49 protein-coding genes (2 of these 49 only partly in view) are annotated in these 57,671 nt (G+C 62.7%); 14 read left to right on the top strand and 35 right to left on the bottom strand.

Features of this window, described 5'->3' with window-relative positions:
• Positions 1–2,467: the 3' portion of an adenylate/guanylate cyclase domain-containing protein gene (locus tag F758_RS44090; RefSeq protein WP_084305456.1), read on the top strand. It extends 863 nt beyond the left edge of the window; 2,467 of the gene's 3,330 nt are visible here — the last part of the coding sequence; its start codon lies beyond the left edge, outside the window; its stop codon occupies positions 2,465–2,467.
• Between the two features lie 162 nt (positions 2,468–2,629).
• On the opposite strand, the gene F758_RS0116765 is transcribed toward F758_RS44090, so the two are convergent.
• The gene (locus tag F758_RS0116765) at positions 2,630–4,183 is read right to left on the bottom strand and encodes an FAD-dependent monooxygenase (protein WP_024508946.1); all 1,554 of its coding nucleotides are present in this window, start codon (positions 4,181–4,183) and stop codon (positions 2,630–2,632) included.
• Positions 4,184–4,372: 189 nt separating this feature from the next.
• Between F758_RS0116765 and F758_RS0116760 the strand changes: the two genes are divergently transcribed.
• Positions 4,373–4,969: a TetR/AcrR family transcriptional regulator gene (locus F758_RS0116760; protein WP_024508945.1), complete on the top strand. Its 597-nt coding sequence runs from the start codon at positions 4,373–4,375 to the stop codon at positions 4,967–4,969.
• Between the two features lie 223 nt (positions 4,970–5,192).
• Here F758_RS0116760 and F758_RS0116755 read toward each other — a convergent pair whose 3' ends face one another.
• The 5 genes from F758_RS0116755 to F758_RS0116730 form a co-directional block, all read right to left on the bottom strand.
• Positions 5,193–5,870 (bottom strand): cupin domain-containing protein, encoded by a 678-nt coding sequence (locus F758_RS0116755; protein WP_024508944.1) that lies wholly within the window; start codon positions 5,868–5,870, stop codon positions 5,193–5,195.
• Positions 5,871–6,086: 216 nt separating this feature from the next.
• On the bottom strand, positions 6,087–6,830 hold the full coding sequence (locus F758_RS0116745) for a CoA-transferase (RefSeq protein WP_024508942.1): 744 nt from the start codon (positions 6,828–6,830) through the stop codon (positions 6,087–6,089).
• A complete protein-coding gene (locus F758_RS0116740) occupies positions 6,830–7,636 on the bottom strand; it encodes a CoA transferase subunit A (protein ID WP_024508941.1) in 807 nt (268 codons plus the stop codon). Before F758_RS0116740 ends, F758_RS0116745 begins: the two co-directional genes overlap by 1 nt.
• Before the next feature lie 120 nt (positions 7,637–7,756).
• On the bottom strand, positions 7,757–8,983 hold the full coding sequence (locus F758_RS0116735) for an MFS transporter (RefSeq protein ID WP_024508940.1): 1,227 nt from the start codon (positions 8,981–8,983) through the stop codon (positions 7,757–7,759).
• A complete protein-coding gene (locus F758_RS0116730; RefSeq protein WP_024508939.1) occupies positions 8,984–10,303 on the bottom strand; it encodes a tetratricopeptide repeat protein in 1,320 nt (439 codons plus the stop codon).
• 156 nt (positions 10,304–10,459) lie between these two features.
• Between F758_RS0116730 and F758_RS0116725 the strand changes: the two genes are divergently transcribed.
• Complete coding sequence (locus tag F758_RS0116725) at positions 10,460–11,275, top strand: AraC family transcriptional regulator (RefSeq protein ID WP_024508938.1); 816 nt, start codon at positions 10,460–10,462, stop codon at positions 11,273–11,275.
• Between the two features lie 359 nt (positions 11,276–11,634).
• Here the strand turns inward: F758_RS0116725 and F758_RS0116715 are convergent, their stop codons facing one another.
• The 4 genes from F758_RS0116715 to F758_RS0116700 form a co-directional block, all read right to left on the bottom strand.
• The gene (locus F758_RS0116715; protein WP_024508936.1) at positions 11,635–12,987 is read right to left on the bottom strand and encodes a carbohydrate porin; all 1,353 of its coding nucleotides are present in this window, start codon (positions 12,985–12,987) and stop codon (positions 11,635–11,637) included.
• Between the two features lie 151 nt (positions 12,988–13,138).
• Positions 13,139–14,200: an ABC transporter permease gene (locus F758_RS0116710; protein WP_024508935.1), complete on the bottom strand. Its 1,062-nt coding sequence runs from the start codon at positions 14,198–14,200 to the stop codon at positions 13,139–13,141.
• The gene (locus F758_RS0116705; RefSeq protein WP_024508934.1) at positions 14,197–15,723 is read right to left on the bottom strand and encodes a sugar ABC transporter ATP-binding protein; all 1,527 of its coding nucleotides are present in this window, start codon (positions 15,721–15,723) and stop codon (positions 14,197–14,199) included. The genes F758_RS0116710 and F758_RS0116705 overlap by 4 nt, the downstream gene beginning before the upstream one ends.
• Positions 15,724–15,788: 65 nt before the next feature.
• Positions 15,789–16,754, bottom strand: a complete 966-nt coding sequence (locus tag F758_RS0116700; protein WP_084305454.1) for a sugar-binding protein — start codon at positions 16,752–16,754, stop codon at positions 15,789–15,791.
• 266 nt (positions 16,755–17,020) lie between these two features.
• Between F758_RS0116700 and F758_RS0116695 the strand changes: the two genes are divergently transcribed.
• Positions 17,021–18,292: an ROK family protein gene (locus F758_RS0116695; protein ID WP_024508932.1), complete on the top strand. Its 1,272-nt coding sequence runs from the start codon at positions 17,021–17,023 to the stop codon at positions 18,290–18,292.
• 78 nt (positions 18,293–18,370) lie between these two features.
• Positions 18,371–19,129 carry an SDR family NAD(P)-dependent oxidoreductase gene (locus F758_RS0116690; RefSeq protein WP_024508931.1) on the top strand — a complete coding sequence of 253 codons (759 nt, stop codon included), beginning with the start codon at positions 18,371–18,373 and terminating at the stop codon, positions 19,127–19,129.
• Positions 19,130–19,241: 112 nt separating this feature from the next.
• Here the strand turns inward: F758_RS0116690 and F758_RS0116685 are convergent, their stop codons facing one another.
• From F758_RS0116685 to F758_RS0116670, 4 genes are all read right to left on the bottom strand, one after another.
• Complete coding sequence (locus F758_RS0116685; RefSeq protein WP_024508930.1) at positions 19,242–20,756, bottom strand: tripartite tricarboxylate transporter permease; 1,515 nt, start codon at positions 20,754–20,756, stop codon at positions 19,242–19,244.
• A gap of 28 nt (positions 20,757–20,784) precedes the next feature.
• A complete protein-coding gene (locus tag F758_RS0116680) occupies positions 20,785–21,201 on the bottom strand; it encodes a tripartite tricarboxylate transporter TctB family protein (protein WP_063614930.1) in 417 nt (138 codons plus the stop codon).
• Positions 21,202–21,289: 88 nt separating this feature from the next.
• Complete coding sequence (locus tag F758_RS0116675) at positions 21,290–23,056, bottom strand: thiamine pyrophosphate-binding protein (RefSeq protein WP_035722284.1); 1,767 nt, start codon at positions 23,054–23,056, stop codon at positions 21,290–21,292.
• A 49-nt stretch (positions 23,057–23,105) separates the two neighbouring features.
• Complete coding sequence (locus F758_RS0116670; protein WP_157450040.1) at positions 23,106–24,080, bottom strand: tripartite tricarboxylate transporter substrate binding protein; 975 nt, start codon at positions 24,078–24,080, stop codon at positions 23,106–23,108.
• Positions 24,081–24,148: 68 nt separating this feature from the next.
• Here F758_RS0116670 and F758_RS0116665 point away from each other — a divergent pair, with 68 nt between their 5' ends.
• Together F758_RS0116665 and F758_RS0116660 are read left to right on the top strand one after the other, a co-directional pair.
• A complete protein-coding gene (locus F758_RS0116665; RefSeq protein WP_084305452.1) occupies positions 24,149–25,018 on the top strand; it encodes an IclR family transcriptional regulator in 870 nt (289 codons plus the stop codon).
• Between the two features lie 309 nt (positions 25,019–25,327).
• A complete protein-coding gene (locus F758_RS0116660; protein WP_024508925.1) occupies positions 25,328–25,702 on the top strand; it encodes a winged helix-turn-helix domain-containing protein in 375 nt (124 codons plus the stop codon).
• Between the two features lie 113 nt (positions 25,703–25,815).
• Here the strand turns inward: F758_RS0116660 and F758_RS0116655 are convergent, their stop codons facing one another.
• The 13 genes from F758_RS0116655 to F758_RS0116595 form a co-directional block, all read right to left on the bottom strand.
• A complete protein-coding gene (locus tag F758_RS0116655) occupies positions 25,816–27,147 on the bottom strand; it encodes an MFS transporter (protein WP_024508924.1) in 1,332 nt (443 codons plus the stop codon).
• A gap of 70 nt (positions 27,148–27,217) precedes the next feature.
• The gene (locus F758_RS0116650) at positions 27,218–28,024 is read right to left on the bottom strand and encodes an enoyl-CoA hydratase/isomerase family protein (RefSeq protein WP_024508923.1); all 807 of its coding nucleotides are present in this window, start codon (positions 28,022–28,024) and stop codon (positions 27,218–27,220) included.
• A 32-nt stretch (positions 28,025–28,056) separates the two neighbouring features.
• Positions 28,057–29,601, bottom strand: a complete 1,545-nt coding sequence (locus F758_RS0116645) for an AMP-binding protein (protein WP_024508922.1) — start codon at positions 29,599–29,601, stop codon at positions 28,057–28,059.
• Positions 29,594–30,112, bottom strand: a complete 519-nt coding sequence (locus tag F758_RS0116640) for a (2Fe-2S)-binding protein (RefSeq protein WP_024508921.1) — start codon at positions 30,110–30,112, stop codon at positions 29,594–29,596. The genes F758_RS0116645 and F758_RS0116640 overlap by 8 nt, the downstream gene beginning before the upstream one ends.
• Positions 30,109–30,924, bottom strand: coding sequence for an FAD binding domain-containing protein (locus tag F758_RS0116635; protein WP_024508920.1), 816 nt, complete (start codon positions 30,922–30,924; stop codon positions 30,109–30,111). Before F758_RS0116635 ends, F758_RS0116640 begins: the two co-directional genes overlap by 4 nt.
• The gene (locus tag F758_RS0116630; protein ID WP_024508919.1) at positions 30,921–33,935 is read right to left on the bottom strand and encodes a xanthine dehydrogenase family protein molybdopterin-binding subunit; all 3,015 of its coding nucleotides are present in this window, start codon (positions 33,933–33,935) and stop codon (positions 30,921–30,923) included. The genes F758_RS0116635 and F758_RS0116630 overlap by 4 nt, the downstream gene beginning before the upstream one ends.
• 129 nt (positions 33,936–34,064) lie before the next feature.
• Positions 34,065–34,907, bottom strand: coding sequence for an AraC family transcriptional regulator (locus F758_RS0116625; RefSeq protein WP_024508918.1), 843 nt, complete (start codon positions 34,905–34,907; stop codon positions 34,065–34,067).
• A 94-nt stretch (positions 34,908–35,001) separates the two neighbouring features.
• A complete protein-coding gene (locus tag F758_RS0116620) occupies positions 35,002–36,786 on the bottom strand; it encodes a thiamine pyrophosphate-binding protein (RefSeq protein WP_084305450.1) in 1,785 nt (594 codons plus the stop codon).
• Complete coding sequence (locus F758_RS0116615; protein ID WP_024508916.1) at positions 36,783–37,550, bottom strand: ABC transporter permease; 768 nt, start codon at positions 37,548–37,550, stop codon at positions 36,783–36,785. The genes F758_RS0116620 and F758_RS0116615 overlap by 4 nt, the downstream gene beginning before the upstream one ends.
• Positions 37,547–38,386, bottom strand: coding sequence for an ABC transporter ATP-binding protein (locus F758_RS0116610; protein WP_024508915.1), 840 nt, complete (start codon positions 38,384–38,386; stop codon positions 37,547–37,549). The genes F758_RS0116615 and F758_RS0116610 overlap by 4 nt, the downstream gene beginning before the upstream one ends.
• Before the next feature lie 23 nt (positions 38,387–38,409).
• Positions 38,410–39,453: an ABC transporter substrate-binding protein gene (locus tag F758_RS0116605; RefSeq protein WP_024508914.1), complete on the bottom strand. Its 1,044-nt coding sequence runs from the start codon at positions 39,451–39,453 to the stop codon at positions 38,410–38,412.
• Positions 39,454–39,535: 82 nt separating this feature from the next.
• Entirely contained in the window at positions 39,536–40,957 is a 1,422-nt protein-coding gene (locus F758_RS0116600) for a UbiD family decarboxylase (RefSeq protein ID WP_024508913.1), read from the bottom strand.
• A 32-nt stretch (positions 40,958–40,989) separates the two neighbouring features.
• Positions 40,990–41,604 (bottom strand): UbiX family flavin prenyltransferase, encoded by a 615-nt coding sequence (locus F758_RS0116595; protein ID WP_024508912.1) that lies wholly within the window; start codon positions 41,602–41,604, stop codon positions 40,990–40,992.
• Between the two features lie 249 nt (positions 41,605–41,853).
• Here F758_RS0116595 and F758_RS0116590 point away from each other — a divergent pair, with 249 nt between their 5' ends.
• The 7 genes from F758_RS0116590 to F758_RS0116555 all read left to right on the top strand — a co-directional run bounded on the left by F758_RS0116590 (position 41,854) and on the right by F758_RS0116555 (position 49,535).
• A complete protein-coding gene (locus F758_RS0116590) occupies positions 41,854–42,825 on the top strand; it encodes a LysR family transcriptional regulator (RefSeq protein ID WP_024508911.1) in 972 nt (323 codons plus the stop codon).
• A gap of 113 nt (positions 42,826–42,938) precedes the next feature.
• Positions 42,939–44,183, top strand: coding sequence for an alpha-hydroxy acid oxidase (locus F758_RS0116585; protein ID WP_051386925.1), 1,245 nt, complete (start codon positions 42,939–42,941; stop codon positions 44,181–44,183).
• Positions 44,184–44,339: 156 nt separating this feature from the next.
• Positions 44,340–44,588: an FAD-linked oxidase C-terminal domain-containing protein gene (locus F758_RS0116580; RefSeq protein ID WP_024508909.1), complete on the top strand. Its 249-nt coding sequence runs from the start codon at positions 44,340–44,342 to the stop codon at positions 44,586–44,588.
• A 293-nt stretch (positions 44,589–44,881) separates the two neighbouring features.
• Positions 44,882–45,337 (top strand): RbsD/FucU family protein, encoded by a 456-nt coding sequence (locus F758_RS0116575; protein WP_024508908.1) that lies wholly within the window; start codon positions 44,882–44,884, stop codon positions 45,335–45,337.
• A 401-nt stretch (positions 45,338–45,738) separates the two neighbouring features.
• Complete coding sequence (locus F758_RS0116565) at positions 45,739–47,364, top strand: type 2 periplasmic-binding domain-containing protein (protein WP_035722244.1); 1,626 nt, start codon at positions 45,739–45,741, stop codon at positions 47,362–47,364.
• Positions 47,365–47,476: 112 nt separating this feature from the next.
• On the top strand, positions 47,477–48,595 hold the full coding sequence (locus tag F758_RS0116560; RefSeq protein WP_024508906.1) for a carbohydrate ABC transporter permease: 1,119 nt from the start codon (positions 47,477–47,479) through the stop codon (positions 48,593–48,595).
• 70 nt (positions 48,596–48,665) lie between these two features.
• Positions 48,666–49,535: a carbohydrate ABC transporter permease gene (locus F758_RS0116555; protein ID WP_024508905.1), complete on the top strand. Its 870-nt coding sequence runs from the start codon at positions 48,666–48,668 to the stop codon at positions 49,533–49,535.
• A gap of 5 nt (positions 49,536–49,540) precedes the next feature.
• On the opposite strand, the gene F758_RS0116550 is transcribed toward F758_RS0116555, so the two are convergent.
• The 8 genes from F758_RS0116550 to F758_RS0116515 all read right to left on the bottom strand — a co-directional run.
• Positions 49,541–50,386, bottom strand: coding sequence for an amidohydrolase family protein (locus tag F758_RS0116550; protein ID WP_245286512.1), 846 nt, complete (start codon positions 50,384–50,386; stop codon positions 49,541–49,543).
• On the bottom strand, positions 50,386–51,423 hold the full coding sequence (locus F758_RS0116545; RefSeq protein ID WP_024508903.1) for an aldo/keto reductase: 1,038 nt from the start codon (positions 51,421–51,423) through the stop codon (positions 50,386–50,388). Before F758_RS0116545 ends, F758_RS0116550 begins: the two co-directional genes overlap by 1 nt.
• Before the next feature lie 113 nt (positions 51,424–51,536).
• The gene (locus tag F758_RS0116540; RefSeq protein WP_024508902.1) at positions 51,537–52,469 is read right to left on the bottom strand and encodes a carbohydrate kinase family protein; all 933 of its coding nucleotides are present in this window, start codon (positions 52,467–52,469) and stop codon (positions 51,537–51,539) included.
• 20 nt (positions 52,470–52,489) lie between these two features.
• The gene (locus F758_RS0116535; protein ID WP_024508901.1) at positions 52,490–54,139 is read right to left on the bottom strand and encodes an FGGY-family carbohydrate kinase; all 1,650 of its coding nucleotides are present in this window, start codon (positions 54,137–54,139) and stop codon (positions 52,490–52,492) included.
• Between the two features lie 28 nt (positions 54,140–54,167).
• Positions 54,168–54,941 carry an SDR family NAD(P)-dependent oxidoreductase gene (locus F758_RS0116530; RefSeq protein ID WP_024508900.1) on the bottom strand — a complete coding sequence of 258 codons (774 nt, stop codon included), beginning with the start codon at positions 54,939–54,941 and terminating at the stop codon, positions 54,168–54,170.
• Between the two features lie 14 nt (positions 54,942–54,955).
• Positions 54,956–55,960 carry an ABC transporter ATP-binding protein gene (locus tag F758_RS0116525; protein ID WP_024508899.1) on the bottom strand — a complete coding sequence of 335 codons (1,005 nt, stop codon included), beginning with the start codon at positions 55,958–55,960 and terminating at the stop codon, positions 54,956–54,958.
• 18 nt (positions 55,961–55,978) lie between these two features.
• Positions 55,979–56,809 (bottom strand): carbohydrate ABC transporter permease, encoded by an 831-nt coding sequence (locus F758_RS0116520; RefSeq protein ID WP_024508898.1) that lies wholly within the window; start codon positions 56,807–56,809, stop codon positions 55,979–55,981.
• Between the two features lie 3 nt (positions 56,810–56,812).
• Positions 56,813–57,671, bottom strand: the 3' portion of a protein-coding gene (locus F758_RS0116515; protein WP_024508897.1) for a carbohydrate ABC transporter permease. It continues 14 nt past the right edge of the window; the window shows 859 of its 873 coding nt (coding positions 15–873); the start codon falls outside the window, past its right edge; it ends in the stop codon at positions 56,813–56,815.

Here is a 57,671-nt window from a genome sequence, read left to right as displayed (position 1 = left end):
GCGTGTCATCCTGTTCTCCGGCGAACCCGGCATCGGCAAATCGCGCCTGACGGTGGCGCTCCGGGATTTGCTTGATACGGAGCAGTACACCGAATTGCACTACTTCTGCTCGCCTCATCACCAGGCCAGCGCACTCTTCCCGGTCATCAATCTGCTCGAGCGTGCCGCCGGATTCGGGCGGGAGGACACGCCCGCGGCTAAGTTGGATAAGCTGGAAGCGTTGATGGCCGAAACCTCCGCGGCCGAGCGAGACGTGGCGCTGTTGGCTGACCTCTTGCTGTTGCCCACTGGACGCTATGGCAGCGTTGAGCACAACCCGCGACGCAGGAGGGAGGAGACTTTCGAGGCATTGCAGCACCAGCTCACCGCGTTGGCGCGGAGGAAGCCGGTGTTGATGATCTTTGAAGACCTGCACTGGATTGATCCGACCACGCAAGAGCTGCTCGACCTCTTCATTCGTCGGATCGGCCGCATGCCCGTCATGCTGATTGCAACGTTTCGCCCGGACTTTGTCGCGCCGTGGGCAGACCAGCCGCACGTGACCATGCTGACGCTCAACCGTCTGAACCGGTTCGATAGCGAGGCCTTGGTCCGGCAGCTCGCGGCGAAAGCGAAATCATTGCCGAGTGAACTGATCGGAGAAATCGTCGAGCGCGGGGATGGCGTTCCGCTGTTCCTGGAAGAGGTGACCAAAACCGTCGTTGATGCCAGGCCGGCCCGGCGGGCCGAATCCTCAACGTCGCGCCCGTCGCTCTCGGTGCCGCCGACACTGCATGCCTCCTTGATGGCAAGGCTTGACCGCATCGGCCCCGCGGCCAAGGAGATTGCGCAGATCGGCGCGACAATTGGCCGGGAGTTTTCCTACGAGCTCGCGGCCAAGGTTGCCGAGCGGCCCGAGGGGGAGATCAAGGAGACGCTCGATCGGCTGGTCGAGGCCGGCCTGATCTTCCAGCGCGGCGAGCCGCCGCGATCGAACTTTCTGTTCAAGCATGGCTTGCTGCAGGATGCCGCCTACAGCACCCTGCTGCGGGACCGGCGCCGAAGCCTGCACGCGCGCATTGCGCAGGCAATCGAGGAGATGTTTCCCGAGATCGTCGAGAGCCAGCCCGAAGTGGTGGCGCGCCACCGGACCGAAGCGGGTCTGAGGAAGCAGGCTGCAGTCTATTGGCAGCGCGCCGGTGAGCTGGCCTTGCGCCGCTCGGCCGGAAGCGAGGCGCTGAAGCATTTTTCCAGCGCGCTGCAACTTCTGGATGAGATGCCTGATTCGGCGGAGCGCTGGCAGCAGGAGCTCGACATCCGGCTTGGACTGGGCACCGCCCTGGTCAGCGCGCGCGGTTTTCGTTCGGCAGGGCACGAAATCGTCGATCACTACGCCCGAGCCGTCACGCTCGGACGTGGACTTGGCGATGACAAGAAGCTCTTCAGGGCGATGTGGGGGAACTGGTACACGAACCTGATTACGGGGCGCACCGAGCAGGCGCTTGGAATGGCCAACGAGCTCGTTGAGGTGGCCGAACGGCTTTCTGATCCCGATCTGATGCTTGAGGCCTATCATTCGCGCTGGGCGAACTCCCATGTGCTTGGCCTCAATTCGATCACCCTTGCCGACACCGAACGCGGTATCGCGCTGTACAATCCCGAGCGCCATCACGCGCATGCTTACGATTATGGTGGTCACGATACGGGCGTGTGCGCCTATGCGCACAGTGCCATCACTCTCTGGGTCACGGGCTTTGCGGACAAAGCGACGCAAATGTCGGTTGCCGCGCTCGAACTGGGCAGTCGGCTCGGCCATCCTCCGAGCCTGGCCCATGCGGCATGGTGGTCGGCAGCGCTTCGGCAAATGCTCCGTGCCCCCGAGCCGTGCCGTGAATATGCCGAGCTGACGATACGCATCGGGCGCGAGCAAGGGAGCAACATCTTCGTGGTGTGCCCGCTTCTCCTGGGCTGGACCGCGTTTCAATGCGGGCAGGTGTCGGAGGGCCTCGAGCGCATGGAGGATGCCGTCGAGGCCACGCGGCAGTCGGTACGACGCTTCTATTACGAGTACGAGCTTCTGGTGTTCGCTGAGGCCCTGCTGAAGGCCGGCGAGCTCGACCGCGCACAGCAAGTCGTCCAGGAAGCGGTCGAGGTCATCGCGACCAGCCGCAACCGCCTATTCGAGGCGGAAGCGCATCGGCTGGCGGGAGCATGCCTCGCGGCTCGCGGCGGCGAAGCGATCGCGGAGGCCGCGCGGCGGCTGTTGCAGGCGATCGAGACCGCGAACCGGCAAGGGGCGCTTGCGTTCAAGCTTCGTGCCGCCACCAACCTCGCCCGTCTGTGGCAGGACCAAGACCGGAGCGGCGAAGCGCGCGACCTTCTCCAGCAGGTCTACAGTCAGTTCACGGAAGGATTCGATACCCCCGACCTCAAGGAGGCCAAGGCTCTTTTGGACGAGCTGGACGTCAACGGCGCTTCGCGCCGATAAGAGCGATTCAGGACATTATGGCCAAGCCTCTGTTTGGGAATTTCCAGGCCCCCGACAGCCGACGTTCCGGCGGCAGACGCGTTATTCGGCTCGGGGTCGGAAGCCGACATCACCCTGCGGAAGCATATCCCTGACCAGCGATATCGAGCCGGTCCAGGAGCATTATTGCGAGGTGGGTTCACGCACCTCCTCGGGTTCGCCGAACCATCTCGATGCGGCTTGAGCGGCCTGCTCTGGGTCAGGGGTGACCTCAGCGGCCCAGGCAACAACGCCATCAGGGCGCACAAGCACAGCGCTCAGACCCAGCCGATCCTTGACCTCGCTTGCGACATACGCGATCCGACCGCTCCAGCGACCTGCAACCGCTCGAAGCTGTGACCGAGCGTCAAAGTCCAGGAAGAGTCCTTTCCCCTTGCCGAGGAGCTCGGCGAGGTTTGTTCCGTCGGCCAATTCGAAGTCGGGAGCGCTGAGGCCAACCAGCGGATGGCCGCCGCCAAGATCGTAGCGGAGAGAAACACCCCATACGCGCTCAGCAAAATATGTCGCGCCGTCGCGCGTATCCATGAGATCACGGATGATAGCTTCGAGCGCGCGCGTACTGGGGGTCGGCCGCATGAGCGCGACCTGGGCACGCGACCAATCGAGTATCTGCACTCCTATCGGATGCCGCTCGCTGAAATAACTATCGAGCAGGCCGACCGGGGCGCTGCCGCGGATCGTGGAAGCCAGCTTCCAGCCAAGGTTCATCGCGTCACCAAGCCCGAGGTTGAGGCCTTGGCCGCCCAAGGGGGAATGGATGTGCGCGGCGTCGCCGGCGAGCAGCACCCGCCCTTTGCGGTATGCGGTCGCCTGATAGGCGCGATCCGTCCAGGTCGTGGCAAGCTTGAGGGCCGTCAAGGTGACATCGGCCCCAGAGATACGGCGCAATACGGCCTGCACATGCTCAAGCGCAATTGGCTGGATTCGGTGGAAAGCGCCCCCGTCGAAATCGACCATCGCGATCGTCCCCGGCCGCGAATAAGTATACATGCCCGTCGGCGTGTAGTGGCGGCCCGGGCGGAGCTTGTCCGGATCGGCCATATCGACTTCAACGGAATAGCCGGTGAACTCCGGGTCGGTGCCGACGAAGTCGAAGCCGCCGGCCTTGCGAACTGTACTGCGGCCGCCGTCACAACCGACAAGCCAGCGCCCGCGAAAAGTCTGACCACCAGCGCGAATAGTCACTGCTTCGCCCGATTGGCTGAGATCCTCGACGCCGATACCGCGCCTGATCTCGACCCCCATTGCGCGTGCGCGAGCAGCCAACACGGATTCGAGGTGCTCCATCTCGACAGCCACGCTGGTGCTGGCTGGACTTGGCAGGCGATACTGCCACTTCGAGGTATCGATGTTGTCGTGGTAGAACTGGATGCCGGCGAAATGGCCGCCGGGACGGCGCGGCAACTGCATCCAATGCGGGATGGTCGACGCGCTGCTGCCGCCTGCCTCATCTTTCGCGCGTTGTGCCGCTACGATGTCGTTCAGTAGCCCGCGACGATAGAAGGCTTCGATGGTGGGCAGCGAAAGGCCGCGCAAGCCGAATGGAAGCCGCTTCAGAGGGGACTTCTGTTCCTCGTTTTGCTCCAGCACCAGCACGGACAGCTCGGCGAGGCGCAGTTCACACGCCAGAAACAGGCCGACAGGGCCGCCGCCGGCAATCACGACATCATACAGCAAAGTGTAAATCCCCCATCGCTGTCGTCAGCGCCACCATCGGCGGCATATTCGCCCCGCCGAAAGGCTCCGTCACTGGCCACGTCCCGGCTTGAGTCATGTCGCGGATCCTTCCTAAAAACTTGCACCGAGTGCGATCTTTTATTACACTCGGTGTAATTTCGCAAGTGCCATCGGCCAGAGTCGGTTTATATGAAAAGCACGTCAGAAAGGCCGCAGGGCCTTAGGGAACGCAAGCGGCGCGAGACGTCCGAACGGATAATCGAAAAGGGTTTGAAACTGTTCGTGAGGAACGGCTACGAAGGCACCACGCTCGACGCGATCGCGGAGGCAGCCGGCATCTCGCGCCGGACCTTTTTCTATTATTTCAAATCCAAAGAGGACGTTCTGCTGGCCGCGCATGATAGCGGCTTCCGCGAAGCGTTGAGGCCCGCGATGCTCGACGAGTCTCCCGATCAGACTCCTCTCGAAGCCGTCCAAAAGTGCCTGATCAAGCTCGCTTCACGCTACGAGACGAAGGAGTCCATTGTCTTCGACCGCCTGATGCAATCGACCGAGGCACTCCGCGCGCGGAAGGAAGCCGTTTTCGTCGAGACGGAGCAGATCCTGCTGGAAGCGATGTGCGAGCTTTGGCCGTTGCCGGGACGGCGGGACGGGCTTCGGCTGGTCGCGATGGTGGCGATGGGTACGTTGCGTCTAGCCCTGGACAAGTGGAAACAGCACAACGCGGCGCGCCCGTTGGCTTATTACCTCCGTCAGAGTTTCACACTTCTGGCAAAACAGTTCTAAACATCTCCGCTACGAGTCGATGACGTCACGGTAGGCGATCCTGGGGATGGCGACCTCCCGGCCGAGGAGCTCGTCAGCGAGACGTTACTCGCGCCCCTCGCGCAACTAACGAAAACCGGCCGTTGCCGGCGCCGATAGCCTTGTGCTTCACAGAGACTCGTCGAGAGGTCAAACGGTCGCGACCGTCTTCGTATCACGCGGAGGGTCCGATTACGGCTCGAGTTTATGGCAGTTGGCAGACGTCTGGGTGAAGCAGAGGGGCGTCCTTCAACCAGACTTTCGCGCCTTCCGGACCGGAGATAGCGCGCAGCACTTGTCCGGCCGGCAAGCGGACCCAGCTCTGTGACGTTAGCGTCTGATCGCCAATCGACAAGCTCCCCGCGAGAACAAGCGCTTCAAGCCCGCGTGCGTTCTCGACTATGATCGTTTTGCCCGGCATCCAACTCTCGAAACGAACATTTTCGACTCCGTCGTCGAACAATTCGGTGGCACTCGCCGCGCCCGATCTCGGCTCCAGCGAACGACCTTCCGCGGGCCGTCGCACCATCTGGTCGCGATCGCCATTCCGGAATTGCCAAAGGCGCACGAAGATCGTGCAACCATCCTTCGATGCGGGGACATGCGAGGTCCCGGGAGGGTTGCGGAAGTAGCTGCCCGCCGGGTAATCGCCGTGTTCGTCCTGAAAGACTCCGTCGAGAACGACGATCTCCTCGCCACCGCCGTGCGTATGGCGCGGGAACGCGCTATGCGGGGCGTATCGCACGATCGACGTGGCGCGCGCCACCTCGTCGCCGATGCGGAACAGCATGCGCCGGTCGACGCCGGCCGCCGGGCTCGATGTCCATGGGAGCTGCGCGGCGTGAACGATCACCGGAACAGTCAGGTCGTCATTGATGCGCATCGCGCTCCTCCCTCATGGTCAACACCATTCTGAACTTGGCCTGGCCGGACTTCATCCGTGCGATCGCCTCCGCAGCTCTCTGCAAGGCATGGTCTCGATGCGCGGACGTACGCCCGCGAGCAGGCTGAAATCCAGTGTCCCTTCGTTTTCGAAGGGCGTTCCGGTTATCGATCCCGACCTGCGCGACGCAATAGGATCGCTTCATGTCGTCACTCATCAAGCCGCCTCCGGGAGAGATGCTGCGAATTGCGGGTACGTCTCCGCGAGTTCGGTCCTGATCTGGTTTCGCATGAGCGCGAGCGTCGCGGCGTCGGGTCCCGGGGTCTGAACCTCGCAACCATCGTTGTCGAAGGAAAACCCGGTCATCTCGCGGATCTCGTGCGCGCTGCGACCCGGATGCACGCTCTCCAGTCGAAACCGACCGACGTCGCGCTGGAAGGAAAATAGCGCGGCGCTGGTCAGCAGCGCATGGGGCCCGCCTCGTCTGTAAACTCCTTTCTCGCTGACGCCTGGAGCCGAGATGAAGTCGACTTGGTCGACCAATACGCGGGGACTGTGCTCTTCGCGGAACAGGATGACCCGCGGCACCAGGAAGTAGAGATAGGCCGATCCGTACGAGCCCGGCCATCGCACCTCTGAGTTCGGATAACCTCCTGCTCCCACGAGATTGACGTTGCCCTTCCCGTCGATCTGCCCGCCGCCCAGGAAGAAGGCATCGATCCGGCCCTGCGCCGCGCACTCGAACAACTCCTCAGAACCGCCAGTGAAGGAGTTGTGCCTGATGGATCCCAGGATCGAGACTTGCACGTCTTCCCGACCCTGCTTCTTATTCAGAGCTCGCCGAAGCATCGCACCCGCTGCCGGCATCGGCGACGACATACCGACAGCGACATGACGCGCCCCGGCCAGCAGGCGCGAGATCGTGTAGATGAGCAGCTCGCGGTTGGTGCATTCGAGCATCATGCCGCGCTCCTGGTGCCAGTCATGTAGGCCCGGAAGCCTTCTGGCGAACGCGCGGCACGGGCATAGTTCTCGACCTCGCGCGCATCCAGATCGTATTCGGTGTAGAGGCCGGTCGGCCAGGCCGCGTTCCTATATTCCGCCACCGCGGAGACGTACATCGCCGGAAGCACGCCGGCGGCCAGCTTCTCGTCGTCGAGCAGCGAGGTCTCCGAGATCCGCTCGACGGTGACGAAGGTCTTTTTCGACGCGTGCGCCAGCAGCATGATTTCGCGGCGTCGGCCGAGACGGACGTTGCCGAAGCGATCAGCTTCAGGCGCATGGATCAGCGAGATGTCGGGCTGGATGGCCGAGACCACCACGATCTTCTCGCTTTCATCGAACGGATTGGCCGTCACCTTCCAGTCCGGACGATTCTTCAGGAGGTCGCTTCCGATGATGCCGCGGATGGGCATGAACGGCACGCCCTTCGCCGCCGCCGTCAGGCCGGCGAAAACTGCGGGACATGTCCCATCAAGCATGCGGAGCTCGCCGTTGCGGATCGCGCGCGCGAAACAGGGAGCGCCGCCGGTCTCACCGAGGCTGATGGCGCTGGTCTCCAGGACGGCGACCGCACCGGCGCCGATCAGCATGTCGATCTGCATTCCGCCGATCGGCGTGCAAACGACGTGAAGGTCGCGAATTCCGCGTTCGATCAGAAGCCGGATCATGGCGGGGCACGATCCCGCACCGTCCGGAGCCAAGCCGAGTTTGATGCCGGAGGGGATCATCTGCACCATAGTTTCGGGCGATACGAAATCAGTCATGTTCCAGCTCCCGTTCGCGGCCCCATCGGCTGTCAGGCCTTCCGTCATCCAGGTCACTCGAGCGAACCGATCAGGTCCTCAGGCAATCCTAATCCTTCAGCTCGACCGAGAACATCCACATCAAGCCGTTGCATCGCCGCGAAGCGGTCGCGGAGCCGCCACCACCAAACCCGCGACGGCGAAGCTGAGAGGCAGGAACGAGAGCCACAACACCGCGTTCCAGCCATATGTGGAGAGGAGTTCTCCCGACAGGAACGAGCCGAAAGTCATCGTGCCGAACACGACGAAATCGTTCAGCGACTGGACGCGCGCTTTCTCTTCGGGTCGATGGCACTCGAGGACCATCGCGGAAGCTCCGACGAATCCGAAATTCCAACCCACGCCCAGCAGGATCAACGTCGCCCAGAAATGAGCGACTTCTATGCCGAGGAGGCCTACCACCGAAGAGGCGGCAGTGGCCAGCAGACCCGTGGCCACCACCTTCGATGCGCCGAACCGAGTGATCAACCTGCCCGTCCAGAAGCTCGGTCCATACATGGCGATCACGTGCCATTGCAGACCGAGATTGGCGGACTGCTGCGAAAGATTGCAGAACTTCATCGCGAGCGGCGCGGCCGTCATGAGGAAGTTCATCAGCAGATAGGAGACGGCACCGCAGGCGACCGCACCGATGAAACGCGGCTGGCGCGCGATGACTGAAAGAGGACGACCTCTGTTGGTCTCGGCCGCAGTCGGCATCGGCAGACGGACGCCGGCGAGAACCAGCAACGAGAGCGCTGCGACCGCGGCCTGTGCCAGATAGGTGGCCGCGAAGAGGTAGGGTTGCCAGAGATTCATCGTGTACGTGACGAGCTGCGGCCCGATCACGCCTGCGAAGACCCCGCCCGCCATCACCGCCGACAACGCCCGCGGTTGTCGCTCCGGTTCGGCACAATCTGCGGCAGCGAAGCGAAAGGACAGCACCACCGCGGCGTAGACACCGCCGACAAACGCCGCCCCACAGAACAACGCGAAGGAAGCGTACAGAACGGCCAGCGATCCGATCAAGCCCGCGAGGACGCCGCAGCCCGTGCCGATCATAAACGTCGCGCGTCGGCCGTAACGCTGCGCGATCGCTCCGGCCGGCAACGTGCAAACGGCCATTCCGACCACGAAGATCGAGATCGGGAGCGTCGCCAGCGCTTTCGTAGGTGCCAGCATGTCTCCGACCACGGCGCCGGTCGCGTAGATGACCGTCGAATTCGCGCCGGCCAACGCCTGCGCGATCGCGAGCCTCACAACGTTGCTGCGCTCGAAACGGAACGCCGGCGCAGCGGCCGCCACCTCCTGAACGACGAGTTGGGACATTCAAACCTCGATTTGGCGACGCCAGCGCGCATCGCGCTGCGAAGGACGGCGGTGTAGCCGGTGATCGAGCAGATCTTGCGCCTTTCTGGATTCGCCGCTTCGCATCAAGGCGAGCAGCAGCATGTCCTCGATGATTTCCCTCTGCGCGCCGCTGCCGCCGATGCGAGCAACGTCGCTAGCTGCGGGCTCCAGGATCCGGACGCATTCCGCATAGTGGCCTCTCGCGAACGCGACCGCCGCGTGGCAGATCGATGGTACGACCGGACCAGCCGGGAGAGTGCCATCCGCGACGCGTCGCGTATTCGCTTCGATGCGAAGGTGGGCTGCCGCGTCGTTTCCGGTCGCCGCGGCCAGCAGGCCCATGTGGACCTCAACGAACGCGAGTCCGGGTTTCGGAAACCGGGACTCGGCGTAACTTTCGACGTCCTCCCATAGGCCGGACGGCACTGCATGGCCGTAGGCCTGAAGTCTCCACAGCAGCGAGACGGTATCGCTCACGACGTTGATCGGTACACCGAGCGAGACCGAAGGCTGGACATGTTCGGAATAGATCGCCAGGGCATGCTGCGGATCGTCGCGCTCCAGTGCAGAGAGAGCCGCGTGCCACGCGAGATGGCCGTGAAGCAGCCCTGCCCGATCATAGCCCGGCAGCCAGTTCGCGAGCAGCGCTTCGGCTTCCTGCGTCGCTCCCTGTTCGAACATAGCATGCGAGACCGCGTGCGCGGCATTCGCGTTGGTGCGGCGCAGTTCGAGGCCGCGCTGCGCGAGGTCGCGACCTCGGCTGACCGACCCGTTCTCGGCGTGAGACCAGCCGCGATAGGTCAGAAACCACCAATCGTCTGCATCATATTGATTGGCCACTCGTTCGCAGAGGTCGACGCGCGCCCGATCATGGTCCGCCATTCCCGAAAAGGCGAACAGGCCGAAGGCTCCGAGCGGCAGAGAAAGGATCAGGACATCGCGCGGCCACTTGTCCAGGTGGGCGAGAGCGCTCTCCAACGCCTTGGCGGAGTGGCCGTTCACCGTGAGCGAGAGGGTGGACACGTGACTGATCTCCCGGGGCGAGCCGTTTCGCGCGACGATTTCCTCCGCGGTCGCGATCCTCGCGCGCGCTTCCGCGCGCTCAGCCCGGATCATGTGCAATCGCGCGAGGGCAGCGTGCGCCAGCGCGAAGTCATGATCGTGATTGATCGACTGCCGCAGCGCGTTCTCCGCTCCCGGCCAAGCCGATAGCAGGAGGTCGACGCCTTCACGGTAGCGGCTCGCCGCTTGCGGCGACTCTGTCGAAAGCTGGAGGCCGCGACTGTCGAACTCGGCCATGCTTCGCTCCTGATACGGGTTGAGGCAGATCGGTCGGGGCGCCGCGTAGGTCGTCAGTTGCCGCCAGCCCTCGGTTTCGATCGCTATCAGAGGAGAAGCAGGCTGTCTTTCGACGTTTTGCCAATTTATATAGAATATCAGCCAACGGGAGACGACATGACCTGGACACCGATATCGGCCCCGCCGGGCGTCTTGCCCCCGCGCCCTATCACTATGCGTGCCCAATCGATCCCTGCCCGGCACGAATTCCCGGAGCATGCGCATGACTGGCACCAGGTGGTCTACGCGATCGACGGAGTGCTGATGGTGACCGCGGAGAATCGTTCGTTCGTCATCTCGCCCGACCAGGCGGTCTGGCTACCGAACGGCATCCGCCATCGGGTGGGCTCACTGCTAGGCGCCGAGTTTCGTAGCCTTTGGATCGCCGTCGATGCAGGGCGGAATCTCCCCTCGGACCCTACGATGCTCGCGGTCTCTCCGCTGCTGAAGGAGTTGATCGTGGAAGCCGCCGCGATCGAAGGAAGCCAAGATGGCGACGGTTACCCGGACCGCATCGCGACCCTCATCCTCGATCAGCTACGCAGGGCTCAATCGCTGGCGGCGGGACTGCCTTGGCCGCGCGGCGAACGTCTGCTGCGGCTTTGCGAAGCGCTGTACATCGACCCTGCCGACACGCGCAGTTCGTACGAGTGGGCCAAGGCGCTAGGCATGTCCTCGCGCACGCTGACGCGCCAATTCGAAGCTGAGATGGGTTCGAGCCTACGATCCTGGCGGCGGAGGCTTCGGCTGCTCCGTGCGATCGAACTTTTGAGCAGCGGCACGTCGGTGACCGAGACTGCGATGCAACTGGGCTACGGGTCCACGTCAGCCTTCGTCTTCGCATTCCGGACGGAGATGGGATCCAGCCCCCACGCCTACATGCGAAAAACGACCGGCGGACATCGCGCCTCGCCATCTGCAAGGCTTCGCTAAAGGAACTCGCCTTGCCTTGTACCTGGGATGCCCCGGGTCGCGGAGTGCGAAGCCTTAGCGAAATCGAGATAAAGCAAGAACCCGATCGGCCTCGTGTTAAACGAGGGCAAGAACTTCTCCCCGCCGCAGCCCTTAGCTGCGTCGGCAGACAGAAGCTCCGCCAGAAAATACCCAATCGGCCTCGACCAGGATGCGCAAATGTCCGTGCGGCCCCTCGGCATCGAGGCGCCTGACCGGCAGAGTTCGCGCAAGTTGCTTGCGCTCTAGTGGGGCTTCTTCGCATGCCCGTATACGGGCATGCACACAGCTTTCGCGTCGGAGTCGCTCAATGTTTTGACCCGGACAAGCCTACCGCCGCATCAGAAGTGGACCTCGGTGCGCATACCAAGAACCCAGGCATTGTCGGTCTTCACGCCGTCCGCATTAAACCCGCGCCCGCCGGGATTGATCACATACTGGACGTCGAACTTGAGGTTCATCCAGCCGGTCGCCTGCCAACCGTACCAAGCTTCGAGCGGAATTTCGTTACCGCCCGCATTCGGGCTGAGGGCGGCCGTGTTCACGTGAGTCGTGCCCACCGCGACGCCGACTTCATCCTTCGGGCGCCAGGCGAATGTTCCGGTGTGCTTGAAGCCCAAGGCGATCTGGTAGTCCTGGAACGAGGTCCGGTGATCGGCGAAGGTCGAATTGAGGAAAGTGTACCAACCCTGCCCGTCGGGACCGTCGACGCTCAACCGCTGCAGGATCGACTCATAAATGCCGTAGCGCCCTCTTTGATCGCTCAGGTTTTGATCCGGAACACCACCGCCGACTGGGATGGTCGCAATGATACCCGGCAGGCCCCCATCAATAGTCGACTGACTGTCGTACCAGCCGCCCAATCTCCAGGTCCCGAACAGGTCACCGCTCGGGCTGTAGGTCAACTCCACCGGCACCAGCACACCCGAGACGGGTTTTGAGGAGGGGATGCCCGGCAAGAAGTAGATGGTGGGGTCTGTGGTCGTCAGATAATTCGGATTTGAGTCGTAGACACCGACCGAAATCTTCAATTCCTTCGTCAAGTTGTAATGGACGACACCGGCCCATTGGCTCACCGGCCAGTTATAGATGTAGCCACCCAGAATGTTGCCGGGCTGACCGCCGCAGAAGGTCAGGTTGATGAACTCGCACAGACCGAAGAAGAAGTCGGAGCCGACTGGCAGACGGCCGCCCTTGAGTTCAAGGCGGTCATCGAAGAGCTTCTGCGAATAGTAGAGTTCGGTCAGGCGCAGAATGTTGCCGCGGCCGAAAACTTCGTTGGTGAGCTGCAGGGCCGGAATGCCTGCCTCGGTATTCAGATTGTCGCCGAAGCGGTCAACCAGCGTGAGGCCGACTGTACCGCCCGGAATGCCGGCAAGCTTCCCCATGTCGAGCTTGGCCCCGAACCATAGCTGTCCAGCGTTGGCCGCGGTGTTCCTGTTTCCGCCCGACAGGTTGCCGACGGATTCATTACCCAGCGTCAGGCCCAGAGAGATGCCTTGCTCCTTCAGTTTGGTCCTGCCGAGATCGCCAAACAGATAGGGCCTTGTCCAAAAATCATCATCGACCGACACATATGGAACAGGCGGCGCTTTCGTCGAAAGATCGGCCGCATACGCTCCACCGCTCAACAAAGATGATAAAGCAATCCCTACGCTGCACACGCGTGCGGCGTTTATAGACCTGTGTAACATTTTTTCTGGTCCTCCCAGCGTCCCCAGGCTTTGTGTATTTCGCGTCACGTTCCCGCCCAAAGCCCCCGAGCCTGGAACGTGCTCTCTCCCCAGCGCACACCGATTTCAGCCGCTTAAGAAGCGGCCGTATGTCAACTGGAGGTTGGAGCTGTCATGCCTGATCACCCGTTTTCGCCGACAACGCAGTCGCGCTGCGCGGCGATGCGCTCTGCTTTCCTTGCACAAGTGTCGATCTCGGCGCCGTGCGGGCCAGGCCGGCCAGCGCCATCTTGCGCCGCCGACGGGTCTGCAATTGCTGATCCACCAGCACGCCGAGCAGAATCACCGTCCCCATCACCGCGAAGTTCAGGGAATTGGGGATGCCCAGGATGTTCACAAGGTTCTGCAGCACCTGCAGCAGCGCCGTCCCCAGCACGATACCGAGAATAGAGCCCTCGCCGCCACGCAGGCTGCACCCACCAAGGACGGCAGCCGCGATCGCGTAGAGCTCGTAGAAGTTGCCGAACGAGCTCGGAGAGACTGAGTTCGTGTAGAACACGAACAACACCGTCGAAACTCCGGCGAGTCCGCCACTGATGATGTAGGCGGTCGCGATCACCATATCTGTGCTGATGCCGGAGAAGCGCGCCGCTTCCTCGTTTTTGCCCACGGCATAGAGCCAGCGCCCGTAGACCGAGCGGTGCAGCAGCACGCCGAGGATCAGCGCAAGGATGATCAGGAGGATGAAGGTGTTCGGGATGCCCGCGATATTCCCGGAGGCGATGTTGCTCAGTGTCCCGGCCTCGTCACCGTAGCCGAAGCCGCGTGTCGAATCGCTCGTGTAGTAGCGGGCGGCGCCGCGATAGATCAGCAACCCGCACAGCGTCACGATGAAGGGCTGCATTTTCATGCGTGTGATCAGGAAACCCTGGATGCCCCCTAGCGCCAGCCCGCCCAGCAGCACCAGCAGCAGCGCGAAGGGCCAATAAATCTGATAAGTCGTCAGAAGGTCGACGAATACGACGCCGAGCAGCGCGAACATCGACCCGAGCGAAAGATCGATGCCTCCGGTGATGATCACGAGCCCCTCGCCCAGCGCGAACACGCCGAACAGGCCGATCAGATTGGCCATATTCAGCAAGTTCACGAACGATAGAAAGGCCGGATTGATCACGCCCGTGATGGCGGAGATCACCGCCAGCAGCAGGCACAGGCCGAGCTCTTTCTTCATCATGGCGCAGCGACTTCCATCGTTTCCAGCGCTTGGCCGATCGCTAGCCGCAGCACGTTGTATTCGCTGAACTGCTCGCGCTCCAGCACGCCGCTGACACTGCCTTCATGCATCACTGCCACCCGGTCGGAGACGCCGATGACCTCCTCCATGTCCGAGGAGATCATCACGATCGCGACGCCCTGGTCGGCGAGATCGCGCATCAGCGCGTAGATCTCGCTCTTGGCGCCGACATCGATGCCACGGGTCGGCTCGTCGAAGAACATCACGCGCGGCTGCATGGAAAGCCATTTACCCAGCACTACTTTTTGCTGGTTGCCGCCGGAGAGCGTCACGGCCTCCATGTCGATGCTGGGCGCCTTTATGGACAGGCTCCTGACCTGTTCCTTCGCAACCTTGCGCTCGGTCGCGCCGTTTATCAGCCACATCCGCGCATAATTCAGCAGGTTCGCGAGCGTCACGTTTTCCCGGATCGGCAATTCCAGCACTAGCCCGGATTTCTTACGGTCCTCCGGCACCAGATAGATCCCTTGCCTGATCGCGTCCCGCGGCGAGGCGAGACCGACCGGTGCGTTGTCGATCCTGATCTCGCCACCCAGCAGCGGATCAATGCCGAAGACCGCGCGAGCGAGGGAGGTGCGGCCGGCGCCCACAAGCCCTGCCAGGCCGAGGATCTCACCGCGCCGCACGGAGAGATTAATCTGCCGGTCAGGAAAGGCGGTGGTGACGAGGCCGACGATATCGCAGCCGCCCGGCTGCGGCGGCCGTTTCGGCGGCGTATACAGCGCCTTCAGGTCGCGGCCGATCATCAGCCGGATCATTGCGGCATGACTTAGCTGGTGCCGCGCCAACTCCCCCACTGTGCGCCCGTCGCGCAGCACCACGACGCGGTCAGCGCAGGTCATGATCTCGCCCAGCCGGTGAGAAATATAGATCACTGAGATGCCGTGCGCCTTCAGGTCGGCAATCACCTCCAGCAGCCGTTCAGTTTCCGAAATTGTCAGGCTGGAGGTCGGCTCGTCCATGATGATCACGCGGGCGTCGATCGAGAGCGCCTTGGCGATCTCCACCATCTGACGCTCCGCGATGGACAGGTTGTCGACCAGCGTGTCCGGCGTGAAATCGGCACCCAGCCGCTCCAGCAGGGGCGCCACGCGGGCGCGCATCTCCGCGCTGTCCACCAGTTTCAGCGGGCCGCCAGTAAGCTTCTCGCGGCCTATAAATACGTTGGCCGCTACGTCGAGATTCTCGAACAGGTTCAATTCCTGATGCACGAAGGCGATGCCGGCCCGCGTCGCCTCGCTCACCGTCAGCCGGGCGTGGTCGTTGCCGCCGATGCGGATCACGCCCTCGCTCGGCGCGATCACGCCGCCCAGCACGCGCATCAGCGTCGATTTGCCGGCGCCGTTCTCGCCGATCAGACCCAACACCTCGCCGCGGTTCACGCGCAGGCTGACATCGTCGAGAGCCCTGACACCGGGATAAGTCTTGCTGATCCCGGCAAGCTCCAGCAGCGTCTCCGCCATTCGTCGTTTCCCTCCCGCACAACGCCCGGCGGCCTATGGCAGCCGGGCGTTGAAGCGCACTGAAGTCACTTCTTCAGCAATTCCTTCAGATTTGCGGTGAACTCCGCGACGTTGGATTTGCTGATCACCTTGGTCGGCACGATCAGCTTGCTGTCCGCCGGGATCCACGACTTGTCGCCGTTCAGCGTTTTGATGATGTTGGTGGCAGAGAGATAGCCGAACTCATACGGCTGCTGCACGACCGTGGATTCGATCGTGCCGTCGGAAATGCCGCGCAGCGTGCGCTGGTCCTCGTCGAAACCGACGATCTTCACCTTGCCGGCCCTGCCCGCCGCCTTCACCGCGTCATAGATCAGCGGTGTCTCGTAGCTCCACAGGCCCGACAACAGCGCAATGTCGGGATATTTGACGAGCACGTTCTCCATGTTCGCCTTGGCCTTGGCGAAGTCCACCTGGTCGGTGAACACGTCGACCAGCTCGATCTTGGTGCCGGCAATCGCTTCCTTGATACCCTGCACCCGCTCGCGGGCGTTGTCGGCGTCCATCGTGCCGACAAACAGCGCGATCTTGCCGCCGTTCGGCAGCGCCTTCTTGATCTCCTCGCCCGCCTGCCGCCCGGCCGCGACGTTGTCGGTGCCGATATAGGCGAGACGATTGCTCTGGGGCGCGTCGCTATCCGTCGTGATCAGCACGGTCTTGGCCGCAACCTTGTTGAGTTCTTCAGTTGCGTGCGGCGCATCGTCTACAGAGATAGAGATGCCGGCGACGCCGCGCACCAACAGGTCGTCCAACTCGCGCCGCTGGCCTGCAGCGGTGCCTTCGTTGGTGACGATCAACTCGATATTGTATTCGGGGTGCTCCTTCTGCGCCTTCTCAAGTCCGCGGCCGGCGATGGTCCAGAAGTCGGCCGCGACATTGGTCACCAGCGCGATGGTCTTTTTCTGCTGCGCCTGCGCCACCCCCGCGGCCATGGCGAGCGCAGCTGCGCTCGCCAGCAGCGGCACGAACAATTTCTTCATTGAGCCCTTCATATGCACCTCCCTTTCGTCACCCCGGCCTGAGGGGGATTCACGCGCAGCGCTTTTTTGCGCCCTATTTTATTTTTGTCTCGAAGAAATTAGCGGAGAGACATACCCAGTCAAGGCTGTCCCCGCCCCCTTCTTCAAGCAGCAATAGTACACGAGGTATGACAATAGTAAATATCGGTACGATACGAGAGCCTTCATCTGTGCTTTTTCGATTACACCCAGCGTCATGTCCGTTGATTAATTTCACTGAATAAATTAAAGGGGGCGACATGAATGAGCAGCCGGAACCACCGAGACGTGCTTCAGGCGCGGCCCGCGGATCGAACCGCGGCCGACTCGTCGAAGTGCTGCGACGTCAAGGGCCATTGCCGCGCGTCGAGCTCGCACGTAGTACGGGGCTGAGCTTCCCGGCGATTTCGGCCATAACGTCGAGACTGATCGCGGAAGAGCTGCTGTGCGAGGCCGAAACCGAGACAGCAGCGGCGACCTCGTGGCCCGACGATACCGACGAGGAGGATGCGGACGCGCTGAATGGCCGCCGGCGTGGCAGGCCGGCGGTACTACTGACATTGAACCCTGAGTTTGGCCGCATCATTGCGGTATCGCTACGCATGAACCTGATCGAGACACTGATCGCGGATTTCAGTGGCTCTGGTTTGGCGCAATCGCGACTTGAACTCCCGACGCGCGCTCTGGATGCCGGCGCGTTGCGCGACCTCGTGACCGCGCAAATCGCTGCTATGCTTGACGCGACGGCCACGCCGCGCCATCGACTGTTGGGAATCGGGATTGCGCTGCAGGGCATCGTGAATGCCGAAACCGGCCAGCATCTGTGGAGTCCGGCGCTGTCGGTCACCGACATCGATCTGGCGAGGCCGATCCGTCAGGCCTTCGGGGTCGAGGTCGTAATGGCGAACGACGCTGTCGCAGTTGCGCTGGCCCTTGTAGCCGCGGAACCGGCACTGGCGCAGGGCCTCTCAGCCACGATCATGGTCGGCCACGGTGTCGGCATGGGTGTCGTTGTCGACGGTGAAGCGCGCTGGGGCGCCGGCAGCGAGATCGGCCATGTCAAGTTGGCGCCGGACGGTCCGCAATGCCGCTGCGGTCAGCGCGGCTGCATCGAGGCCTATCTCGCCGACTATGCGCTCTACCGCGACGCCCGAACCTTTCTCGACCTGCCGCCGGCGGTATCGCAACAGCCGTCCGAAGCGCAGATGGCTCTGCTGCGCGAGCGAGCACTGGGCGGCGATCCCCGTCTTGAGCACTTATTCCGGCAGGCAGGCCGCGCGCTTGCAGAGGCGGTCGCCGCAACGATATCGGTGCTGCGCCCACATCATGTCATCCTGGCGGGCCCCGGCCTGCAGACTTTTGAGATGATGCGCCACGCCTATGAGGAGCGGCTCGACCAGGCAGTGTTGCCGTGGCTGCTCCAGTCCACGGCGATCTACCTGCGTCCAAGCGAGTCGACGGCAATTCTCGACGGCATGGTGCGGCGGACGCTGCGGGTCGTCGACCGAAATCTCATGGAAACGACCGAGTGAACACTGGGAGCAGCGGCCCCTGTTTGAGCCGCAGCCACGCAACCGGCGCCGTTCAGGCGCCAGATTAAGAGGATGCCAATGCAAGGCGCCATCTATCCAAGCCTCAAGGACCGGACTGTACTGGTGACCGGCGGCGGTTCGGGCATCGGCGAAGCCATCGTCCGCCAGTTCGTCGACCAAGGCTCGCGGGTCGGTTTCATCGACATCGATGTGACGGCCTCACAGCAGCTATTGGCCAGCCTGCCGGCGCATGCCAGCGTGCATTTCGAGCACGCAGATGTGCGCGACATCGGCGCCCTGAGACGGGCGGTCGCGGGCGTCCGCGAGGCCTTCGGGCCGATCACCATCCTGGTCAATAACGCGGCCCGCGACGACCGTCACACGATCGAGGACGTCACGCCGGAATACTGGGACGAACGAATCGCCGTCAACCTGAAGCATCAGTTCTTTAGCGCCCAGGCGGTCGCGCCGGACATGATCCATGCAGGGGGCGGCTCGATCGTCAACATGGGCTCGGTGAGCTGGGTGATCGGCCAAGGCAACATGCCCTGCTACACCACCGCCAAGTCCGGGGTTCAGGGCCTAACCCGTGCGCTTGCCCGCGATCTTGGGCCGAACAACGTGCGGGTCAATTCCATCCTGCCCGGATGGATCATGACCCAGCGGCAGCAGGATCTGTGGTTGACGCCCGAAGGTGAGGCCGAACTCATGCGGCGCCAATGCCTCAAGCGCAAGCTCACGCCGGACGACATCGCGCGCGTCGTCCTCTTCTTCGCCGCGGACGACAGCGGCGCCTGCACCAACCAGAACTATATCGTCGATGGCGGCTGGGTCTAACCATAGCCGATGCCGGTCAGGTTCACTTCCAAATCACGCCGACACGCTTGTCCCGGCTCAATCACGTCGAGACGTGGATCTCCATCAAAGGACAATCGCTCAACGCAGCCATTCAATGTGAGGCGCGCACCGGCCGGGACGATGGCGGAAGGCGCAGGTAGCTGTAGAGCTGGAGCAGAATCAGGGCCGCGGAGGCCACGATGAATACGGCGCTGAGCGGCCGCTGCAGATAGATCATAAGATCGCCGCGCGACAGCACCATCGCCCTGCGGAAATTCTCCTCCAGCATGGGCCCCAGGACGAAGCCGAGCACGACGGGAGCTGCGGGAAAATCCAGCATCAGGAAGATCGCGCCGACGCAGCCGAAGGCCGCGACGAGGAGAATATCGAACACGTTGTTGTGCGTGCTGTAGACCCCGACCGCGATGAAGAACAGCGCCGACGGAAACAGAAAGCGATAGGGCAGACGCAATAGCCTCACCCAGATCCCGATAAGCGGCACGTTCAGGACGATCAACAACAAATTGCCAATCCAGAAGCTCGCGACCAATCCCCAGAAGACGTCGGGATGTTCGGTAATCAGCTGCGGCCCGGTGTTGATGCCCTTGATGATCAACGCACCGAGCAGCAGCGCCATCACGGGATCGCCGGGAATGCCGAGCGACATGGTCGGAATGAAATCGATCTGCGTTTTCGAATGGGCCGCCGCCTCGGGCGCGGCTACCCCTTCGATGGCTCCCTTACCGAATCGCTCCGGCGATTTCGCGATCTTGCGCTCCAACGCATAGGCGACGAAGGTTGTAATGGTCGGCCCGGTGCCGGGCATTGCACCGAAGATGGCGCCGACGCCGGTACCGCGCAGCATCGGCAGGACGGCGGCCTTCAGCTCACTGCGCGTCGGCATCATCTGCCGCATGGTGACGCGCGTCGTCGTGACCGCGACCTCCCCCCGGTTGACCGTGAGCAGGAAATCCGCGACGCCGAACAGCCCCAAGGAAAGCGCCGCGAGGTCGACGCCGTCGGCGAGATCCGGCAAGCCGAAAGTGTAGCGCTGGATGCCGGTGTTGACGTCGGTGCCGATTGCACCGAGGAAGAGCCCGAACAGTGTCATGGCGATGCCCTTGAGGGGTGATCCCCGCGACATGGTCGATCCGGCGAGCAGCCCGAGCAGCATCACCGCGCTAATCTCGGTCGGCCCGAACTTGAAGGCAACTGCCTCGAGCAATGGCGAGACGAACACCATTAGCGCAATCCCGACCGACGCAGCGAAGAATGACGCCATCATGGTGATGCCGAGCGCGGCGCCGCCGCGCCCGTTCAGCGTCATTGGATAGCCATCAATGCAGGTTACGGCATGCGGGGGATGGCTCGGCAGGTTGAGGAGGATGGCGCAGATGGCGCCGCCATACATCGATCCATAGAAGATCCCCGCGAGCATCAGGATCGCGGGTACCGCCGGGATCACATAGGTCAGCGGCAACAACATGGAGATGGTTGTCATCGCACCCATACCGGGCAGCACACCGATCAAATTGCCAAGCACCACGCCGATCACGACCCACATCAAGTTCGCCGGCTGCAGCGCGACACCAAAACCGTACCAGAGATCGGCTAGCGCCTGTTCCATCCCCTCCCCCCGACAATCAATCCGATACTCAACCCCAGGCGAACAGCGGAAGCTGCAGCTGCAGGCCGTAGCTGAAGACCAGAACCGCGGCAACGACGAGCCCCGCTGCCAACAGGGCCGCATCGCGCACCGAATTGGCCGTGCTTCCCAGCGCCGCGACGAAGACGGCGACGAAGGTCGCCGGCACCAAGCCACCATGATCAGCGATGATCGCAAAGGCGACGAGACCGCCGAGGATGCAGAGCCAAGCCCGCCAGTTGACGCGCATGACTTTGCGTTTTTCTTCCTCGCTCGGCCGCGCTGTAAGAGCGATCGCGAAGCCGACGAGGATCATCAGCACGCCGTAGAAGAACGGCATGTATCCTGGTCCCATTCGGGTTGCTGTGCCCATGCGGTAGGTCAGCCCCATGGCAGCCACGCCCGCCCCAATCAGGATCAGCAGCATGGCACCGATACGGTCCTTGCCGAGGCGCTGGATCAGAGACACAGAGCGGTGATGGCCCGCGATGCGATCGCTCATGACGTCGGCCCGCTCACGCAATCCGGTCGCCCTTCTTAACCTGCACAGTGCGGCTATCGACGCCCGGCAGCATCTTGGCGGGATCGCGCGTCACCACGACATCGATCACCGTTGGGCCGTTGCGGCGCACCAGCGCCTCCTTGAACGCAGGTGCAAGCTGGTCGGGACGTTCGACCCGGATGCCATGACAGCCCAGGGCCGCAGCGACATCGGCGTAGTTGGTCTCGCTCAGGTCGGAGGCGTGATAGGCACCGGGGCCGTACATCAGGTGCTGCAGCGCCTTCACATAGCCCGAGGCGGCGTTGTTGACGACGATGATCGTGAAATCGAGCGCAAGGCGGCGCGCCGTCTCCAATTCGCCGATCATCATGTTGAAGCCGCCGTCGCCGGTGAGCGCGAAGACCGGCCGCCCCGGCGCCGCCAGCGCCGCGCCGATCGCGCCCGGCAGGCCATAGCCGATCGAAGCCGAGCCGCGGTCCGGCACGAAGGCACGGCCGGGGCGCTTGGTATCGAACAAGAGCCCACCCCAATGAGCGGCGAACCCGCCGTCGGCGACGAGATAGCCATCGGCCGGCAGTGCCGCGTTGATCTCCGTCATCAGACGGGCGATGTCGACCGGACATTCATCGGAGTTGAGGCGCGCGCCGACCTTGCGACGCCAGTTCGCCATCCGCTCGGCGGCGTCGGCCGGCCGGCCAGCCCACCGGGCCTGCAGCCGCTCCTCCTCCGGCGCGAGCGCCGCCGACAGATCGGCGATGCCGAGCAGCACATCGCCCCACAGCCGCACGGTCGCCGGCACGGTGCGGTCGAATTCCTCGGCCACACAGTCGAGATGGATCAGGCGCTTGCCCGGCGCCGGCACCGTGTAGCGCTTGGTCGCGATCTCGCCGAGCTTGCAGCCGACCACCAGCAAGAGATCGGCCTCCTCGATGAGCTGATTGGCGAAGCGGTCATAGCGGCCGAACAGGCCGGCGTTGAGCGGATCGCTGCAGGGGATCGCGCCTTTGCCCGTCAGCGTATGCGCGACCGGCAGGTTGAAGGCACGGACGAACTCGGTGAGCTGCTCGGCCGCGCCGGACAGATGAACGCCACCGCCTGCGAGAATGACAGGCGCCCTCGCGGCGGCAATCAGCTCGGCGGCGCGGGCGATGCTCGCCCCATCAGGACGGGAGCGCAAGGCCGGCACGGCGCGATAGATGCTATCGCCATGGAAATCGGCGGCGCTGAAGGAATGCACGGCGTGGGAGATGTCCTCGGGAATATCCACCACCACCGGACCCGGCCGGCCCGACGTCGCCACCGCAAAGGCGCGGCGCATCAATTCGGGAATCCGCGCGACCTGCTCGACGCGGATCACCTCCTTGCACACCGGACGAAGCACGTCGGTCTGGCGACATTCCTGGGTCATGTTCTTCCAGGAGTGGTCGCGATGCGTATTGCCGACCAGGACCACCAGGGCCGTACCCGAATTGAGAGCCTCCATCAATCCCGTCACCAGATTGGTGGCACCGGGTCCCAGCGTGGCATCGGCGAGACCGACCCGGCCCGACACCTTGGCGTAGGCATCGGCCGCGAAGATGCCGGTGCGCTCGTCATTGATCAGATAGTGGGGCAGCCCGAAGCGCCTCGCCGCATCATAGAACGGCAGCAACTGAAACCCGCCCATGCCGAACATGGCGCCGCCATCGAAGGCCTGGATCATGCGGGCGATCGCCTCGCCGCCGGTGATTTCCAGGAAGCCGGTGTCCGACTCGGCCTTGATTTCAACATGCTGGTTCATGGTCTCGATCACTCCATTAGAGACAATTTGCGCGCTGGGTGGCAGGATTTCATTCGATGCTGGCCCCGGAGGCCTTGATGACCCCGGCCCATTTCGCGGTCTCGGACGCGATCAGCGCGGCGAGCGCTTCGGGCGTGCTGGGCGCGACATCGGCTCCGAGCTCGGCGAGTCGCGCCTTGATGGCGGGCCGATCGAGGATCTTGCGTACCTCTTCATTGAGGCGCGTGACGATCTCCTTCGGAGTTTTCGCCGGCGCCACCAGCGCAAACCAAGAGGTGACCTCGCAGCCCGGCAGGCCGTCCTCCGCCATGGTCGGGATGTCCGGTGCAGCCGCGGAGCGTTGCGCGCTCGTCACCGCGAGCGCCCGCAATTTGCCGCTTTTGATGTAGGGCAATGACGAGGACAGGTTGTCGAACATCGACTGGACTTGACCGCTGATCAGTTCGACCAGCGCCGGCGCGCTGCCCTTGTACGGCACATGCACCAGCTTCACCTGCGCGACCATATTGAACAATTCGCCACTGAGATGGACCGAGGAGCCAGTCCCGGAGGACGCGAAGTTGATCTGGCCCGGCTTGCTCTTTGCCAGCGCGATGAACTCCTTCAAGTTCGTCGCTGGCACGGCAGGATTGACCACCAGCACATTGGGCACTGTCGCGATCAGGCTAATGGGCGCTAAATCGGTAGCGAAATTAAAGGGCAGCTTCGGATAGAGGGTCGTGTTGATCGTGTTGGCGATGGTGCTCATAAAGATGGTGTGACCGTCTGACGCCGATCGCACCACTTGCTCCGATGCGATACTCCCGCCCGCACCCGGCCGATTCTCGATCACCACGGGCTGCCCCAGCGCCTCCGACAATTGCTGCCCTACCAGGCGCGCAACCAGGTCAGTCGAGCCACCGGCCGCATAACCGACCACCAGGTGAATGGGTTTCGAAGGATAGGTCTCGGCAAGGGAAGTCGGGCCCGACGCCCCCCACATCAGAATCGAGGCAACCATCGCCGCCAGCCACCTTAACCCCATTGCGCGTCCTCCCATCTTGATCTGATCCACAATGTGGACTATTCTTCTTCGCTCTCGCGGCGCGCCTTGTGTCATCAAACGTTATACCTTGTCAACAACGGAAGAACGTGAGCTTACCTCTCTGGCGCGTTGTTTCACATATTGGACTTATTGGGATTGTTGTGGCGGACGACGACACCAGGCCAACCGGGACCCAGAGCATTGGACGCGCGGCCGCTGTACTCCGCGCGCTGGCGTTGCGCAGCCAGTCGGGAGCACGCATGGCCGACATCGCGCGCGAGACCGGGCTTGAACGCCCCACCGCCCACCGCATTCTTCAGGGCTTGATTGCGGAAGGCATGGCGAGCCAGAACGAGGCGACGCGCCGCTATCATCTCGGCTCGTTCATCTATGAACTCGGACTGCTCGCAGAGCCGCGATTTCATCTGCGGGAGATGGCGCGGCCGGCAATTGATTTGCTGGCAGATCAGACCGGCGACACAGTCTTTGCCGCCGTACGCGGCGGCAACGATGCATTGTGTGTCGAGCGCAAGGCCGGCAACTTTCCTATCAAGGCCTTCACGGTCGAGGTCGGCAGCAGGCTTCCCTTAGGGATCGGCTGCGGCGGCGTCGCCATGCTCGCTGCCCTGCCCAAGGAAGAAGCCGAGAGCATTCTCGCATACAACGCTCCGCGTCTCTCGGCGTATGGCGACATCACGGCGAGCGAGCTCGCCGAGCTCGTCGCAGCGGCGCGCACTCGCGGCTATGCGGTCAATCCGCGTCGTGCGCCGGGCATCGCCGCTATCGGCATGGCCGTGCGTCGGGCGGATGGCGGTCTCGCCGGCTCGATCAGCATTGCCGCGATCGAAAGTCGGCTGCCGCCAGATCGCATCGAAAAGATCGCGCGTCTGCTACGGACCGAGATTCGCAAGGTCGAGAAGATGCTCTGCTCGTCCTGAGTAGCTGCCCAGTCGAGGATGCCGCCGCCGTGAAGCTCAATGGCGGGTAGCCACTTTCCGTGCTCCGAGGCTCGCGGCAGCGCGCTCGAGATGCGGTCGCTCCCTCCGGGCAATTCGGCAAATTCAAACCTGAAGAGTCTTGTCACCCGTTCTTTGACAGCTCGCTCAAGCTGATCGTCGGTCGCACCACGGTCAGCCTGAACCAAGGCCATCTGGGCAAGGCACACGCCTAGGGATATCGCGCCAGCTCTTCTTGTTAGCGCAAGCCTTCGGTGGCAATCTGGCTGCCGGACTGACGAGCAAACATTTATGTCAAAGCCAGACGCCAGATCGCTTCCGCACTTGAGCCTTCGCATCGATCTCGATGCCGAGGAGCGGATCGGGCCGGGCAAAATCCAGCTACTAGAGCATATCCGCGACTTCGGCTCGATCTCGGCTGCGGGCCGCGCGATGGACATGTCCTACAAGCGCGCCTGGGATCTGGTCGAAGAGATCAACCGCATTTGCGGACACGCCGCGGTCGCCCGCCAGACCGGCGGCAAGAATGGCGGCGGCGCAAAGCTCACCCCGTTCGGCGCTTCGCTGGTCGCGCGTTACCGCAAGATCGAGCGCGATGCCGCACGCGCCGTCCGGAAGGAATTGCAGGCGCTACGGACTGATATCGGACGCTCGCGCAAAGCCTGACCTTACTGCCCGGCCGGCAAGGCAATGAGCCGGAACTGCGCTGCGTTGGCGCTCCGATCCGCAACAGCGCGGGCCGCGTCTTCGCGGCCATGAGCGTGTGCCGCCGCTTGTCCTCACTTGAAGTGGCCCTTGGTTTCGGGGATCACGATTGCCCCGATCAGGTAGATCGCAAACACCCCGACCGAGAAGATAGCAAGCGATGTCGGAATCTGCGCGGCACCGGCACTTATCAGCGAAACGACGGTCGGCATCATTCCACCGAGCGCAAATCCAATATTCCAGGACAGCCCCGTGCCGCTCGCGCGCAACGCCGTCGGGAAGCGCTCGTTCAGGAAGATCAGCACCGGTGCGTAGCCGGCGTTGCCGATGAAGGCGATCGCCAGCGCATAGAGCGTGACCTCCGTGATGTCCTTCGTCGCGGCAAGGCCGAGATAGCACAGCGGAAGCAGCACGGCTGCAGCTACGCCGATCAGGAGAAAGGTTCTTTTCCGTCCGATCTTGTCGCTCAGCGAGCCGATCAGAACCGCCGAGAAGAACGCCGAGATGCTGGCGCCCATCAAAATCAGCGACGAGGTCTGGTTCGGCACCGCGTTGATGACCTTGAGGAAACTTGGAAGATACCCGGAGGTCAGATAATAGCCCGCCCCTCCGCCGAACGTGATCAGGAGGTTGAGTAGCAAGACCTTGCGATACTCTCCTGAAAATATTTCTTTGACCGGAGCCTTCGACAATTCTGCCTTGTGTGTCTTCTGTTGCCGCTTCAGCTCCTTGAAATAAGGCGATTCCTCGAGGTTCTTGAAGATGAACCAGCCGAGCAAGGAGCTCAGCAGGCCGGAGAAGAACATAAAGCGCCAGCCCCATTGCGCGAAGGCTTCACCGGGAAAGATCGAGGACGTGATCAGGAACACCAACGACGCCAGCAGCGCGCCGATCCCCGCGCCACCGCCACCGACGAGGCCGGACATCGCGCCCCGCCAATGTGCCGGAACGGATTCCGTGCCGATGGTATGGGTCGAGGCCACCACGCCGCCGACGAAGACGCCCTGCACCAGACGCAGCATCAGGAACACGATTGGCGCGACCACACCGACCTGGGCAATCGTCGGTAGCACACCAAATCCGGCGGTGCTGATACCAACGCCGAAGATCGCGACCAGCATGGCGCGCTTGCGTCCGTGCACGTCGGCATAGTGGCCGAACACGGCTGATCCGAGCGGCCGCATCAAGAGCGTGACGGCGAATGATCCATACACCGCGGCCAGCGACAATGCCGTATTGCTCGATGGAAAGAACAGTGCGCCGACGACCGGCGCGACATAAAGCAGAATGAACAAATCAAAAAGATCGAGCGCCCAGCCAAGCACCGAGGCAATGATCGCGTTGACCATCTGTTGATTGCCCGCCGACGTTCGCATGGTCGCGACCGGCACATCCATCTCAGCCAATTTACCCTCCCCGCTTGATGATTGCCGCGGCGGCCGACTGCCGTCCGCGGCGTTGCTAGACGTCTTGTCGTCAGCGTCCGACGAATTTGGGCGCCCGCTTGGCGTTGAAGGCTTCGACGCCTTCCTTGAAATCCTCCGACTGACGGAGCCGGCTGTAGCAGTGCCCCTCGAGCTCGATCGCGATCGCTAGCGTCGAGTCCTCGGTGTCGTTGAGGAGCTTCTTCGCGGTGCGCTGCGCCAATGGCGAGAAGGTGCGCAGCTCATCGACCAGGCGGTCCGTCGCCTTCTCGAGCTCGGCATCCGGCACGCACTCGGTCGCGATCCCCCATTCCAGCGCCTGCTTTGCCGAGATCCGCTTGGACCGCATCACGATGTCCTTGGTGCGGGTGATACCGACCATTTTCTGCAGCCGTGCCGATCCTCCCGAGCCCGGGATCTGTCCAAGCTTCTGTTCCGGCAAGGCGTATTGCGTCGTGTCCGAGGCGATGCGGAAATCGCAGGCGAGCGAGAGTTCGAAGCCGACCCCGAAGCAATAGCCGCGATTGGACGCGATCACCGGCTTGGCGCAACGCGCGGGTGCCGCGATGTTCCAGGCCAGTTTCGACACATGCTCGGGGCTCGCCTCCATGAAGCCGCCGATATTGCCGCCGCTGGAGAAATGCTCGCCCTCAGCCCGCAGCACGATGACGCGAACGCGCGGATCTTCATCGAGCGTCTCGAAGGTCAGCCTTAGTTGATCGCGCTGCGGCATCGAGACGACGTTGTAGGGTGGCCGGCCGAGGATGATATCGGCGCGCTCATGCGCCTCGTCGATCTCGACCCTGAACCCATCGAGCTTGGCGAGGCGAGGGTCTGCGAAAGTGTACGGTGACGGCATGTAGTTGCTTCCTTCTGTTAAGTGCCGTGTGGTCAGGCGGCGTCCGAGGGAGGCCGGTGCTCGGCTTCGTATTCCCCAGCGACAAGCAGGCGCCGCAGCAGCTTGCCGACCGGCGACTTGGGAATGGCATCGACAAAGACGTAGCGGCGCGGACGCTTGAAATTGGCAAGACCGGATGTGCGGCAAAACTGCTCGAGCTCCGCCTCGGTAACGGGTCGGTTACGCTTGACAAAGGCAGCGACGATCTTGCCCCACTTCTCGTCGGCGAGTCCGACCACCGCGATTTCAGAGACCGCCGGATGCAGTGAGAGGCAGCTTTCGATTTCGACCGGCGAGACATTCTCACCGCCGGTGATGATCATGTCGTCGACGCGGCCGGTAACGAACAGGTCGCCGTCGGAATCGATGAACCCGGTATCGCCGGTAAAATACCAGCCCTCACGCAGCGCCTTGGCATCTGCCTCGGGCCGTCGCCAATAGCCCTCGAAGGCTTCGTCGCCGGCAAGCGAGGCAATGATCTCGCCCTCTTCGCCCGGAGCGGCAAGTTCGAGCACCGAGCGAGCATTGGTCCGCACCACCTTGATGTGCTGATTGATGCCGGCCTTGCCGGCTGAGCCGGGTTTGGCCGGCGCGTTCTGATCGATCGTGAATGTGTAGATCTCGGAGCTGCCGTAATGATTGACGAACAGCTCGGGCTTGAACACGTCGTTCAACTTCCTGAGCAAGGCGTCCGTCATCGAGGCACCGGCAAAGCCGAGCTTCCGCACGCTCGATACGTCGGTCGCTGCAAACGCCTTGTGGTGAACGAGGTCGTGGTAGAGCGTCGGCACCAGATAGAGATTGCTGATCTTCTCGTCTTCGATAAGGGCCAGCGCCTGGCGGCTGTCGTAGCGCGGTAGGCAGACGAAGGCGCCGCCGATCAGCGACATCGCGAGCAAGGAGCGCACACCCATGGTGTGATAGAGCGGCATCACGCCGAGCGTGCGCTCGTTGCGACCGTAGAGGTTTTGCGCGACATGGGCGATCGCCGCCGCGCGCTCGGCGCGATGACGGCGCGGCACGCCTTTTGGCCTCGATGTCGTGCCCGAGGTGTAGAGCATGATCGACCATGCATCGGCGCCGACCCGAGGCTGGGCATCGACGGCGCTGCCCTCCGCCATCTCAGCGAAAGCCAGATCTCCGTCGGCATTCATGCCGACCGCAATGCGTCGCAAGGCGGCCGCACGCGCGGAGTTTCTTACGGCGCCGGCGGAGACCTCCTGATAGAAGACAGCGCAGGCTTCGGCATCCTCGATACAGAAATCGAGCTCGTCAGGCTTGGCGCGCCAGTTGATCGGGGTGATGACGAGTCCCGCAAGCTGACAAGCCCAGTGCAGCGTCGCAGCCTCCCAGCGGTTCTGCAGCACGGTAAGGACGTGATCGCCGGGCTTCAGCCCGATGCGATCGAACGAGGCCACGAGTGACGATATCCTGCCGTACCATTGGCGGTAAGTCAGGCGAAGCGCGCCGTCGACGATTGCAAGCGCATCCGGATCGCGCGCGACGCTTGCAACAAAACTGCTGCCGAGATCAAGCATCTGACTTCTCTTCGCTGGTGGTGGCGAGCTCGGCGGCTGCTTCCAGCGCCGCCTTTACGATCGGGGTGTAGCCGGTGCAGCGGCAGAGATGACCGCTCAGGAGATCGCGGATATCAGCTTCGCTTGGCATCGGATGCCGGCGCAGATAGTGGTCGAGCGACATCAGGATGCCGGCGGTGCAGAAGCCGCACTGCAGCGCGTGGTTACGGCGGAACGCCTGTTGCAGGATGCCAAGCCGGTCTGGCGATGGGGCTAGTCCCTCGACGGTTTGAAGCTCGCAGCCATCGGCCTGCACCGCAAGCGTCAGGCATGAACGCGTCAGCATGCCGTCGACAATCACCGTGCAGGCGCCGCAAACCCCGTGCTCGCAGCCGACGTGGGTGCCGGTCGCGCCAATCTGCTGGCGCAGGAAGTCGGACAGCAGCGTGCGCGGCTCGGCCTCGGCTTCAACCGGCTTGCCGTTCAGCTTGAAGCGAACCGGATGACGGCGATCAGAGCCGAGACGTGTCATTGCAGCACCTCGCGCACCAGATCGCGGCCGATGATCCGGACCAGATCGCGCCGATAGCGCGCGGTCGCGTGCACGTCGTCCCGCGCATCGAGCTCGTAGGCAAAGCCGTTCAGTGCGTCGTCGAGCGCGCTTCCCTCCAGGCGCGGCAAGTCCCGCGCCATCGGGACATCGGCGACGCCGCCAACGGCAAAGCGGATACCTTTCGAGGTCGCAACCGCCGCACAAGCCACGATGGCGAAATCGCCGTGACGGCGGGCCACCTCGCGGAACGCACATTTGCCGCGCCCCTGAGCGGGAAAGGATACGGCCTCGATGAGTTCGTCCTCTGCCCGTGCGGTAGCCATCATGCCAAGAAAGAACTCGTTTGCGGCAACCCGTCGACGCCGCCGCGCATTGCGCAGGTGCACCTCGCCGCCGAGCGCGATCAGCGCGAGCGGCATCTCCGCGCTGGGGTCAGCGTGTGCGAGCGAACCGCAAATCGTGCCGCGGCTGCGTGTCTGGACGTGGCCTACCCACGGCAACGCCAGCGCAAGCAGCGGCTGTGTTCGCGCCAATTCGGGCCACGCGAGCAAGGCGGCCTGGCGCACGCCGGCGCCGATCGTCACCATCCCCGCCTGCTCCTCGATGCGGTTGAGCTCCTTCAGCCGCATGATGTCGATCAGCAGTCTTGGCTTTGCGAGCCGCATGTTGAGCATCGCCATCAGCGACTGGCCGCCAGCAAGCACGCGGGCATTGCCGCCCTCGTTCAAAAGTCCCTCAAGAACTTCATCGACGGATTCGGCCCGGACATAGTCGAAGGCGGCTGGTTTCATCGTCGCCCTCCGAGCAAGCTCGCGAGTTTGCCGAGCAGCGCAATGAGCGAGAAGCCGCTTGCGGGCCCTCCGCCGCCGGCCTTGCGCGCAAGCGCGGCGAAGAACTGTCCGATGATCACGCGCGTGGCGCCGTCCAGGAGCCGGCCCCCGATGCTGGCGACCTTCCCGCCGATCGCCGCGTCATAAGCGTAGTGCAGCCGCGTGCCGCCTTTGCCGTCGGGTTCGAGCGTGATGCGTCCCTCAGCGCTGCCGAAGCCGAGCGCGCCCTCCGCCTTCCCGCGCAGGGTAACCGTACGTGGCGGGTCAAGATCGAACAACTGGACATCGGCACGATAGCGGCCGGTGACCGGACCGATACCGAGCGTCACGTCGGCGCGGAAATGTGTGTCGGAGACCTTGTCGACGCGCTGGCATCCGGGGATCACGGCCTGCAATGTCCCGACATCGAGCAGCATCGTCCAGACCTGCTCCGGCGCCCCGTTGACGGACGCACTGCCCTCGCCGTGCAGCCGACGGTCTCCTTCGCGTGCGGGCGCCGCCTTCGGTTGCCCGGCGGGCGGTTCGGGCTCCGGACCACGCACCAATGCAGCGAGCTTCGCCGGCACCAGCGGCAATGTCACGTCAGCGAGCCTCAGAGCATCGGCAACCGCGTTGGCGATGCACACCGGTGTGGACATGCAGTTGCCTTCGCCGACGCCCTTTGCCCCGAGCGGGGTGAAGGGTGACGGCGTCTCCATGTGGACGATCTGCGGCTCGGGGACTTCGGCCGTCGTCGGCAGCAGATAGTCGGCAAACGTCCCGGTCAGGAAACTGCCGTCGGCGGCATAGGCGTACTCTTCGTAGAGCGCCGCGCCCAGCGCCTGCGCAAAGCCGCCGCGGATCTGTCCGTTCACCATGCCCGGATGCAGAATTGTGCCGCAATCATGCATGGTCACGTAGCGATCGATACGGACTTCGAACGTCGTGCGATCGATCTCGACGCCGCAGAAATCGAAGATAAAGCCATGGCAGAGGGAGGAATTGATGCGATCCTCATCATCGGGCGCGGTCAGCTCCGGCGGCGTCCAGAACACGGTTTCGCGGATGGTCTGGCCGGCATCGTCGGGCAAGGAGCCAGGCGACCAATGGCTCAACGCAGCGATGCGTGAGAAGGCAATCCTGTTCTCCGGATTGCGCTTCGAGGCCACGAGACCGTCGCCGAATACGACATCGCCCGGCTCGACATTTAGCTGGCTGGCGGCGACCCGCGCGAGACGAGCGGCAATGCGTTCGGCCGCCAGTTTCGCGGTGCCGGCCACAGCGGCGGCAAACCGGCTCGCATAATTTCCGGAGGCGATTGACCAGGCATCCTTGGTGGTGTCGATCTCGGTGTTGACGCGCACGTCCTGCGGCTTGAGGCCGAATACGTCGGCCACCACCTGCGACAACACAGTGCGATGGCCCTGCCCTTGCGGCACGGATGCGACGTGAACCGTTACGCTGCCGACCGGGTCGAGCGTGACCGTTGCAGTTGCCTGCGCGCCATTCTTCGGTCCCGCCTTCCGCCGCTCGGCAGCCGTGAGAACAGTGGTGATGTAGCCCATGTTGGAGACGCTGGGCTCGACGACAGCGGTAAAGCCGATCCCATAAAGGCGGCCTTGCGCGCGCGCTTCATCGCGTCGTGTCCTGAGTTCCGCGAGTCGCCCCTGCTCGACACCTCTGGCGATCGCCTCCTGATAGTTGCCGGAATCCAAGAGCGCGCCGGTCGCCGTGCGATAGGGAAACGCGTTGGCCGGAACGAGATTGCGCTTGATGACGTCGAACGGATCAAGGCGCAGCCCGATCGCGATCCGCTGCACCAGGCGCTCGAGCGCGAAATAGACTTGCGGTCCGCCGAACCCGCGGTTGAGCCCGGTCGGCGTCTTGTTGGTGACGACGACGCGGTTGCGCACCCTCACATGGCGAATGTCATAGGCACCGGTGAGATTGCCGTGCATGCGGTATAGCGTTGCCGGCTCGGGCGCGCGCAGATGCGCGCCGCAATCCTCGACTTGATCCCAATCAAGCGCGAGGATCTTGCCGTCGGCGGCGACGGCGGCCGACAGCGTCGTCGCGCGGTTGGTCGCCGAGACCGAGGCCGTCAGATGCTCCAGCCTGTCCTCGATCCACTTCACGGGTCGTCCGACGGCACGCGACGCCGCGCCGATCAGCACGATGTACGGAAACACGCCCTGCTTCACGCCAAAGCTGCCGCCGGAAGCCGGCGGCGTGCGCAGCCGCAGACGGTTGCCGGGTACTTTCAGTGCGCGAGAGATCACGGTGTGAATGCTGAATGGCCCCTGGAAATTGGCGAGGATGTCGTAGGCATCCTCAGCCGCATCGTGCGAGGCGATCACGCCATAGGTCTCGATCGGCGTGCAGGAATTGCGTGGATATCGGATGTCGATCGAGAAGCGATGCGCGGCTTCGCCAAATGCGAGGTCGGGATTGCCGTAGGAGAAGCGGCGATCGCTGGCGAGGTTACCGGGGAAGCCTTCGTGCAGGACAGGCGCATCGGCCGCAAGCGCCGCCAGGGGATCGACCACGGCGGCGCGCGGCCGATATTCGACGTTGATCAGCTCGATGGCATCTTCCGCTCGAGCGCGGTCAGTCGCGACGACGACCGCGACCGGTTCACCAACGTAGCGCACGCGATCGATCGCGATCGGCCAGCATTCGACCGGTGCCTTCACGCCAACGACGAGGCTCGACGTCAGCGCCTTGACCTGCTCGCCTGTGAGGACAGCCGCAACGCCCGGCGCGCGCCGGGCCGCCTCCGCGTCGACAGAAACAATGTCGGCATGGGCATGCGGGGAGCGCAGGATCGCAGCATGCAGCGTGCCGGGCGGCGTGCCGAGATCGTCGATGAAGCGCCCGCGGCCGGTGAGCAGTGCGGCATCCTCGACGCGCTCGATCGAGCGGCCTACCCAAGGCCGGACTTCAGCCCTGTTCTGATCGACAGATGATGCGGATCGAACCGCGGTCTCCGGCATTCCGACACTTCTCCCCGTCGCGCTCTCCGACGCGACATGGAGCAGTTGTCAGAATGTCGGCCACACGGACCATGCCGCCCGATCTCACGACCTACCAAATCGTCTCATTCGGCAGTGTGCACCGCAATATCAACTGGCAAGGCGCGAGACGTTGCGAAATTCGCGCGGGCTGACTCCGGCATGATCACGAAAGAAGCGGGTAAAATGTGCGGGCTCGGGAAAGCCGAAGCGCTCACTGAGATCCGCGACCGACGTGTCCTGGTGGATCACGGCATCGAGCGCCCGCTCCATGCGCACCACGTTCAGATAGATCTTCGGCGAAACCCCGAGCGAGGATTCAAACAGGCGGAAGAATTGCGCGCGCGACACCCCTGCTCTCTTCGCGTACTGATCGACATTGGCGCCGACGTCCTCCTGTGCGCGCATCGCGTCCGTTGCGCGCCGGATGCGCCAGTCGCAGGTCATCGCATTCATGCCGCGGATCGAATTGGGAAAGCTGCGCCAGGGCGTAAAGCGCTCGATCACCGCGATCATCAGGTCCGAGAGGGTTTGCTCATGGGCGCGCACACAGCCCGGATGCGCCATCATCTCGGTGGCAAGCCGCATCGTAAGCTGGCGGATCCGCGGCGAGACCTCACCGGAAGGCTGATCGAAGAAGCCCGGCGCGCCGCTCGCGGCCCAACCGGGCCGAAACTCCTTCAACCATTGCGGTTCGATATAAAGCGCGAGAATGAGGGTTCGCGGCCGCGCGGGATCGTGAACGTAGGCGTGCGGCTTCCAGCCGTCGACGAGGACAGCGCTGGTATCCGTCAGCGGATAGACGCGATCTCCCACCAGGAACTGAGTATCGGCACCTTCGACCTTCAGCAGGACATGGCAATGCGGATGCGCGTGGCGCACCAACGAACGATCCATGTCCAGCAGCGCGACCCGGCCGAAGGCGCCATGAGCGATGCGCAGAGCTGTCGACATCCAGGCCTCCCTTCAGACGTCGTTGTTGTTGCTTCCTTTCCGGTCAGCATAGGTCGGATGATCTGTCAATGCGAGAGGCGTCGGCGGTAAGCCATTATGGTTGTGGAGCAACATCGCGCGCGGCCAGCCCACGTTCGCGCAATTGCGTGAGCGTTGCGGTGGGCGTGATCGCTTCCGGATCGATCCTGAGCTCCAGCACGGCGGGCTTACGCTCTTTGTCGGCGAAGGCCATGGCCCGCTCAAACGCCGTGGCAAAGTCATCGGTCTTAAGGACCAACTCGCCATAGCCGCCAAAGGCGCGCGCGAGCGCCACAAAGTCCGGATTGTCTAGCGCCGTCACATGCACCCGTCCGGGATATTCCTTCTCCTGATGCATGCGGATCGAGCCGTACATGCCGTTGTTGACGACAATGACGATGACGCCAAGGCCATGCCGGACCGCGGTGGCAAGTTCGTTGGCGCTCATCAAGAAGCAGCCGTCACCGGCAAAACAGACAGCGATGCGCTCGGGATGAACCAGCTTCGCGGCGATCGCCGCCGGCAGGCCATAGCCCATTGCCCCCGAGGTCGGCGCGAGTTGAGTCCTGAAGCCGCCATAGCGGTGAAATTTGTGTACCCAGATGGCGTAGTTGCCGGCACCATTCGAAATGATGGTGTTCGCAGGCAGCACCTCGCGCAGACGGACCATCACCCGGCCAAGATCGACCGGACCGGGCATCGATCCGGGTGTTTGGTCGGCAACGAACTCGGCGCGCCCTGCCGCGACCCAGGCCTGCCGTCGCGCTTTCCAGTTTGACTCCGATCCTGCGTCCGGCCGTAGTTGCGCGAGAGCTGCGGCGAATTCCGGCATGCCGGCGTTGATCGGGAGATCGGCTTGATAGACACGGCCGAGCTCGTTCGGATCGGCGTGCACATGAACGAACGGCTGGGCCGGCCGCGGCACCTCGAACAAGTCATATCCTGATGTCGTCGTCTCGCCGAGGCGACCGCCGATCGCGAGGATGAGATCTGCGCTGCGAATACGCCGAACCAGCGTCGCGCTCGGACCGAGCCCGGCGTGGCCGATGTAGTTTGGGTGGCGATTATCGAAGATATCCTGCCGTCGGAAGCCCGCAACAACGGGCAGATCGAACGTCTCGACGAACGCCTTGAGATCCGCGCAGGCACGCGCATTCCATCCCCCGCCGCCGACAATGACAAGCGGCCGCTCGGCACGCTCTATCATCTCAACAAGGCGCGAGAGCTGATCAGCGCTCGGATGTGCCGCGGAGCGCTGATAGGGGCCGGCATCCGCGACCACGACCTCTTGAGCCAGCATGTCCTCCGGCAGCGAAACCACGACGGGACCCGGCCGTCCCGAGACCGCGACATGAAAGGCACGGCTGACCAATTCCGGGATGCGCTCGGCGCGGTCGATCTCGACGACCCACTTGGCCAGCCCACCGAACATCTGGCGGAAATCGACTTCCTGCCACGCTTCGCGCCCCAGCATGCCACGGGCAACTTGTCCGATGAACAGGATCATCGGCGTCGAATCCTGCGAGGCCGTATGAACGCCGATCGCCGCGTGGCTCGCGCCCGGCCCTCTCGTCACGAAGCAAATGCCCGGCAGGCCGGTCAGCTTTCCATAGGCCTCGGCCATGTGCGCCACGCCAGCCTCATGACGCGCGACAATGGTCCGGATCGCATTGGCGGCTCCCGCCAGCGCATCGATTGCGGCCAAAAAGCTTTCCCCCGGCAGACAGAACACCGTGTCCACGCCATGAATCTTCAGCGTATCGATAAGGATTTCGCCGCCGCTGCGCGGGCCTGAGGTCGTCAACGTCGTTTCTCGTTCATCTGACGATGGCTTGAGCGAAAAGAGCCGGCCAGCGGTCATGCCCTGCCCTTCCAGGGAATGAGGCGATGTTCGATCTCGTCAAGCACGACGGAGAACAGGAAGCCAAGCACTGCGATCACTAAAAGACCGACATACATCGTGTCGACGGTAAGCACCTGCCAGGCATTCCAGATCATGTAGCCGATGCCGTCATTTGCGGCGACCATCTCCGAGATCGCGATCAGGATCAGCCCCATGCCGACCGCCAATTTGACGCCGGCCATGATCGAGGGCAGCGCTCCAGGCAAGGCGATGGTTCGAAACACCTGCCACCGACTGGCCCGGTAGTTATGGCCGACGTCGAGATAGATCTTGTCGATATTGGCGACACCGACAACCGTATTGATGATGATCGGATAGAACGCGCCCAATGCGACCATGACCACCTTCGACATTTCGCCGAGGCCGAAGATCAGCAGGACGAGCGGGAGAATGGCGCTCTTCGGTATCGGATAGGTGGCGGAGATCAACGGATCGATCGCTGCCCGCAGCGGTCGCGATACGCCCATGGCAAGGCCAAGGAACAGCGCGGGCAGACCGCCGAGCAGCATGCCGAGCCCAAGGCGCTTAAGACTTGCCAGGATATTGGTGCCAAGCTCGCCGGAGGCGATCAACGCAGCAAACTGGTGAACGATAGCCGACGGCGGCGGAAAGAAGCGGGCGTCGAGAAGTCTGAAATGTGCGGCGAGCTCCCAGAGCCCCAGCAACACGACGGGAGTGGCGATTCCGACCAGCCGGTCGCGGCCCTTGACCTCAGCGCTCATGCCTTCTCTCCTTCCGCATTCTGCCGCGCGCGCTGCACCTCCTCGCGCAATTGCTCCCAGATGTGGAACACGAGATCGCCATAGGCCGGCTTTTGCCGGAGCTCCAGCACGTTGCGCGGACGCGGAAACGGCACATCGAGCACCGCCTTGGCGCGCCCGGGATTGGCCGTCATGATCATGATCCGATCGCCGAGCGTCACTGCTTCGTCCACACTGTGGGTGATGAACACGACCGTCTTCTTGGTCGCCTCCCAGATCCGCAGCAGTTCTTCGTGGAGCAGCAGCTTGTTCTGTTCATCCAGCGCCGAGAACGGCTCGTCCATGAACAGGATCTCCGGATCGTTGGCAAAGGCCCGCACGATCGAGACGCGCTGCCGCATGCCGCCCGATAGCTGGTTGGGATAGCGGTCGCGGAACCGCCACAAGCCGATCCGCTCGAGCCACGAGCGAACGGCGTCGGAGACCTGCGCCTCGGGAACGCGCCGCATGCGCAAGCCGTAGGCGGCGTTGTCGAATACCGTCATCCAGGGGAAGAGCGAGTCGCCCTGGAAGATCATCGAGTTGACCGGCCGCTTCTCATCGGTCCTGTTGACGGCGACCGTGCCTGCGCTCTGCGTGTCCAGTCCGGCCAGGATGCGCAGCAGTGTGGTTTTGCCACAACCGCTCGGGCCGACGATCACGAAAAACTGCCCCTGCGGAATGTCGATGGTAATGCCGTCGAGGGCAACGAAGCCTGAGGTTCCGAAATACTTGCTGACACCAGAGAGCGAAAGCTGCGGTCTCGACGGCACCAGCTCCGGCCGTCCCTGCTTGTTCAACACGCTCGCAATAGCCATGACGTATCCTCGCGCGTTTGCCGTCAGTTCTCGGCGGGCTTGTAGGGCCCGAGCTTCTGCACTGCCTTCTCGGCAAATGAGGCATCGACGACGTCCGCGACCTTCGCCGGTCGCTCCAGATAGCCATTGTCGGCAAAGAACTTCAGATCATCGGCCATGCTCTTCACGTTAACTCTGCCGTCGGGATCGATCCCGTTCGGCACCATCTTCTGAAACAGCTCCGGATCCTTCAGGCCGGTGCTCTTCATGATGGTTTGAATCACCTGGTCGACACCCTTGCCCGCGAACTTTCCGCCGGCCGTGGCATCGTTGTAGACCCGCGCCGCTTTCAGGTAAGCGATCATGAAGCGCTCGGCGACTGCGGGACGCTTGGCGATGAAGTCGCCGCCATAAAGCAGCACGGCGACCTGCTGATCCTGATAGCCATCGGCCATGAACTTCACGGCCACGCCGGTGTTGATCGCCTGGGTTACCGAAGGCTCCGTCGTGATCGCCGCATCAATCGCGCCCGTGGTGAAGGCTGCGATCTGCTGGGGATAGTTGATATAGTTATGGGTGACGTCCTTGTAGGTCAGCCCTGCACCGCCGAGGATGTGGCTGAGCTTTGCATTGGTCGCTGCTCCCGGACCGACCTCGCCGAATTTCATTCCTTTGAGGTCGGCGACAGTTTTAACAGTGCCGTTATCGACCAGCGCCTTGCGGACGAGCAGCGGCATGTAGTCGTAAGAGCGCGGCGTGGAGCCCTTATCGGCAACGACCTTCACATTGATGCCGCGTGCCACCGCATTGTAGAGCCCTGCGGAAGATGCGCCGGCGCCAACGTCAATCTGCCCCGCGCCCAGCGGCGCGATCATTTTTGGTCCGGAATCGAAGCTGATCAGGGTGACATTGAGATTCTGTTCGGCAAAGAACCCGCGCTCGGCCGCAAGGTGAAAGACGACGTCGCTGACCACGTTATTGATGGCGACCTTAACCTCGTCGGCCTCTTCCGCCAGCGCCGGCACCACGCTCGATGCTGCCAAGATGCCGAGAACCAGGCTCGCGCCGATCATCTTCCCAAGAAACATCAACCACCTCCCAAATGTTTATCTGCGTTCCACTTGTTTTGCGGACGCGCTTCGTTGTTAACGTGTTGGATCGGCCCCTTACCTATCGCGCTCTTGCAAGAACGCGGGAGAAGGCGGCATTGGGATCCTTCTGCAAAACCGTGCCGAGATCGACTTCTTCCTCGCCCTTGACATGGATGCGCTTGAAATCGAGCTCTGGCGCACCGACTGGCACGGTCGCATCGATCCCCATCTTGGCGCTGATCCCGCTACTGGTGGTCGGATCCAGCTTGGAGCCGAGCGCCCCGGACACGACCAGAAGATCGCGATCCGCCTGGAAGCGGGTGGCGACCGCCCATTCGATCTCCTCGGAGTCACCGATGTTGACGTCCTTGTCGACGACGACGACCTGCTTGATGTCATAGTGGGCGCCGAAGGCAGCCATGATGATGTTCTTCGGTTCGCCGTCGGTAATCTTGTCGATCTTGACGGCAAGGTGATAGCGGCAGGTGCCGCCCCGCGTGAGGCGGACATCGAGCACGTTCGGAAAGCTGCGCCGCAGATGTTGCAGCAGCGTCGCCTCACGCGGTACGCCACCGAGGACGAGATGCTCGTAGCCACCACCGACGATGGTGTGATAGATCGGCTGGGCGCGATGGGTGATCATGTCGACCTCGATCACCTCACGATCCGCACGCGGTCCGTAGTACTGGGGAAATTCGCCGAACGGACCCTCCGGCTCCCTCACGCGTGGCAGAATCCGTCCCTCGATCACGATCTCCGCATGGGCCGGCACGCGGACGGAGTTGGTCTTGCATTTCACGACGTCGACGGGATGGCCGAGCAGCGCGCCGGCAATTCCCATCTCGTCCTCGTCCAGCGCGGCAATCGCCTGCGACGCCAGAAGCAGGGCCGGATGAACTCCAATGACGATGGCGATTTCGAGCGCCTCGCCTGCTTCTTCGGCCATGCGGAAATAAGAGAGCGTATGCCGAGGCAGCAGCAAAATGCCAATCCGGTTCGGACCACTGATCTGGCAGCGATGGATCGACACGTTCTGAATGCCGTTCCGCGGATTGCGCGCTATCAACAAGCCAGCCGTGATGTAGGGCCCGCTGTCGCGCTCATTATGTTTCGGAATTGGCAACTGCCTCAGGAGATCGACCTCGTTGTGAACGATTTCCTGCACTGGTCCGCTTGCCACCTCACGGCTCGCCAGCGGTTCACGCGCCGCCGCGAGAAAGCGCGTCAGCAACTGCTCCTCGGCGACGCCGATAGAGTCGGCGACCCAGTCACGGGCAGCGAACAGATTGGCGACCACCGGGATGTCGTGTCCGCCGGGTTTTGGAAACAACACCGCGCGCTCGCGCTCCAGTCGTTTTGAAACGGCAGCGAGCTCATCGGTGAGCCCCACTCCCTCGCGAGCGACGGCGAGCTTGCCGCGCTCGGCGAGGTGGGCGAGCCACGCGCGCAAATCTTTTGGCGCCTCCGCCGCAGCGGCTCTGGCCAGGTTCTCGGTCCGCATGTTGCGATCCTTTCGGTGGTCTTCTTCAGGCATCAGGGAGCAATTTTTCGCAGCGAACGACGCTTCAACGCCTCGTCCTCCCCCCAGCGGCGCACCACGCCGATGTCGATGTCGAACAGGTCAAGCACGCGCCCGACCGTATGTTCGACCATGTCGTCCAGGCTGTCGGGCTTGGCATAGAACGCCGGCACCGGCGGCGCGATGATCGCTCCCATTTCTGAAAGCGCGGTCATGGTACGCAAGTGGCCTGTGTGCAGGGGCGTCTCGCGCACCATCAGGACCAGCCGGCGACGCTCCTTGAGCACGACGTCCGCGGCCCGTGTCAGGAGCGTCGTGGTGACACCGGACGCGATCTCCGACATCGACCGCATCGAACAAGGCGCGACGATCATCCCTGCCGTGCGGAACGAGCCGCTGGAGATCGAGGCCGCCATGTCGTCGATGGCATGGCTGAAATCGGCCAACGCCCTCACCTCGGCGATCTTCAGGTCGGTTTCATAGGCGAAGGTCTGCTCGGCCGTCTTCGACATCACGAGGTGTGTCTCGATGCCGGCATTGCGCAGCAATTGAAGCAGGCGCACGCCATAGGTAACACCCGACGCCCCGGAAATACCGATAATCAGCCGCGTGGGCGTCCGATCCTGCATGACGTTTCGCTTCAGCTCCCTTATGCCGCGACGCAAATGACGCCGAGCGTCAGCAAGGCTATCCCGGCGATTCAAGAATGTTGCTTGCTTGGGCTGCGTGCGCCGCGCCCTAAGCGTTTGAAAGGGACAGTAGAGGCAAGCTAAGATCAGAACAAATAATGATTGATGATAAACTCAATCATCTTAAATGATTGACCTGGCGCGACCCGCAGGCAGCGGCGTGTGGTTCAGGACAGGAAGGAAACACCGATGGAATTCAGGCAGATGCAATACTTCCTTTGCCTGGCGGAAGAGAAGAACGTCACCCGCGCCGCCCGCCAGCTCAATATCGTGCAGCCGGCGCTCAGCATGCAGATCGCCAAGCTGGAGGCCGAGCTTGGCCAAAAGCTGTTCGAGCGCAGCATCCATGGAATGACGCTAACAGTCGCCGGCGAGGCATTCTCCCGGCTCGTGTCTCCGATCGTGCGCGATGTCGAGTATGCCAAGCAGGAAATGGCGCGGCTCAACGGCCGCATTTCCGGCCGGGTGTCGGTCGGACTGATCACGTCGGTGGCGCAGAGCACGATGGCGAGCTCGTCCGCAACGGTTGCCCATCTCTATCCGGAGATCACGCTCTCGGCCTGCGAGGGATACACGGAAACCCTGACCGACTGGGTGAACTCCGGACAGCTCGACTTTGCGCTGATCAATGTGCCGCGCCGGCGGGTCTCGCTCGCGGCGCACCATGTGATGGACGAGGAAATGGTGTTCGCCTGTCGGAAGGATGCGCCGATTAAGCCACCGGCCAATCTGCGGTTCGGGCATCTTGCGGGGTTCGAGCTGGTCATGCCCTCGAAGCGGCACGGCTTGCGCATGATCCTCGAAGAGCACGCCGCCGCAGCCGGCATCGAATTGAAGCCCAGGCTGGAGCTCGATACCCTGCCCGCGGTTTGCGATGTGATTGCGACCACAAACCTGGTGACGGTGCTGCCGACGATTGCGCTTCAGCAATCGCTGGCGGACGGCAGGGTGAAAGCGCATCGTTTTGCCGAACCGCGGATCGCTCGATCGATCGCCTGGGTGCACCACCCGCGCCGGACGGTATCGGCCGCCGCGCGAGCCGTGCTGGATATCATTCGCCATGACCTCGTCGAGGCAGCGACTTCGGCAAGCAACTATGTGCAGCCGGTCTCCGGAGACGCTGCAAGGTGCCGAGCGACGCGGCGCGCCAAATCGCGATAGCCAGTCCGCCGGCAATCATTCGAAGCTATCGCAGTCATCATCCCTAATTATTTGCGGTGATGACCGGATGCATCCTATGAGAAGTGCCGTCACGCAACCAATGGGCGCTTCTCATGTCGGGCGATCTCCGCCGCACCGCATCGCCACACGTGCAGGCCTGGGGTGCCGGCAGCGCGACCAGCCCCGAAGCACGCCTGCGTCGGCGGCTGCCGACGCTGGACGACGTTGAGCGCCGCGCCCGCAGCCGGATTCCGCGCTTTGCCTTCGATTTTCTCGAGGGCGGCACGGGTGGCGACTTGAATATGATACGTAATCGGCAGGCGCTCGATACGGTCGAATTGATCCCGCGCTATGGCACGCCTGAATCGGTCAGCACGGAGGTTGAGCTGTTCGGCGTCCGCTGCGCGGCACCGATCGGCATTTCTCCAGTGGGAGTCGATGGCATCATCTGGCCCGGCGCCACCAAGATTCTTGCAGCGGCTGCCGCTCAAGCGAGAATTCCCTATATCGCGGGCACGCTTGCTACCGCTGCGATCGAGCACGTCGCGGAGCTCGCCGGTCCCTACGCCTGGTTTCAGCTGTACGGCCTGCCGGCAAATGACCACGCCGTGACCTTCGATCTGATCAGGCGGGCCGGAGCGGCCGGCGTGCGTGTGCTTGCCGCGACTTTGGATGCGCCGGTTCGCTCCAAGCGGCCGCGCGATCTGCGCAACGGCCTGGTCATACCGTTCCGCCCCACGGCGAAGACCCTCTTCGAGATGGCGTCGTCGCCAGCCTGGCTATTGGCGCTCGGCAAAGAGGGCGCGCCGGCCTTTCGCAATATGGAACGCTACGTCAAAAGGCCGGCGACCCTGGCAAGAACCGCCGGCTTCGTGCAGAGCCAGATCAAGGGCACGTTTTCATGGGATACCGTGAAACGAATGCGCAATGCCTGGTCGGGTGCACTGATCGTGAAAGGCGTGCTGCATCCTGCCGACGCCGAAGAGGCCATTGCAGTGGGAGTGGATGGGGTCCTGGTTTCCAATCACGGAGGTCGCCAGCTCGATGCGGCCCCTGCTGCGATCGATGTCCTGCCTGCCATCGCTGCAAGCGTCGGGACAAGAGCCACGCTCCTGTTTGACAGCGGCATACGATCGGGCCTGGACGCGGCGCGTGCCATTGCGCTCGGAGCCCGCGGCACGTTTGCAGGCCGCGCATTCCTTCTCGGCCTTGGTGCACTCGGTGACAGAGGCGCGGCCTATGTTGCCGGACTTTTGAAGGAAGAGCTGGAGACCGCGATGGGCCAACTCGGGGCGCCATCGCTCGACGCCCTAACCACGCTGACGCGCCGCCACGGCAGCGCTTTCGATTTTACCTGACTGCGCGCAGGGAAAAGCAGCGATCGTGTACATCATCGCAACGGGAGAAATGCTGACGGACGAGCTTGGCGAGCGGCTGCGCGCAATCCTGGGACCTCAAGACTTGATCGAGCAGGATGCCAAGCTCGATCGTTATTGCATCTCTTTCGACGGCAGATGCTGTCGGAGGCGATGGACAAGGGCCTCCTGATCGATGGCGTGCTCGCGGATTCGGAGGCGCAGCGCCGGCGCCTCTGGCTCCTTCGCGAAGGTCAGGCCGAAGCGCAGAAGGCGGGCGGTGCCGGCATCAAGCACGACGTCTCGGTCCCGGTCTCGCGGGTGCCTGAGTTCATCGGACGTGCCGATGCCGCCCTAGAGCTGAACGCGCTTAAGCTTCTTAAGCAGGCCTTTGATCCCGACAACTGATGAATCCGGGCAAGGTGATCGCGTGATCGCCGTCGGCCCGGCTCCCTCATCATCGGACAGCGGACCTTCGCCAAGCACCTGATATGGGCTGTTCGCGTTGCCGCAATGCTGCTCGCCACTACCGCGCCGGCATCCACCGCTAGTCAGACGATGCGCCGAGCGGCAGCTTGCGCGCGCTCGGGTGTATCGGGCTGGCTGTGCGGGCAATCCATGTTCTATAGTTGGCAGAGACGGCGAATGGGTGGAGCAGTCAATCGACCAAGAAAGCCCGTCGAGTTCGAGGGAGCGGCAGCATGCTTAAATCGATCGATCCAATTCTCAATGCGGATGTTCTTTACGCGTTGCGGGCCATGGGCCACGGTGACGACCTCGTCCTTTGCGATGCGAATTTTCCGGCCGATGCGATCGCTCGCCAGAGCGGGCTGGGACGCCTCCTTCGGATCGATAACGTCACCGCGGGCCGGGCGGCGCGCGCGATACTTTCGGTCCTGCCGCTCGATTCCTTTGTCGACAAACCCGTCTTGCGGATGGAGATCGTCGGCCAGCCCGACGAGGTTCCCCCTGTCCAGGCCGAGGTGCAGAAGGAGATCGATGCTGCAGAGGGGCGCCCATTTCCAATGGGTTCGACCGAGCGGTTTGCCTTCTATGAACTCGCGAAAAAGGCATATTGCGTCATTCAAACCGGCGAACGCCGCTTCTACGGCTGCTTTGTCTTCAAAAAGGGCGTCATCGCGCCCGACGCGGCTTAGCTGAAGGTATCGACCGGAGGCCGGCGAGGCGGTCGAGGCGCGCTCTCGTGCTCGCTACTCATCGCGCAAAAGGGAAGTTTCTCAGGGCCTGTCGCCATTGCCAAGCGCATCCGTTCCGCCGAGCGATCTCGGCGGATCGCAGACCTTTACCCATCTTGCAGCGCCGCATACGGTGACGGCGCTCCGCGCGATCAATGGACTCTGCGACCGCGATCGTTGACTTGGATGAGGCCTGCTGCATACTCGAAAAGGCCTCTGTCACCCCTGTCCGCGTTACGCAACCGAAGCGGAAGGCGCAACAAGTCCGCGAGCGTCATGTCTTCAGAACGGTGCTCAGGGCGAAAACATGAGAACAGGGAGGTTTCGTGGTGGAACAGCAAGAGCGCGACCAGCATCCGCAAATGCAACCGAACAGACGCGCTGTCCTCAAGGGAGCAGTGGGCGCTGCCGCCTTGGGTTCAACCGGCGGTCTCGGCGCGTTGACCAGCCGTGCGCTGGCGCAAGACAATCTGCGCGCGCAGATCTCGCAAATTCCCGGCGTGGGTAAAGGTGCTCCCACCGACGCTGATTGGCAGAAGGTGGGCGAGCTTTGCCTCGGCCCCACCAAGGCGAACGTTCAGGCAGGAGAGTTCAGGGGAGTCGAACTCTCCTTTATGGGACTTAACAATCAGAACCTACATAACCTGCTCTTCCGTGGTTTCCTGAAACCATGGGAAGCTTACACAGGCGCGAAGATTTCCTGGATCGACCTCGCCCAGGCCGACTACAATCCGCGCCTGCAACAGGCGATCGCGACCGGAACGGTCGATTTCGACATCCTTGAAATGGGCGCGCCGTTCGAGGGCGACGTGTGCGGCAAGGGGCTGGCATCGGAGATGCCGGATTGGGTGAAGAAGCAGATCGATATCGACGATTATGTCGACTACCTGAAGCCGCCGGTCGGAACCTGGAACGGCAAGACCTATCGCGTGACGATCGACGGCGATTGCCACAACTTCAATTACAGGACCGACTACTTTTCCGATCCTGGTCTCGCCAAGGCCTGGAAAGATGCGGGCAATCAGAGTGAATGGGGCGTACCAAAGACCTGGCAGCAGGTCCAGGCCGTGACCAAATTCCTCAAGGGCAAGAAATTCAAGGGCCAGAATGCCTACGGCTATCTCGATGCGCCGAAGCCATGGGGCGGGTTTGGCTTTTATTTCCTGGGCAGCCGCGCCACCGCCTATGCCAAGCATCCGGACGACAAGGCATGGCTGTTTGACGTGGACACGATGAAGCCCCGCATCAACAATCCAGCCTGGGTTCGCGCCATTCAGGATGTCATCGACGCGCTGCCGTCCGAGCCGGCCGATCAGCTCAACGCCGATCCGAATACCACCGGCTTCCAGCAATTCCTGGCCGGCATTGGCTCGATGATTCCCTGGTGGGGAGATATCGGCCAAGTGGCAAAGGCGAGCGATACGTCCGTGGTCGGCGACGTCGTCGGGTTCGACATTCTGCCCGGATCGGACGACGTGTACAATTCCAAGACCGGCAAATGGGAAAAGCTCGCGAGCGGCCCGAACCATGCTCCGAACTGCGCTTATCTCGGCTGGGGCATCTATGTCATGGCACGGGTCAATAGCGATGAGCGTAAACACAAGGCCGCGTGGAGCGCCGCGGCGCATCTCGGCGGCAAGGATCTGTCGCTCTGGACCGTGATGTATCCATCCGGATTCCAAGTCCACCGCACCAGCCACTTCAAGATCGACGAATGGGTGGCGGCGGGTTACGACCGGAAATACATCACCTCGTATCTGAACTCGCAGCTCGGCTCCTACAACCACCCGAACCGGGCGGTCGAGCCGCGCATTCCCGGCATCTTCCAATACTACAGCATAGCGGAGGACGAACTGACGAAGATATTTGCCGGCCAGTACGACGCGCAGACCGGTGCAAACAACATCGCGACGGCGTGGGAAAAGCTGACCGACCAGCTCGGTCGCGAAAAGCAGATTGCGCTCTACAAGGCGTCTCTCGGCGCCTAGTTTCCTGTTCGTCTCTCAGTCGGCAGACCATAGGCTTGGCTAGTGCCTAGCGGACCAGCCAAGCCAATTCCCTCTCAAGGGGACAGGCCCAATGTGGTAGAGTGCACCCTTCATGCAGAAATCGTCAGCCGCTGCGGATGGCCGCCACCACAAACCTCGACCACACCGTAAGCTCGTCGGAAGGAAGAGGGCGGGACGCGCGCTGATTGCGGTCGCCTCGCTGGGCGCCCTGACTGTGCTTCTTATCCAAATCCTTCATACGACGGGCGCGATCACGGCCGGGTTCTCCAATTGGCGCCCCCTCCTCTATGCCTATCTTGTCTGGGCGGTCGCGTTGGGGATCGGACAGGTCATGGTCCGAGGCGAGCGCGGCCAGCGCACGCTGTTCCTGCTCCCGGCGGCCTTGTTCACCATTGCCGTGGTGATCTTTCCGACGGTGTTCGGGTTTTATATCGCCACGTTGGACTGGAATCTCAGTTCGCTCGAAGGCCCGCACTTCAACGGCCTCAACAATCTCATCGGATTGTTCGACGACGATTATTACTGGAACGCGCTCCGCAACATGGTCTTCTACACGGTGGCCGTGCTTGGCGAGTATGCGATCGCATTCGGATTGGCTTTATTGCTGAACGCCGAGATACGGGGACGGAGGTTCCTTCGTGTCGTTTTCCTGCTGCCCATGATGCTCAGTCCCGTTGCGGTGAGCTGGATGATCGGCAAGTCGCTCATGGAGTACCGCTTTGGCCCGGCGGCCACGCTGGCGCGCGCTCTGGGATGGGACAATCCGGCATTTTTCGCGCACCCCTGGATTGCGTGGCTGAGCATAGAGGCGATGGATGCGTGGGTATCTATTCCATTCGTCATGATCATCCTGCTCGCCGGGCTGCAGGCGATGCCCAAGGAAGTCCTGGAAGCGGCCAAGGTCGATGGCGCGAATGGTTGGCAGTCGTTCTGGCATGTGGTCTTTCCGATCATGCTGCCGGTGAGCGTCACCGTCCTCATCATCCGGATCATCTTCAAATTGAAGCTCGCTGATATCGTGATCAACGTAACAGCGGGCGGCCCCGGCGGCGCGACCGACACGGTCTCGAGCTTCATTTACCGCGTTTACCGCGATCGATCGAACGTCGGCTACGGCACCGGACTCGCCATCTTCTATCTTCTCCTGATCGTCGTTTTCCTGAGCCTGTTGCTGCGCCTCTCCAGGCGCTGGACACAGAAAGTCGTGTAAGGGAGTTGCTCGATTGTCCAGCTCCAGTCCAGCCTCAACGACGGTCCGAAAGCATCACAACCGATGGAGGGTGAAACGGCTCCTGAGCCGAGCCCTGATTTACAGCGCATTGCTGTTCTGGGCATTCATCTGCCTGTTTCCCATTTATTGGACAGTTACCACTTCGTTCAAATCAGCCGTTGATGTGACGCAAGGTCACCTGATCCCCTGGCTGGATTTTCAGCCCGATTGGAAAGGCTGGCGCTCCATCGGACTGTCGCCGGACACGCTTCTGGGGACATCCACGGCCCGCGACGAGTTCATGAGCCGGTTCGAGAATAGTGTGATCACCTCGGTCGGCGCATCGACGCTGGCGCTCATACTCGGCTCGCTAGCAGCCTATGGCCTTAGCCGCTTCCGCTACAAGTTCGCCTGGATGCGCAATGATGACATACTGTTCTTTTTCATGTCGCAGTTGATCCTGCCACCAGTCGTCCTGGCTTTGCCGTTCCTCGTTCTCTACAAGGCATTATCGCTGCTCGACACGAGATTTGGCTTGATCCTGCTCTACACGTTGACGGTGCTGCCGATCGTCATCTGGATCATGCGTGACCAATTCAACTCGATCCCGGTCGAGCTGGACGAAGCCGCCTTCGTCGACGGCCTGTCGGTCTGGGGCGCGTTCCTTCGCATCATCCTGCCGCTTGCGGTACCCGGAATGGGAGCGGCTTTCGTCCTCTCGCTCGTGCTGTGCTGGAACGAATATTTCTTCGCTGCGCTGCTGACGAGCACGGACGCTAAAACTCTGCCCGTCATGGTGGCCAGCCAGACCGGCTCGCAGGGGATCAACTGGTGGTCAATGGCGGCGCTGTCGACTGCGGCGATCGCCCCGCTCGTGCTGGTCGGAATTTTCCTCGAGCGCTATATCGTCAGCGGCTTGACCACAGGCGCAGGGAAGTAGGAGCCTCAACGCGCCCGCCGCCCTCGTTTGGAGAGATAGATGCGAGCTGCGTTCTCGCCGAACACGCCTGCCCTTTCCCCAGCCGACAGATCTGCCAGCAGGGTTTCGGCGGCAGCGAACCATCTTGCATAGCCTCCCGCCAGATTGACCACCGGCCAATCGCTTCCCCATAGGATGCGCTGCGGCCCGAAGCAGGCACGCACGTGATCCACGGCCTGGCGCAGATCCGCGACTTGCCAGTCCTTTGCTGCCTCCGTCACCAGTCCCGACAATTTGCAAACGATATTCGGCCGTTCGGCAAGCAGCGCGATGTCGCGTTGCCACATCGCAAGATCGCCGGTCGCAAGCCGCGGCTTGCCGCAATGATCCAGCACGAATTGCAGGTTCGGATGGCGCTCGACCACGCGCAACAATCGCGGCAAATGATGCGGCAGCACCAGCGCATCGAACACCAGATCGTGTCCCGCCATCGCCGAGAACAGCGGCGCCAAGTGTAGACCAAGCAGCCAATCATCATCGGCGATGTCCTGCACCATCGGTCGCAAGCCGACCAGTAGTCGTTGCGCCGCGAGTTGATCGATCCGCGCCACGCCATCCGCGGCATCGAAGTCGGTCCAGCCGACCACGCCGCGCACAATCTCAGCTCCTTCGGCGACATCGAGCAGAAATCGAGTCTCTGCGTCGGTCGGGGCGGCCTGCACCAGGATCGTTCCGTCGATGCCGGCCGCCGAGAGATGCGGCGCGAGGTCGGAAAAGTGGAAGTCGCGATAGATCGGCGCCAGGTCGGGGGTCAACCAACCATAATCGCCGCGGGCGAGAGTCCAGACATGCTGGTGCGCATCGATCCGCATCAGCGCGATCCCGATAGCGGAACAGGGGCATCTTCATCGAGCAGATGTGCGGCCTTCAGATCGGCCCAAAGCGCGGCCGGCACATTGGTCGAGAGTGCAGCCGCATTGCGCTCCACCTCCTGCGGCGCCTGCGCTCCCAGTACAACGGACGCCACCGCCGGATGGCCCAGAGCAAAATGCAGCGCCGCCGTCGGCAAGGCAACGCCATGGGCGGTGCAAACGCGTTCGATCTCCGCTACCTTGGTCAGAATTTCGGGCGGCGCATCGCGATAATTGTACTTGGCGCCACTGACCGCGCCGGTTGCCAGGATACCCGAATTGAAGACACCGCCGAGCAGCACGCCGATGCCCTGCTGCTGGGCGAGCGGCAGAAAATGAGTCAGCGCCGGCTGCTCCAGCAGGGAATACCGCCCGGCCAGCAACATCACGTCGAACGATCCCGCCTTTGCGAAGCGCACGCACATCTCCGCCTCATTCACGCCGACGCCAATACCCGCGACGACACCCTCGCCGCGGAGCCGATCCAGCGCCACATAGGCTCCGGCCATTGCCTCGCGAAAACGCTCCTCGATTGCATCGGCGCCGTGGGTCCAAATGTCGACATCGTGAATGAGCAACAGGTCCAGCCGATCGGTCCCAAGCCGAAGCAGCGACTGCTCCACCGAACGCATCGTCCCGTCATAAGAATAGTCGACCACGGCCCGGTGCGGCTGCCCGCCAACGAAGCCCGACCCATCGCCCCGCCCGTGCATCGGATCCATCCAACGTCCCACCTTGGTGCAGACCACGATCTCCTCGCGCGATGCGCGCCTGATCGCAGTCCCGCAGCGATGTTCGGCGAGTCCATGCCCGTAGAGCGGAGAGGTGTCGAGAAGATTGATCCCCAATTCGAACGCCCGCTCCGCTGCGGCAATGGCTGTACGGTCATCGAGCTGAACATAGAGGTCACCGAGCGGCGCGGTTCCGAACCCCAGGACCGAGACACTGAGCCCCGTCCGGCCTAAGGCGCGGCGCGGCAATGCGGACAGTAAAGTCATGTGAGACGACCTTCTCTTGGCTCATTCATCCAGTTGTGCTGGCCTGTCTTGCTGCCCGAAGGCGCTTCCCCTAATCGCAAGCCCGGCGCGATCACCAAGCGCATCATACGCCTTCATCTCCAAACCACCTCATCGCCGCGAGGCGGATCTGCCCCCACTCGCGTGCAGGTCAGCGCCGCACAGTCGCATGCAAACGCCAAAGCGTGCCGAAGCTCGTCCGCACCGATGCCCTGCAGTTCGGCCCTGCCGAGCCTGTTCTGCTTATGCAGCGCGAACAGGAGCGCCGCATGAAAACTGTCGCCAGCCCCGATCGTATCGACGATCGTGACCGTGGGCGCTTCGACCTCGATGAATCCAGCCGTTGGATGCCAGGCCTGAACACCCTCCATCCCGCGCGTCATCACAAAAAGGCTGCAGCCCCGGGCCAGCAACGCCTCCGCCCTCGCCGGGTACACCTCGTTCCCGTAAAGATAGGCGAAATCGACATCTGACATCCGAATGATGTCGGCACTGTCGGCAAATGCGCTCATTCGGTCGACATAGATACTTTTGTCCCCGACCAGGTTTGGCCTGCAATTCGGATCGAACGATATCGTGGCCGATTGCCGTGCCTCCGCGATCATTGTCGCGGTCTGCGCGGCTCCGCTCTCGTTGACCAGTGTCGTCGATCCCACGTGAACGGCATCAACGTTTGCGAACTCGATCGCTCCGTGCCGATACGTCCATTCGCGCGATGCCGTCTGCGCGTCATAAAACGCGTACTGGGACTCGCCGGCGATCATCCGCACAAAGGCCAGCGTGGTCTGGCGGTCGCTGCGGGTTGCATAGCGAAGGTCGACGTTTGAGGCCAACGCGTGCTCTGCGATCATGCGACCAAACAGGTCATTGGAGATGCCGCCAACAAAACCGGTCGGCGCGCCAAGCCGTGCAAGCCCCACGGCCACATTGAGGCAGGATCCGCCGACCACGGGCCGCACCGCCTCGCGTCCGTCGATAGCGCTGACAGGCACGAAGTCGATGAGCGCATCGCCACAACTGAGTATCATTCTTCCCGCCTTCCGATCTTTCAGCCGCTACTGATATCGAGCCCGCGCATCACCCCGCGGCTTGCGTGATCAAGCCGGCGCAGCAACCCGTACACCTCGCGCTTCCTGCGGTGAAATTCGGCCATTCCCGGCGTAGTCGGTTCGGTCAGACGACCGAGTGCCGACATCGCGGCCATGGTTTGGCCGAGCGAGGCGTAAGCTCCTGCGGCGACGGCGCCGAGCATGGCCGCGCCAAGCAGCACCGGTTCCGGAGTTTGCGGCAGTGCCACCGTGAGCCCCGTCGTATCCGCCATGATCTGCCGCACAAGCGGACTGCGCCCTGCGCCGCCTCCCATGACGATGACTTTGCTGTCCACCCCTTGCGCCCGGAAGGCGTCCACGACATCAGCGAGGCCATATGCAAGTCCACACAATCCGGCAACAAACAGGCGCTCCATCGCGCCGATGTCGGTATCGAGATCGAGGCCCGCGATGACCGCGCGGGTATCGGGATCGGCGTAGGGCGAGCGATTGCCAAGGAACTCCGGCAGAACGTGAATGTCACGCGCTCGGAGCGCAGCCTCGCTCGCGTTTCCCGCACGCTCCATGACTCGCTTCTCGATGAACGCAATGATGTCGACGCCCTCGCGCCGCGCCGCAGCGCTTGCCTCCTCATGTGCCGGATGCGACCGGACGAGATGATCGATTGCGGCTCCCGCGGCCGATTGCCCACCCTCGTTCAACCAGAATCCGGGTACCATGCCCGAGTAGTAAGGCCCCCAGACACCAGGCACGAAGCATGGCTCCGCCGTCGTCGCCATGATGCAAGCGGAAGTCCCCATGATATAGGCCAGGCGATCGCAGACATGGGCGGTTGCGCCCGAACCATCCCGCCCTCCGATCGCACCCAGTCCACCCGCATGCGCATCGATCAGAGAGGCACCGACCGGCGTTCCCGGATTTAAGCCGAAGTCCCGCGCAGCCGCCTCGGTCAGGCCCGACCCGAGCGGCGTACCTGGAGCAAGGATTGTCGTGCCGATCCTCAGGTATGCGTCGGCGACGAATTCCTGAAGGCCTATGCGCTGGAAATAGGGCGCGCTCCAGCGCTGCTCATGCGCGAGATAGTTCCATTTGCAGGTGACCGTGCAGGTGGAGCGCGCCAACGATCCGGTTGCCTGGAAAGAGAGATAATCGGCCAGATCGAAGAAGTGACCGGCCCGATCGAAGCTTTGGCGCAGGTGCCGCTTCAACCACAGCAGCTTTGGCATCTCCATCTCGGGCGAGACGGCACCTCCCACATAGCGGAGCACATCGTCCTGGGTCTCGTTGATCAGCCGCGCTTCGGCGACGGCACGATGGTCCATCCAAACAATGACATTGCGCCTGTTGTCGCCGGAAGCGCTGACGCTGAGCGGCTTCCCACTCCGGTCGAGCACCACCAGCGAGCAGGTCGCGTCAAATCCGAGACCCTTCACGATGTCGGGCGATATCGCCGCTTCCGCCATGGCACCACGGACCGCAGCCGCGCAGGCGTCCCAGATATTGGAGGACGACTGTTCGACGATGTCGCCCGCCTCATGCCAGACCGCGATCGGGTGTTTCGCGGTTGCGAGCAAGGCCCCCTTCTCATCAAAAATCCCTGCACGCGTGCTGGAAGTCCCGACGTCTATGCCGATGAAGGCCTGCCGCATGTTCGCTCCCGTCAGTTTTGACGCAAGCTTACCAGCAAGTGTATCCGCCATCGACAAGAACGATGCTTCCCGTCATCAGGCTTGCGGCCTCGGATGCGAGGAATAGAACGACCGAGGCGATCTCCTCCACCTGCCCCAGCCGCGCCATCGGCGTGCCGCCGATCCAGGCATCGTACATGCGGGGATTGTTTTTCACGAACGCGTTCAACGGGGTTTCGATATAAGTCGGCGCAACCGCATTGACGCGCACGCCGCGCGGCGCCCATTCCGCCGCCAGCGATTTGGTCAAATGGTGCACCGCAGCTTTGGAGGCGTTGTAGTAGCACTGTTCCTGTGGCTTATTGACGATAAAGCCCGACATCGAACCGATATTGACGATAGTTCCGGCCTTGGCCTCGAGCATATGCCTGCCAAAGGCGCGGCAGCACCAGAAGGTCCCGTTGAGATTGACGTCGATGACGTTCAGCCAGTGCTCATCGGTGACCGTTTCGGCAGGCGTTTCGCTTCGTGCAATTCCGGCATTGTTGACGAGGATATCGACCCGGCCATAGCGTGACACCAGCTCATCAGCGAGCTCGGAGACGCGCCGTGAGTCCGTCACATCCATCTGCGCCATCTCTGCTTCGTATCCTTTGCTCGTCAGAGCGCCAGTCGCGGTCTTCGCGACCGTGGCATCGCGGTCGGCGATGATGACCCTTGCTCCGGCTTCGGCGAGTGCCTCGGCGCAGGCGAGTCCGATCCCCTGCCCCGCGCCTGTCACGATCGCGATCTTGCCCGGTAGCTTGAATTTCTCGAGATACATTTTCGCCTTCCTGCCTATGTCCACAGCGAATTGCCGTCCTTGTCGAAACGATGAATGCGCGCCGGCTCCGGTGACAGCACGACACGATCGCCGGCAGCCAGGCTGAGTTCGCCGACGTAACGCGCCGTCAGAGTTCCGATCGGACCAGCATCCACATAGAGAAACGTGTCGCTGCCCAGGTGTTCAGCGACCGTGATCGTTCCGGGCCATCCCTCGCCCTCCCGTGATATTCTCAGATGTTCTGGGCGCACACCGACCGTGGCAGCACCATACTTTGCCGCGTTCTCGCCGGAGATGAAATTCATCTTGGGCGAGCCGATGAAGCCGGCAACGAACAGATTGGCCGGTCTTTCGTAGAGCTCGAGCGGCGTGCCATATTGCTCGACACGCCCTGCATTGAGCACGACGATCTTGTCCGCCATGGTCATCGCTTCGACCTGGTCGTGTGTGACGTAGATGGCGGTCGTGCCAAGTTGCTTCTGCAGCCGCGTGACCTCGATCCGCATTTGCACGCGCAGCGCGGCGTCGAGGTTGGACAACGGCTCGTCGAACAGAAATGCCTTCGGTTCGCGGACGATGGCGCGACCGATCGCAACGCGCTGACGCTGTCCGCCCGACAGCTCCCGCGGCTTCCGATCGAGATAGGGCGTCAGGTTGAGGGTCGCGGCCGCGGCCTCGACCCTACGGCTGATCTCGGCCCTCGGCAGGCCGGCCATCTTCAGCCCGAACCCAATGTTGCCGCGAACGCTCATATGCGGATAGAGCGCATAGGACTGAAACACCATCGACAGCCCACGTTTGGCGGGCGGAACAGCAACGACGTTCTTGCCATCGATGAAGATCTTTCCGTCGGTGACGTCCTCCAGACCTGCGATCAGCCGTAACAACGTCGTCTTGCCGCAGCCCGACGGGCCGACGAACACGACGAACGATCCATCGGCGATCTCCAGGTTGGCGCCCTTGATGATGTGAACGGGCCCGAAGGCCTTCTGGACGTTCTGGAGCGTGATCTGACCCATGATTCCAAGGCCCTCCTGCTACTTGACGGCGCCGAAGGTCAGGCCGCGGACGAGTTGCCGCTGACTGAACCAGCCGAGCACGAGGATCGGAGCGATAGCAAGCGTCGATGCCGCCGAGAGCTTGGCCCAGAACAACCCTTCCGGACTCGAATAGGATGCGATGAAGACGGTGAGCGGCGCGGCTTGCAAGGTCGACAGGTTCAGCGTCCAGAATGCTTCGTTCCAGGCAAGGATCAGGTTGAGCAGCAAGGTGGAAGCGAGCCCCGGCACGGCCATCGGCGTCAGAACATAGATGAGCTCACGGCCGATAGTTGCGCCATCCATGCGCGCCGCCTCCAGGATGTCTCGAGGGATTTCCTTGAAATAGGTGAACAGCATCCAGACCACGATCGGCAAATTGCCGAGGCAAAGAATGATGACGAGACCCGTTAACGAGTCGAGCAAGCCGAAGTCCCGATAGATCAGGTAAATCGGAACCAATACGCCGACCGCCGGCATCATCTTGGTCGACAGCATCCACAGCAGTACGTCCTTGGTGCGCTTGGTCGGCGAGAAGGCCATCGACCAGGCGGCGGGGATCGCGATCAAGAGGGCGATGAGGGTTGAGCCTCCGGCAACGACAACCGAGTTGAAGGCGTGGTGCAGATAGTCGCTGCGCCCCTGCACCGTAACGTAGTTTTCCAGCGTCCAGTCGAAGAACAGGAACGACGGCGGGATCGCAAAGGCCTCCAGCTCCGTCTTGAAGCTGGCGAGCACCATCCAGAGGATGGGAAAGAAGATCAAGAAGCCGACCAGCCAAGCGGCGATAGTTGAGAGCGCTATACGCCTCCTGGTTGGCATGCGGGCCATGGCTCAGGCCTCCAGGTTGCGGCCGACCATCCTGACAAGGAAGAAGGCCACGATGTTGGCGATCACTACGGCCACCAATCCGCCGGCCGATGCGCTGCCGACGTCATACTGGATGAGCGCCTGCGAATAGATCAGGAAGGCGATGTTGGTGGTCTGCAGTCCGGGGCCACCGCCGGTGGTCACGAAGATTTCGGCGAACACGGTCAGGAGGAAGATTGTCTCGATCAGGATTACCACCGTGATAGGTCGCGCCAGATGCGGCAGCGTGATGTAGATGAAGGAAGACAGCGGACCGGCTCCATCCATCTCGGCGGCTTCCTTCTGCTCCTCGTCGAGCGATTGCAGTGCCGTGAGCAGGATAAGCGTGGCGAACGGCAGCCATTGCCAGGAGACGATCAGGATGATGGCAAAGAGCGGCGCATCGTTGAACCAATCGATCGGCGCCAGACCAAACAGCTTCGCAATCCAGGCGAACAATCCAGATACCGGATGCATCAGCAGATTCTTCCAGACCAGCGCGCTCACGGTTGGCATGACAAAGAACGGCGCGATGACCATCAGCCGGACAATGGTGCGGCCGACGACCGGCTGGTCGAGCAACAGCGCGAGCGGGATGCCAAGCGCAACGGTGAGCCCCAGTACGGAGCCGACAAGAACCAGGGTGTTCTGCAGCGAGGCAAGAAAGGCGGGATCGGTCAGGAAGTAGCGAAAATTCTCGAGACCGACGAATTGCTGGGTTTCGGGTTCGAGCAGATTGTAGTGCAGCGTCGAGAAGTAAATGGTCAGGGCCAGCGGAACGATCATCCAGACGAACAGCAGCGCGACCGCCGGCGTCAGCAGGGTCCGCGCAAGTAATTGCGTC

The organism is Bradyrhizobium sp. ARR65, assembly GCF_000472385.1.
GTDB lineage: Bacteria > Pseudomonadota > Alphaproteobacteria > Rhizobiales > Xanthobacteraceae > Bradyrhizobium.
This window is presented reverse-complemented; position numbering and strand designations above follow the sequence as displayed.

Bases quoted from the DNA above. Each gene is read 5' to 3' on its own strand.
- F758_RS0116560 (WP_024508906.1), top strand. From the start codon at position 47,477: ATGCAGAAATCGTCAGCCGCTGCGGATGGCCGCCACCACAAACCTCGA.
- F758_RS0116695 (WP_024508932.1), top strand. From the start codon at position 17,021: ATGAATGAGCAGCCGGAACCACCGAGACGTGCTTCAGGCGCGGCCCGC.
- F758_RS0116525 (WP_024508899.1), bottom strand. From the start codon at position 55,960: ATGGGTCAGATCACGCTCCAGAACGTCCAGAAGGCCTTCGGGCCCGTT.
- F758_RS0116520 (WP_024508898.1), bottom strand. From the start codon at position 56,809: ATGGCCCGCATGCCAACCAGGAGGCGTATAGCGCTCTCAACTATCGCC.
- F758_RS0116700 (WP_084305454.1), bottom strand. From the start codon at position 16,754: ATGAAGGGCTCAATGAAGAAATTGTTCGTGCCGCTGCTGGCGAGCGCA.
- F758_RS0116690 (WP_024508931.1), top strand. From the start codon at position 18,371: ATGCAAGGCGCCATCTATCCAAGCCTCAAGGACCGGACTGTACTGGTG.
- F758_RS0116585 (WP_051386925.1), top strand. From the start codon at position 42,939: ATGTCGGGCGATCTCCGCCGCACCGCATCGCCACACGTGCAGGCCTGG.
- F758_RS0116735 (WP_024508940.1), bottom strand. From the start codon at position 8,983: ATGTCCCAACTCGTCGTTCAGGAGGTGGCGGCCGCTGCGCCGGCGTTC.
- F758_RS0116705 (WP_024508934.1), bottom strand. From the start codon at position 15,723: ATGGCGGAGACGCTGCTGGAGCTTGCCGGGATCAGCAAGACTTATCCC.
- F758_RS0116755 (WP_024508944.1), bottom strand. From the start codon at position 5,870: ATGCGCATCAATGACGACCTGACTGTTCCGGTGATCGTTCACGCCGCG.
- F758_RS0116575 (WP_024508908.1), top strand. From the start codon at position 44,882: ATGCTTAAATCGATCGATCCAATTCTCAATGCGGATGTTCTTTACGCG.
- F758_RS0116595 (WP_024508912.1), bottom strand. From the start codon at position 41,604: ATGCAGGATCGGACGCCCACGCGGCTGATTATCGGTATTTCCGGGGCG.
- F758_RS0116640 (WP_024508921.1), bottom strand. From the start codon at position 30,112: ATGACACGTCTCGGCTCTGATCGCCGTCATCCGGTTCGCTTCAAGCTG.
- F758_RS0116590 (WP_024508911.1), top strand. From the start codon at position 41,854: ATGGAATTCAGGCAGATGCAATACTTCCTTTGCCTGGCGGAAGAGAAG.
- F758_RS0116565 (WP_035722244.1), top strand. From the start codon at position 45,739: ATGCAACCGAACAGACGCGCTGTCCTCAAGGGAGCAGTGGGCGCTGCC.
- F758_RS0116605 (WP_024508914.1), bottom strand. From the start codon at position 39,453: ATGTTTCTTGGGAAGATGATCGGCGCGAGCCTGGTTCTCGGCATCTTG.
- F758_RS0116635 (WP_024508920.1), bottom strand. From the start codon at position 30,924: ATGAAACCAGCCGCCTTCGACTATGTCCGGGCCGAATCCGTCGATGAA.
- F758_RS0116685 (WP_024508930.1), bottom strand. From the start codon at position 20,756: ATGGAACAGGCGCTAGCCGATCTCTGGTACGGTTTTGGTGTCGCGCTG.
- F758_RS0116530 (WP_024508900.1), bottom strand. From the start codon at position 54,941: ATGTATCTCGAGAAATTCAAGCTACCGGGCAAGATCGCGATCGTGACA.
- F758_RS0116650 (WP_024508923.1), bottom strand. From the start codon at position 28,024: ATGCCGTCACCGTACACTTTCGCAGACCCTCGCCTCGCCAAGCTCGAT.
- F758_RS0116540 (WP_024508902.1), bottom strand. From the start codon at position 52,469: ATGATACTCAGTTGTGGCGATGCGCTCATCGACTTCGTGCCTGTCAGC.
- F758_RS0116760 (WP_024508945.1), top strand. From the start codon at position 4,373: ATGAAAAGCACGTCAGAAAGGCCGCAGGGCCTTAGGGAACGCAAGCGG.
- F758_RS0116680 (WP_063614930.1), bottom strand. From the start codon at position 21,201: ATGCTGCTGATCCTGATTGGGGCGGGCGTGGCTGCCATGGGGCTGACC.
- F758_RS0116550 (WP_245286512.1), bottom strand. From the start codon at position 50,386: ATGCGGATCGATGCGCACCAGCATGTCTGGACTCTCGCCCGCGGCGAT.
- F758_RS0116660 (WP_024508925.1), top strand. From the start codon at position 25,328: ATGTCAAAGCCAGACGCCAGATCGCTTCCGCACTTGAGCCTTCGCATC.
- F758_RS0116545 (WP_024508903.1), bottom strand. From the start codon at position 51,423: ATGACTTTACTGTCCGCATTGCCGCGCCGCGCCTTAGGCCGGACGGGG.
- F758_RS0116580 (WP_024508909.1), top strand. From the start codon at position 44,340: ATGCTGTCGGAGGCGATGGACAAGGGCCTCCTGATCGATGGCGTGCTC.
- F758_RS0116615 (WP_024508916.1), bottom strand. From the start codon at position 37,550: ATGAGCGCTGAGGTCAAGGGCCGCGACCGGCTGGTCGGAATCGCCACT.
- F758_RS0116620 (WP_084305450.1), bottom strand. From the start codon at position 36,786: ATGACCGCTGGCCGGCTCTTTTCGCTCAAGCCATCGTCAGATGAACGA.
- F758_RS0116535 (WP_024508901.1), bottom strand. From the start codon at position 54,139: ATGCGGCAGGCCTTCATCGGCATAGACGTCGGGACTTCCAGCACGCGT.
- F758_RS0116630 (WP_024508919.1), bottom strand. From the start codon at position 33,935: ATGCCGGAGACCGCGGTTCGATCCGCATCATCTGTCGATCAGAACAGG.
- F758_RS0116600 (WP_024508913.1), bottom strand. From the start codon at position 40,957: ATGCGGACCGAGAACCTGGCCAGAGCCGCTGCGGCGGAGGCGCCAAAA.
- F758_RS0116740 (WP_024508941.1), bottom strand. From the start codon at position 7,636: ATGACTGATTTCGTATCGCCCGAAACTATGGTGCAGATGATCCCCTCC.
- F758_RS0116645 (WP_024508922.1), bottom strand. From the start codon at position 29,601: ATGCTTGATCTCGGCAGCAGTTTTGTTGCAAGCGTCGCGCGCGATCCG.
- F758_RS0116730 (WP_024508939.1), bottom strand. From the start codon at position 10,303: ATGGCCGAGTTCGACAGTCGCGGCCTCCAGCTTTCGACAGAGTCGCCG.
- F758_RS0116710 (WP_024508935.1), bottom strand. From the start codon at position 14,200: ATGATGAAGAAAGAGCTCGGCCTGTGCCTGCTGCTGGCGGTGATCTCC.
- F758_RS0116715 (WP_024508936.1), bottom strand. From the start codon at position 12,987: ATGTTACACAGGTCTATAAACGCCGCACGCGTGTGCAGCGTAGGGATT.
- F758_RS0116675 (WP_035722284.1), bottom strand. From the start codon at position 23,056: ATGAACCAGCATGTTGAAATCAAGGCCGAGTCGGACACCGGCTTCCTG.
- F758_RS0116745 (WP_024508942.1), bottom strand. From the start codon at position 6,830: ATGCTCGAATGCACCAACCGCGAGCTGCTCATCTACACGATCTCGCGC.
- F758_RS0116610 (WP_024508915.1), bottom strand. From the start codon at position 38,386: ATGGCTATTGCGAGCGTGTTGAACAAGCAGGGACGGCCGGAGCTGGTG.
- F758_RS0116670 (WP_157450040.1), bottom strand. From the start codon at position 24,080: ATGGGGTTAAGGTGGCTGGCGGCGATGGTTGCCTCGATTCTGATGTGG.
- F758_RS0116725 (WP_024508938.1), top strand. From the start codon at position 10,460: ATGACCTGGACACCGATATCGGCCCCGCCGGGCGTCTTGCCCCCGCGC.
- F758_RS0116625 (WP_024508918.1), bottom strand. From the start codon at position 34,907: ATGTCGACAGCTCTGCGCATCGCTCATGGCGCCTTCGGCCGGGTCGCG.